Here is a 56,401-nt window from a genome sequence, read left to right on the forward strand (position 1 = left end):
CAAGGTGAGCCAGTATCTGCTCAAGTGTGGGAAGGTGCTGAGGGACTAGAGTGGGAAATACCTTCTCCAGCACCCTATCACACCTTTGAAACGCCGCCGGTTGTTAAATAAGAATAAGAAGTAATGCCAGTAAGGTAAGTAGAACAAGCAGTACAGGTAATGAAAGCAAAGCAGGCAAAATAGTCGCTAAATTGTGATCATGTATCAGCACAAAAAGTAGGCACGGGAGGTAACCATGACACAAACCAATGCAAACAACAAAATGGTGATAAAACTCGTCGTTATTGTGTTTGGTATGTTTGGTTTTGGGTTCGCCTTAGTGCCACTTTACGACGTATTTTGCGATGTTACCGGTATTAATGGCAAAACCGAAAATACCGCAGCGGTATATGAGTCTATCGAAATAGATGAAAGTCGTGAGGTAACGGTGGAATTTATAACCCGCACCAATACCGGTATGCCGTGGGAATTTCGAGCGCAAACTAGCCGTATGAAAGTACATCCAGGGGAACTTAATACGGTGTCGTTTTACGTCAGAAACCCGGCATCTAACAATATGATGGCGCAAGCTATTCCGTCGGTTTCACCAGGTATGGCGGCGCTGTATTTAAATAAAACGGAATGCTTTTGTTTTAATCAACAGCCTTTAAGTGCCGGGGCTGAGGCGTACATGCCCATGCAGTTTTATGTCGATCCACAGCTTCCTGAAGATATTAGTTATTTTACTGTGCAATACACCCTGTTTGATGTGACCGCGCGAGCAAGTGACATGAAAACAAAACCGAATCCCTACATGGTCCCTCAACCTGAAAGTGGTAAATAACAGGTATTGGGATAAGGAGAGAGTAATGCAGCAAGAATATCAGAAATACCCAGATTATCAGAAATACTATGTACCAGCACAAAGCCCATGGCCGATTGTCGGTGCGGTGGCGCTATTTTTAATTGCCGTTGGCGCGGGCAACTTTGTCATTGAAGCCACTAAAGGTGAATCAGGCTATGGAGGTTATACACTTCTCGCTGGGTTTGTCGTATTGATGGTGATGTTGGTTGGCTGGTTTAAAAACCAAATTGATGAGTCTATGTCTGGGCTTTATAGCGACCAATTAGGTCGTTCTTATCGGCAGGGTATGAGTTGGTTTATCTTCTCTGAAGTTATGTTCTTTGCCGCTTTCTTTGGCGCGCTCTATTACGCCCGATTCATTTCAGTGCCTTGGTTGGGCGGTGCATCAAATAACGCGATGACTAACGAAGTGTTATGGCCCACCTTTGAAGCAATGTGGCCGCTTGTATCAACCCCCGGGGGCATTACTACTCAGGAAATGAGTGCGGTTGGCCTACCCACCATCAATACCGTTATTTTGCTTATATCATCGGTCACATTGCACTTTGCTCATGTTGGTTTAGAGCAGAACAAACGCAAGCAACTCACCGTCATGTTAGGCGTTACTATCTTGTTGGGAATTGGTTTTTTATTCTTACAAGTTGAAGAGTATGTTCACGCCTACCGCGACCTAGGGCTAACGCTACAGTCAGGCATTTACGGTAATACCTTTTTCATGCTGACGGGCTTTCACGGTATGCACGTGACGCTTGGCACCATCATTCTGATTGTTATGTTTTTTAGAGTGCTAAAAGGGCATTTTACGCCGCATAACCACTTTGCCTTTCAAGCCGGAAGTTGGTATTGGCACTTTGTTGATGTGGTGTGGGTGATGCTTTATATCTTTGTTTACGTTTTATAAACGCCGATAAAAAAACGCAGCCAAACCCTAGTACGGTCGAGGGTTTGGCGTAATTAAACCGGTGCCAATTGCCACTAAAATTAAAATCACAATAATGGCAGAAGTGAGCACCCTGCGACCGATGTATTTACTCATTGGACCGTCTTTGGGATCGTTTTTCATCATGACTCGCATGGCCATAAAAAGGTTAACGATCATGAAAAGTACCAACGCAACCAAGATTATTTTTATCAACATATAAACCTCAATAGTAGTGTGCAGGTTGGCCAAATGAATCAGGTGAGAGCATCCAAATTAATCGCTATCGTCATTACCAGTTTATGTGTAATGGCGATGTGTAGCTTGGGGTTCTGGCAACTAGATCGAATGGCACAAAAGCAACAACGCATAGCTAGCATAACCGAAAAACAGGGGAAAGAAAGCTTGTCGCTCATCGATGCCCTTTCTATGAAAGAGCCCGAAGATCGAACCGTTTCTTTTGAAGGTACGCCAAACGGTGACAAGGTGTTATTGCTCGATAACCAAATACATGAACAACGGGTAGGTTACGACGTGCTGGCGCCAGTGCAAACCAACGCAGGGTGGGTTTTGGTTAACTATGGTTGGTTGCCTGCACCAGATTTATCACGCTCGCTACCGGCTGTGAAAATTAGTCACCACTCACAACAATTTGAAGGAGTGGTGAGTCTGCCCAGTCATAACCCGTTAGTAAAAGAAACGCTTACATCAGCATCACGCTTTCCAGCACGTATTCAGCAAATTTCAATTAGTACCGCCAGTGAATTGCTATCACTTAACTTATTACCTTATGTAGTAGTACTTACCGCAAAGAATGACCTTTTTGTTAGGCGTTATAACAGTGTTGTCATGCCGCCTGAAAAGCATTTGGGTTATGCCATTCAATGGTTTGGTCTTGCTATCGCAGCCGCCTTGATTGGCGGTTTCGCAATTATGAAAAAAGGACGTCAATATGAGTAATCCGGCCTCGAAGAAAACCTTAATTATCATGGTCGCCGTGTTCGTGCTACCAGTAATTTTAGCTAAGCTTGCGTTAGAGAATGACTGGTTCAACCAAGGTGCTACAAATAAAGGTGCGTTGCTGCAGCCTACCATTGATGTTTCATCGCTTTTAGAAGGCACAGAGCCAAAATGGCGCTTGTTGTATGTCTTGCCCGAAAATTGTGATGCCATTTGTGAAAATGCATTGTTTAGCATTAACCAAGTGTGGCTGGCGTTAGGCAAAGAGTCTGACAGGGCAGAAGCTTTAGTTTTGTTCACTGGAAAAAGTGATGTAACAGCACTAGAGCAACTTTCTGAGTACGCCAACGTGCATACCTTGAGCCTCAGCGATGCCCCTATCACCAACCTTAAACAGCAAAGTGTGTATATCGTCGATACCTTAAATAATGCCATGTTGTATTACCAAATAGACAGTGACAGAAGCACTGCTGTAATGGAAAGTCGAAGTATGCTGGCCGACATTAAAAAGCTTCTGAAACTGTCTCGGATTGGGTAGGAGATGCTATGAAAAAACTGGTGCTGTTTAGCCTTTTTCTTGCTGCAATAGTCATCATTTTAGGGGCCTATACTCGCCTTACTGATGCTGGCTTAGGCTGCCCTGATTGGCCGGGATGCTACGGTAACCTTACCGTGCCGTTAAGCGATGCGAAAGTTGCCGCAGCCAATACGGCGTTTCCAGAGCGCCCTGTGGAAGCGCACAAAGCATGGAACGAAATGATTCACCGCTATTTTGCAGGGGCATTAGGGCTATGTATTTTGGCCATTGCTGTTATTGCAGTAAAGCAGCGTCATAAGGGTACACCCGTTAAGCTGCCTTTATTGCTGCTCGGTCTTGTGACTTTTCAGGCGGCGCTTGGCATGTGGACAGTCACCCTTAATTTATTGCCTGTGGTGGTTATGGGGCATTTGTTAGGAGGCTTTAGCGTATTAAGTTGTTTATTTTTACTTTATTTACGCCTTAGAAAGCACAGCTCAGTTAGCGTGCAACAACCCAAAAGCACTACGGCGCTACCATTAAACGAGGGTGCCTATTACCCGGGTAAAAACAACAAGCTGACTGCAATGGCATTTTTAGGTATGGCTATCTTAGTAGGGCAAATCGCCTTAGGCGGCTGGACATCAGCTAACTACGCAGCCCTCGCCTGTACCGATATGCCAATTTGTGAGCCTGGCTGGCAGCAGCGGTTAAATTTTCAAGGTGCATACAGTGTGCCCGAAGCACAAAACTATGAGTTTGGCGCACACAATTATGGTGAGCGAGCCACCATGCATATCGTGCATCGGTTCGGCGCTGTCATTACCTTTGTTTATCTTACGGTATTGGCTTTCATGTGGCTACGAAGCAGTAAGTTATCGCCGGCGGTGAAAAAAGGGTGTGTACTCATGCTAGGAGTGCTATGTGTGCAGGTCGCGCTTGGTCTAAGTAACGTTTTGTTTAGTTTACCTTTGTTTATCGCGGTATCGCACAATGCAGTTGCCGCCATGCTATTACTTACATTGATATGGCTGACATGGTCAGTTGCTCCTTCAACCTCTTCTTTCTCCTACTCTACTGGAGGTCATCATGGCTAAATCTATCCCTTTAAATAACGCTGTTGCAGGTAAGCACTCGCCAATCTCGCAAACAAAGAGCAACTCTCAAATAAAGAGCAACTCGCATGCAAAAATCAGCTGGCGCGACTATTACGAAATGACAAAGCCTAATGTGGTGATGCTACTTTTACTCACGGCGTTAGTGGGGATGTGCTTAGCCTCGCCGGGCTGGGTAGATGCCACCGCGTTGGTGTGTGGATTACTTGGTATTGGTATGTTGTCGGCATCGGCCGCAGTGATTAATCATGTGGTCGACCATAAAATCGATAGCCAAATGGCCCGTACCTTTAATCGGCCTGTGGCGAAAGGGAAAGTGAGTATCGCTAAAGCATCATGGTTTGCTGCGGGCCTTGGCGTAATGGGCTTTGTTGTATTGAGTTTATGGGTGAACATGCTTACCGCTTGGCTTACCCTTGCTAGCTTAGTGGGCTATGCCGTGGTGTATACCATGTTTCTAAAACGAGCCACGCCGCAAAACATTGTGATTGGTGGTATTGCAGGTGCCGCGCCGCCGCTTCTCGGCTGGACCGCTGTCACCGGTGAAATTCATGCCCATGCGTTGTTGTTAGTACTCATTGTGTTCACGTGGACCCCCCCACATTTTTGGGCATTGGCTATTCATCGTGAAAAGGATTACGCAAAAGCGAAAGTGCCCATGCTACCGGTTACCCATGGGGTAGAATTTACTAAAACCTCGGTGCTACTTTATACTGTGTTGCTTAGCTTGGTGTGTCTATTGCCTTACTTGGTGGGCATGAGCGATTTAATTTACCTTATTGGCTCTTCGCTTTTAAATATTGGCTTTATGTATTACGCAGTAAAATTGAAATTTGCCGCCACAAGTCAAACGGCGATGAAAACTTTTAAGTTCTCAATTGTTCATCTCATGGTATTGTTTGTAGTATTGTTATTCGATCATTACGTACCACTGAGTTTATGAACCGACGGATTTTTGTAGGCGTTGTTGCGTTATTAGCATTATTGACTGGGGTGTTTGGGGCAATTTACTTGTCGCCAACGGGGCAGTCTAATGGCAGTTCTCCCGAATATTTTCAGGCTTACCCTGAGCCTCGCGCCATTGCGCCTTTTTCGCTGACTGACAATAAAGGAAATGAATTTAATCTAGCTTCGCTAGAAAATCAGTGGAGCTTGTTGTTTCTTGGTTATACGTTTTGCCCCGATATTTGCCCGACTACGATGGCTGAACTGAACAGCATTTACCCACAAATGCAGGCGATTGAGTCTGAATTTCCTATTAAAGTAGTGTTTATTTCTATCGATCCAAATCGTGATTCGATTAAAAGGTTAAACGAATACATCGGCTACTTTAACCCCAACTTTATTGCCGCGACCGGTGAGCATAAAGCTTTGTTTCCCTTCGCTCGAAACTTAGGCATGATGTACGCAATTGCTGAAAGTACAGACAACCCTAATTATCTTGTCGATCATAGTGCATCTGTAGTGCTCATTAATCCTAAAGCACAGGTGATAGGACGTTTTAAGCCAAAACGTGAACCTGGCGAATTGTCGATTAGTGACGCACAGCAAATTCTCAATGATATGCCAGCGATTACAACATCATTTAATTCAAACTCGGCACTATAGGTGGGCATGGGAGGCATGGATATAAAAATCCGACAAGGTCTTGTGTCTGATGCTGGCCAAGCGGTGCCCTTATTATTGAGTGCCGCTGAAGATCTATTGGTTTCCGTTTTTGGTAATGGCGATACAAGACATACTCTCGATTTTTTAACCCATGCATGGAAAGGTAAGTATGGGCAATATGGCTGTAATAATCACTGGGTAGCGGTAGTCGATGATGCTGTTGTAGGTGTCATTACGGCGTGGCATACCAAGTTGGGGCCAGTATTTGACCGTGCTTCGTTAGACAGCATTACCACCTTCTACAATCTCGATGATGCGATGGCAGTACTAATGCGCAATCAAGCGGTTGCTGTAGGCTTAACCCCTCCAAGTGCGACAGAGCTTATGTTAGGTCACGTAGCGGTAGATAGCATTGCTCGGCGCGGCGGAATCGGCAGGGCTATGATTGCCCACATGCGTGATTACGCCATAGAACTTAAAAAGCGGGCATTGGTGCTAGACGTGCAAATTAGTAATATTGCTGCCATTCGGTTTTATCAAAATGTCAATTTTAAAGAGCAATCAGTGAACGGCACCTTCGTGCGTTTTGTTCATGCACTTTCAGCTTAACTAATCTGGGTAATTCCCGTTCTTATCTGCAACAAAAAATGGCTGAGAATACCAATAATACCTTCCTGATTGAGAATTTGAGGGCGCGGTACAATTTACTCTCGAACGTCCAACAGGAAGTGCTTGAGTAATACTGAAGGTAACAGCATTGCCTTCAACATTTGTTTCAACCGGAGAGCCTGAAAAGAAGCAATTTACTTGGCTTAAGCGGACATCATCGCCCTTAATAGTTAGCGTTATAGGGGGGAGTATCGAGTCTTCACTAGAACCTTGTACCCTATCTCGATTTACCTCAGGGATATGCTCACCTTCGAAGCTGGTCGATAATAGCGGCATAGCGATACTGTTTAGTTTGGTTTTTAGTGTTTTTAAGTTGGCATAAGGGCCTGCTGCGGGAAAGCGAGGTAAAGCTTGAAAGTTACTGTGAGGGCCTATAGCGCCTGAGTGTTGTCCGAAGGCAATGTAGCCTTCTTGGGCAATCTTATCTGCTAGCTTTTGGTTGAACTCACCAAAAGGATAGGCCAAATATTTAAGTGACTCCCCAATTTTGCTATCAATAATGGCTTCGGCGTCTGCAACATTCTGCCATACCCTTTCAAGCCAAGCTTCATCGCTAGTTTCGCTATCAGCACCATTGTTAGACGTTCTGCCATCAAGCATATGCAAGTGATCAAGTGTATGGTTAGCGAAGGTGACACCATCGTTATGCATCGCCTTAACTTGTTCCCAAGTAAGCTGGCTTCTATTGCTGCCAATTTCCCCTGGATTAATAAATATAGTGTAAGGGAACCCCATATCAACCATGATGGGGTGGGCATTTTTGAGGATGTTTTCATAGCCATCGTCGAAAGTAACGACCACGGTATTGGAAGGCAGTGGTGTGTTATCTAAAATAGCGTTAACCACTTTTGCTAAAGGTAAAACAGTGTGGTGTTGTTTTAAATACGCCATGTGTTGCTTGAACATATCAGGCGATATACTGGTGCTTTTCGGCGTGTTTTCAGACACATGATGGTAAAGCAAAATAACACCGTTTTGAGTAAGAATTTCACGGGTAGGCTGCGTAGTGTTATCAGTAGCAGCCAGACTGTAGCCAGAAAAACAAATAAGAGAGAAGAGTGCTAACCAGCGTTGTCGGTTGCCTTTCATTTGCGCCAAAGCAGCGTCACATTTAATCCACGAAATGATATTGAAAGGCATGATAAACTTCATGTTTTCTCCGAGTTGAAGTTGATGTAATAGCAGTGATTTTTACTGCGTGTCAGCACGGCGTCCTACTAACGCAGAGACTATAATTAATGCAAAAGCGAGTGCAAGAAGATAAGCAATCTCTACGCCAACCTGAGTCGTTCTGGCACGATCATACACGCTTACTCACATTAGCGCTGCCCATGATTTTGGCCAATATTACCACCCCTTTGTTAGGGTTGGTGGATACGGCTGTTTTGGGGCATATGTCTGCGCCTGCAATGTTAGCTGGTGCGGCAGTTGGGGCGCTTATTCTTACCCAAATTTATTGGGTGTGTGGTTTTCTACGTATGTCTTCAACGGGGTTAAGCGCACAGGCAAGAGGGCATAAAGATGCCACACTATCCTCTGCCAAAGTGCTTTGGCAAACCCTTGCTGTCGCCTCAATTTTAGGGCTGTGTTTACTTGTATTACAAGAGCCTATACTCACAGCTGGGCTAGCATTGGCGAGCCCATCAGATGCAGTAGCGGTGCATTTAACTGAGTACTATCAGGTGAGGGTGTGGGGCGCGCCAGCGGCTATGCTGAACTTAGCCCTTATCGGCTATTTGGTGGGCCAGCAAAAAACGCGAACGGTGATGGTCATCCAGATAGTGGGTAATCTCGTCAATGCTGGGCTAGATATCACCTTTGTTTTTGGACTGTCGATGTCGGTGGCAGGGGTGGCCTTAGCCAGTATTATTGCTGAATACGCCATGGCATTTATGGCTTTGTATGTTGCGCTAAAACAGGTGCGGGGTATTTCCCCAGAAGCGAGCTGGTTTAATCGAGCAGCGCGAAAAATATTAATGAAGCTCAATACTGACATGCTGCTGCGTAACTTAGCATTACAAGCCTGCTTAGCGTTTTTGACGATACAAGGTGTACGGTTTGGCGAAATGCCGGCGGCGGTGAATGCAATTCTACTGCAGTTTTTCGTATTAATAGCGCTAGGATTAGACGGGGTCGCCTATGCAGTAGAAGCGCTGGTGGGCGAAGCGAAAGGCGCAAACAACGCCGCAGAAATAAAGCGCAGAACATACCAAGGTTTGTTTTGGTCATCACTGTTTGCAATAGGCTATAGTGCTATCTTCTTTTTTGGCGGGCACGGCATAATAAGTCTGCTCACTGAGCATCAAAATATTGTGAATGCAGCGGTAACCTACCTTCCACTAATGGTTATTTTGCCGCTACTGGCACATTGGTGTTTTTTGTACGACGGTGTATTTGTTGGCCTTACAAAGTCATCCTCTATGCGCGATACCATGATTATTAGTGCTATCGCGGTATATTTCCCTGTATGGTTTTTGACTCAGTCCCTCGGTAATGTCAGCTTATGGTACGCATTGCTCGCGTTCTTACTTGCCCGTGGTATTACCCTTGGCTGGAGCTTTGAACGGCTAAGTAAGCGCAATGCATTGTGTAACAGCTAATTTAACCTAAGTCATGCAACCCCCAACTAAGCTAAGTAGCTACATTACTTAGCAGCCTTAATAGGCAGAAATACATCGGTGATGGCTTCATGGGCAGCTACGTCGGGAAAAAAACGAATACGCTCTAAAAAAACGGGAAAGTCTCTGAGTTCAAATTGCGTATCCGGTAACCACTGGTGATATAAAGCGTGTACTACCGCGCCTAATTCTGCATCGGTGCCAATATGGCGGACTTTAGCGCAGTATCCTTCCGGTATGGTAGTGGTGGTAACACTTGGATGATCTGTATCTGTAGATTGGCATGTTTCTATAGCTTCGCTTGTTCTCACGGGCATACTACTTGGCATAAGAATTTGGCACGCCACACCAAACCGGTACGATTCATGTGGCGTGTTTCCAGGGTCATCAAACAATAAGTTGAAAGTGCGGCTGGTAGAAGGCGGTAGCTTGTTTTCTCTTCTCCATGTAATGAATTTACTCACCGTGCTCATAATGTGGCTAGGCGGGCCAATGTGCATCATCATCGCAATGTCTAAGGCTGGAAACTGAATAACTGACACATCAAGTTGATGATTTTCAGAGGTACCATTTTTAGGCGCGCTAATTGCGTTGTCATGTGAGGTGTTCATAAGTACCGAAGATCCTTTTTCGTTAGGTATTACTAGCGAGCTAATTTGTGCACCTTTATGTAGTGCTTCAACATTGGGTGTCTTTCTAAAGCCTGAAGGCGACTGGTTGTAATGCTTTTTAAAGGCTTTGGCATAGCTTTCATGTGACCCAAACCCTGCTTCTATCGCAATATCCAGTATGCGTTTTTGAGGCCGAAACGCTAATTTATAGGCACTTTCGTGCAGTCGAAGTTGCCTAGCGTAGGCACCAATGTTGATACCAAACTTTGCGTTAAATGCGCGATGAAGATGGTACTCAGAGGTACATGCAAGGGAGGCAAGTCGACGAAGATCACTGGCAAGCTCGGGCGCTTTTAAAATGGCGTCGGCAACCTTATCAAGACGAAGATATAAAGGGTTCATTCGTTACTAGCGTTATGAAGATTAAGCAAACAATACAAAGTTGAATCAAAAAATACCCGACTATTTTTGCGGTATTGTTTTTTGCACTACAAAATAGGTATGAAACTCGGGTAGCTGCTCGTATTCGATATGCCGAATAAAGCAATCAGCTTCTATAATATGGCGCACATAGCCATTAATACCGAGCGAAGCGTAATAGACCTCAGGCCCCATGGTGGTATTGGTGTGTTCGCCCGGTTCATCCACACCGCCACAGCTAAATATAAATACGCCACCTGGCTGCAGCGCATTACACAGTTTAGTGATTACATCTGCTTGGCTTTGCAGTGGTACATGCCACAGGCAGTCCCATGCGCTAATGAAGCGGTACTGATGGGGCAAATCGAAGGTACAAATGTCATCAAAATAAAACGTGTTGTTAGGGTACCTTTCTCTGGCTAACGCCAGCATTTTCTTAGATATATCAATGCCCTCTACAACAAACTTATTGTCATGCAGTAAATCAATAAATCTACCTGTGCATCCACACCCCACATCAAGGGCTAGGGGCGAGAGGCTCGACGTTGCTGGGGGCGCATCAGTTGTTGATGTAAAAACGTCTAGAAATGATAAGGCAGTTTTATGCTGAGCAATGCCATTGTTACGATTGAACTCTGGGCGAGTCCAGCGCTGGGTAATTTGATCGTAAGCAAGGCCTGTTTCTGTAGGTGTCATGGTTGCTTACCTATTTTGAGTAGTCGCCCGCCAGTGGGGTACTGACGAGCTTATCGTAGATGTTTATAACAGCTCAAGGCTGATAAACTCTCGGTTATTTCTTAACGAAGTGCGTGGCACATAGTTTGTTGCCGGAAGGGTCACGTAAATACGCTAGGTACAACTGTCGCTCTTCAGTACCGCGAATGCCGGGAGGATCTTCAACCGGAACGCCGCCATTGGCTGCGCCCACTTTATGCCATTCATCAACAAGCCCAGGGTTTGCGGCAGCAAGACCAATCGTAGTACCGTTACCGTGGGTAGCGGCTTCGCCATTAATTGGTTTAGTAAGGGCTAATACACCTTTCGGGGTGAAGTAGAAAACACGACCGTGTTCATCGTAAACGCCTTCATCGTATCCAAATACCGCGAGAGAAGCATCGTAAAATTTCTTCGACGCTTCAATGTCGTTCGCGCCAATCATTATATGACTAAACATAGCATTTCCTTTTTCATAGGCAAAATATTGTTATCTGATTATTCTAGCGCCATTTTTACAGCCTCAGCGGCATGAAGCGCTGTTGTATCGTAAAGAGGCATATCAGTGTCTGACTGCTTCACCAACAAGGCAATTTCGGTACAGCCTAAAATAACGGCTTGTGAACCTTGTGCTTTTAATTTGTTGATAATATCAATATACGCGTCACGGGATTTTTCACAAATAACCCCTTTGCATAATTCCTCATAAATAATCTTATGCACGACTAATCTATCTTCACTGCTTGGTACGACTACATCTAAATCAAACTGTTGCGCTAATCGTTCGCTATAAAAAGCCTGTTCCATGGTGAATTGAGTACCTAACAAGCCCACTTTTTTGACCTTGTTTTCACACAGAGCCACGCCGGTGGCATCGGCAATATGCAGTAAAGGAATGGCTACTGCGCTTGCTACCTGCGCAGCAACCTTATGCATGGTGTTAGTACATATGAGTAGAAAGTCGGCCCCAGCATCTTCTAATGACTGTGCGGCGCGCTTTAACGCATCGGCGGCTTTATCCCACTCGCCGGTGCGCTGAAATACTTCTATTTCGGCAAAATCAACCGAGTACAGACATATTTTTGCACTGTGTAGCCCACCGAGTTGGCTATTCACTAGCCGGTTAATCGCTTGATAATAGCTCACTGTCGACTCCCAACTCATACCACCAATTAGCCCAATGGTTTTCATCCCAAATTCCTTCTACTCAGCACGCTCAAATCACCTTTGAAAAACGGGTATGAACGTTAGGTTACATCCAACAAATGTCAGATTATAAATACTAGATTACGTGTAATTAGTAGCCTAGTACAAGGTCATTGAACGAGAGTGTTAACAAATGCGTGCAAAAAGCGAGAGGTAAACGACTAATCGTCTTTAAAGCTAGGGGGGATTTTCTTGTCTTTTAGAAAGGCGAAACGCTGCATGAAGATGCCTACATAACCAGACATGGCGATAACAAAGCCTACAAGCAAAGTGGTTAGAGAATAATAGTAAAGGAAGGTGCTAAAATGGCTTATGGCGAAAAGCTGCACAACGCCAGCAACGAACAAGGCAAGGCCTAATTTAAATCGTCGCCAGCTTTTGTGCACATTAAACATAAGTGGGATACAACATCTTAGTAGTAAGAATGCTCACCGGCTTCATGTTCAGTGGCATCACGAACACCGTTTAATTCCCCAGCAAATTGCTCAAGCATTTGCTTTTCAATGCCGTCTTTCAGAGTAACATCAACCATTGAGCAACCGTTACAGCCGCCGCCAAACTGAAGAATAGCAAAGCCATCTTCGGTAAGTTCAGCCAACATTACCTGGCCGCCATGGCTAGCAAGTTGAGGGTTGATTTCAGCTTCAATCATGTATTTTATGCGTTCAACCAATGGCGCGTCATCAGCGACTTTACGTGCTTTAGCATTTGGCGCTTTAAGCGTAAGCTGTGAGCCCATTTGATCAGTAACATAATCAATTTCTGCTTCATGTAAAAATGGAACACTTTCTTCATCTACCACTGCATTGAAGCCATTGAACTCTAAGCGAGTATCCGTTTCTTCAACAGCATCTGGCGGACAATAGGACACGCCACACTCGGCGCTCGATGTGCCCGGATTTACGACGAATACACGAATATTTGTGCCAGTCTCTTGTTTATCCAACAGTTTTACGAAGTGAGCCTGGGCTTCTTCTGATATAGTAATCATCAGTAAGTCCTATTAATTAAAAATTTGGTTTATGATAACAAATTTACCTGACTAAAACAGTCAAGTATTGACTAGTTTCGATGTAACCGCATAACGACAAGACGGAAATCACTATGCTCGCAACTTTGGTTCGCACCGCCACAATCTCGAATTTCCCAAAATGGCTTGCGCCATTTGTAGTGTTAACCGCCTTGTGCGTATCTGCTCCGGTAAATGCCAATAAGGTCACCCTCGATAAGGGCGGAAAACCGGTTCAGGCCTATTTACCAACCGATGTGACCTATAACCCAGATATTCCTACGCCAGAATCAGTACTGGGTGCGAACATTGGTCAATGGCACGTACGTCACGATCAACTTACACACTACATGCGTGTACTGGCTGACCATTCCGACCGTATTTCATTAGAAGTCACCGGCAGAACCCATGAGAATCGTGAGTTGTTGCTACTTACCATTACTGCGCCATCGAATCGCCCTAACATAGAAAGCATGCGTACCGCGCATATCGATGCCATGAATTCTGGCAATAAAGTCAAAGCGGGTGCGCCACTCATTTTTTATATGGGCTACAGCATTCACGGTAATGAACCTTCAGGCTCTAATGCTGCATTAGCCCTAGCGTATTACCTCGCTGCTGGGCAAGGCGCGCCCATCGATGCACTACTGAACAACAATATTGTGCTGTTAGACCCATCTTTCAACCCCGATGGGTTATCTCGTTTCGCGCAATGGGCCAATATGCACAAAGGAAAGCAACTTGTTGCGGATAGTAATACCCGTGAGCATGATGAAGGCTGGCCATCAGGGCGCACGAACCACTATTGGTTTGACTTAAATCGTGACTGGTTGTTGTTGGCTCACCCTGAGTCTCAAGCACGTATTAAGCAATTTCACCGCTGGCGCCCGCATATTCTTACCGACTTTCATGAAATGGGCACCGATAGCACCTACTTTTTTCAGCCAGGTGTCCGTTCGCGCAAAAACCCGATCACGCCAGATGAAAACGTAACCTTAACGGAAGCGTTAGCGGCTTATCATGCCAAAGCTTTTGATAAACAAGGGAAGCTGTATTTCTCGGAAGAGGCATTCGACGACTTTTATGCCGGTAAGGGCAGTACCTACCCTGATTTACATGGCAGCATAGGTATTTTATTCGAACAAGCGAGCTCTCGCGGACATTTGCAAGAATCTATCAATGGCCCATTGGCATTTTCTACTACCATATCGAATCAAATTACAACGTCGTTGAGTACCTTTGAAGGTGCCCTTGCCAATAAACCAGCTATTTTAGATTATCAGTCTGCTTTTGTTAAAGACACGCAAACACTAGCAAAAGACGGCGATATAAGCGGTTACATTGTGGGTGAATCGAATGATAGCGGTAGGTTTAACGCTATGTTGTCGCTGCTTAAACAGCACAATATTAAGTTCGACGTTGTCAGCAAAGATTCCGAAATAGGCAAGCAAACTTTTAGTGCCAATCGTGCTATCTACATTCCTGTTGCTCAAGCGCAGTATCGACTTATTACATCTATATTCTCAACCCAAACCTCGTTCGAAAATAACACCTTCTACGATGTGTCATCGTGGAACATGGCGATGGCATTTAATTTGCCGTTTGAAGCGGTTGAAAAGCGTGATGCGCGAAGCGTAAAAACGGCTGCCAATGCAAAATTGGTAATGCCAGAACTTAGCGATTCGTTACCTGCTAATGCCTATGCATACGCCTTTTCATGGAACGATTACTACGCGCCTGCGTTGCTTCAATCGTTATTGGAAGCAGGGGTAAGTGTAAGAAGTAGCGAAAATGCGTTTGAAGCTAAGCTTGTTAATAATCAGCGTCATACATTTACCTCAGGAAGCATCGTTATTCCTACAGGATTAGCACAGCCTGATAATTTACTTAGCCTGTTGACGGAACACGCTAGTGTATTAAATATTCCGGTTTACGCACTAGCCAGTGGGTTAACGCCAACAGGCAGTGACATTGGAAGCCGCTCAATACAGCCTATTTCAGCGCCTAAAGTGCTGTTAGTGGGAGGCGAGGGCGTAAGTGAATATGAAGTAGGTGAAATGTGGCACTATTTTGATACTCGAGTGGGGCTGCCGGTTAGTATTGTAGAGCAACAAAAGCTAGGTAATGCGCTACAGTCAGGCTATACCCATATTGTGTTTGCCAGTGGTCGCTATTCGCTAACGAATGATACGATAGACGCACTATCTACTTGGGTTAAAAATGGCGGTGTGTTGATTGGACAAAAATCTGCCCTTCGTTATTTTGCAGCCAATGAATGGTTAAACGTCGATATAGTAGACAGAGAAGAAATAGACAGTAAGTTTGATGAAGATAAACTGACCTTCGGCGATAAATCGGCGTTATATGCAAGAAAGTTGGTGGCGGGCGCTGTTTATGAAGCTGAAATAGATATCACCCATCCTCTATTTTACGGTTATACCGACGCCACACTGCCTATGTTTAAAACCAGCAATATGGTGGTGAACAATTACTACACGCCATTCACCACGCCAGCGCGTTATACCTCAGCGCCATTGCTGGCAGGATTCAGTGATGAAAAGCTGGTAAAACTTATTGCCGAAACGCCTGCTGTGATTACCACAAAGCAAGGCAAAGGTGTAGTGATTGGGTTTACCGACAATACGCAATTCCGAGGCTATTGGTATGGCACGAACAAAATGCTAAGTAATGCTATCTATCAGTCAGCTTTTCTTAAGTAAGTCGCTAGTTTATAGGTAGCAAGAATCGTAGCGGTAGCGGTTTCGATTACTTTGCAGCCAGCAGTGAGCTTTTGGGGGGCGGTGTAAAGGTCATTGCCCACACTAAGATACTAAGTTGTGGATAGCGAGCTCTCAATAAGCTTGCTAGGGCGTTTACCGTAACACCGGTAGTGATGACATCATCCACGATAGCGATGCGCTTAAGATCAGGGTTAGAAGCGACTAGTTTATCAATACATTGTGGCGTTAATGAAAACACCTGCTTAGCATGTTGTAGCCTCTGTGCTTTTCCTAAATGATGCTGGGCAGATATACCTTGTCGAATCGCCCAATTGGTGCAAATGGGAATATTCAGTGCACTGCCAATGGATTTAGCGAGCACCGCAGCCTGATTATAATGCCGCGTTGCCAGTCGCCAAGGGCTTAATGGCACTGGTAAGAGAAGTTGCGCAGTGGTGTGAGATACATGCGGTGTATGCTGAGCTAAGTGTTGCTGTTTACCGACAAACCACGTGGCTAATACCTTCCCTGAAGTCAGTGAGTGTTGAAACTTAAAGCCATGAATTAAGGTGGTTATTGGATAAGTATGTAAAGCCAGTACAGATAGCCCGTTATAGCTACTATGCTTAACGTGCCGACCCACTGGCCCAAAGGACAGTAAATTATAACCGTGTTCTTTGGCTGAGAAAAAAAACATATCACGTTCACACCAATGACATACTGGCGTAGGACTTGCCTGATAACATAGTAAGCATGAAAGATTCATAGTACGTGAATTTTTGAATTCTTATGTTAAGTAGCTTTTTCTCGCATGTAGCTACAGTACGATAACGTGTCTTTAAGCATTTTTTGAGATAATGGGTAATCATGCATACATGGCAGCCTATTAGGTTTGCTTCTTCATGCAACAGCCAAAGGATGTATACAGTGAAAGATTTGCATACAAACACACCACTTGTCACCCGAACTCAAGGTACAGGAAACGATCTGGTTTTCCTTCACGGTTGGGGTATGAATAGCGGCGCATTTACCTCGTTTATTCCCTATTTAACCAATAGCTTTCGAGTTACCACTATTGATCTCCCCGGTTTCGGCGAAAACGCTCAGCATGTGCCTTCTCCTTATAGCGCTGAGTCTTTAGCACAAATGATAGCGCCTTACATTCCACCAAAAAGTATTGTCGTAGGGTGGTCTTTAGGCGGTTTGGTGGCGCAACGACTAGCCTTACTTGGTGGCAGTAAAGGGTTAGCTCTTAAAGGTTTAGTGACAATAGCCTCTACACCGCGATTCATCGCTGGCCCCTGCTGGCCTGGCATTGCAGGTGATTTACTGGCCATGTTCGAAAGTCAGTTAGAGAGTAACTACAATAGAACGCTAGAACGCTTTTTAGCCATTCAAGCAATGGGAAGTGATACGGCCCGCCAAGATATCAAAGCCATTCGTGGGCATATCAGTGAATACCCTGAACCTGACCAGCACGCGCTGAAACAAGGTTTAAGAATTCTTTCCACAGAAGATTTACGCCAAGACATTGGCCGCATAACGGTGCCAACCCTACGACTTTACGGTCGTTTAGATAGCCTAGTGCCTACCAGTGGTATAGATCGTATCTGCGAATTGCACCCTCAAGCCGATACCGTGGTATTGCCCCATGCAGCGCATGCACCTTTTATTTCTCACCCTCAGCAAAGCGCCGATATTTTGTTTAGTTTTGCATCAAGCGTGTACCAACAAAAAGCATCGTGACCCGATGCTTTTAGGCCGCGTTTAGGTAATGTGTAGCGAACGTTAGTGGATACGCCCTAGTTTCTCGCTAGCCAAAACATAGGCGCGAGGAAAAAATATTGCTCGTTTTCACAGCTAGTTAAGGCGTATGAGCGGTACAGACCTTTTCATTTTGTGTAATTTGGTTAATAATTGCACATGAGAGTGTAGAGGTAGTGTATGTCTGGTATATCAGGTGTAAATAGTAACAATATAAATTCGGCAATTTTGTCCGGACAATTCGGTTTGCAGAATGCCAGTAATGGTATAACGCAGGCTGCGTCTAATATTGCCCAGCAAACCACAAGCGCAGAGCGTGATCCGCAGGCTGTTTTAGCCAATTCTGCCACCCAGAGTTTACAGAATATACGCAACATACTCCCCACTCCACAGGATGATGTCACCACAAATCTGTTGTCACTGAAAATCAACAGTATTAATGCCCAAGCTTCCGCCAAGGTACTTGATGTGGCTAATGACACCATAGGCACCATTATTGATACGTTAGCGTAGTCGTGTAGGAGTGTAATGTGAACATTGTTACCCCTATCCTTACGGCCATAGCGCACCCTACTGCAAACGTTAATACTGAGTCTGCAAGACGAGACAACGTATTACGTGAAACTATTCCTCAGTCGGGGGATGCAGAGAAAGGGGCGTCGCAAAAAGGCCTAGGTTCGGACACTGACAAAGCTCGTAATCCGGGACAAACGCCTGCGCCTGTTACCTACGATCGCCCCCAAATCCAAACTGAACTGCAAAGCGCGTTTGAAAGCGTGTTTGGCGAACAAAAAGACAATGGCTCTGATGAAAGCGCCGGCAAACAGAATGCTCGCGATCAACAGGAATCAAATCAGCAAGCTTCTGGTGAGCAAGCCTTACAGCCTGAACAGCAAACAGAAGAAGAACAGCAAGAAATAAGCAACTTAGAGGCGCGTGATCAAGAAGTCCGTACTCACGAGCAGGCGCACGCCGCTGCGGGTGGGCAATACGCTGGATCGCCGCAATATGAATATACCACTGGGCCAGATAACAAACGTTATGTTACCGATGGTGAAGTGTCTATTGATATTTCTGAGCTAAATAGCCCTGAAGAAACCCTTCAAAAAATGCAGCAAGTACGTGCTGCGGCACTCGCCCCTGCTGAGCCTTCGGCGCAAGACTTAAAAGTGGCAGCAGAAGCGACGCAAAAATCTTTTGAAGCTCGTAGCGAAATTGCTGAAGACAACGCTGCTACGTCATCGGTAGCGCCAAACGCGTCAGAGATCACGCCACCTGACATTGATGAAATTACCGATAATGCCGGTGTCGAACGCCCTACTCGGGCGTTAGACGAAGCCGTTTTACAAGCGCAAACGGATGAGCAAAGCGCCGGAAGTCAAGGCTTACAAAGCGCCGCGAGCCAAGGAATACAAAGCGCAGCCAGTGAAACTTCAAATGAGATTGGTGGTGGTTTTGATACGCGCTCATTAGCCTTTGGTAATGAAGCTCAAGAAAGCCAAGCTAACTCAGCTCGTATTGGTCGCATTCAAAATTTCTACACTCAAGCCTATACGCCAGTCCGTGAAGGTTTTTCCGCTAGCGCTTAGGGCCTGGTACTTAACGCTCACTGCCAATAACCCGTATTCTTAACACTGCTACTTTCAAAAATACAAACTTCCACTGTGCAAATACAGAAAAGCCAGCATGCATGCTGGCTTTAAAATGCTGACTTTAAAATAATGATTGCGGGTGTAAACAATAATGTTAGGCGTTATTTCTTTGCTTTAGCGAACGCATCGGCAAAGGCGTTACCCATAGCACTGTTTTGCTGCTGGTTTTGTCCGCCACCACGCTTGTTTGACTTATCTGCGCGAGGGTTTCCACGCTGAGACCCATTGTTAGCACGAGGATTCCCATTAGACTTTGCGTTAGCAGCGCCATTACTGTTATTGCTTTTGCCCGACTGGTTTGACGAGGTCGGTGTATCTTCTAGCCGCATAGTAAAGGATATACGCTTACGTGCTACGTCTACCTCAAGTACTTTAACCTTAACAATGTCCCCTGCTTTCACTACATCCCGTGGGTCTGAAATGAACTTGTTGGTGAGCGCTGAAATATGCACTAAACCATCTTGGTGAACACCTACATCAACAAAAGCACCAAAGTTCGCAACGTTACTTACAACGCCCTCTAAAATCATACCTGGAGTAAGATCTTTAATGGTCTCCACACCTTCTTTAAAGGTGGCAGTTTTAAATTCTGGTCGAGGATCTCGCCCTGGCTTATCAAGTTCGCTCAAAATATCTTTTACCGTGGGTAAACCGAAAGCGTCACTGGTAAAGGTATCAGGCGATAAGGTTTTCAGTAGCTCTGTGTTACCGATAAGATCGTTTACCGCAACCGCGGCCGTATCTACAATTTTATCCACCACAGGGTAAGCTTCGGGGTGAACCGCAGACGCATCTAGCGGGTTACTGCCATTTACGATACGTAAGAATCCAGCGGCTTGTTCGAAGGCTTTCGGCCCTAAACGCTCCACTTTCATTAGCGCTTTTCTATCGCCGAAGGCACCATTGGTATCTCTAAATTGTACAATGTTATTTGCTAAGGTCTTGTTCAATCCAGACACATAACTAAGCAGCGCGGGTGATGCCGTATTTAAATCTACACCCACAGCATTTACACAGTCTTCAATAACGCGGTCAAGAGATTTACCTAACTGGCTTTGGCTTACATCATGCTGATATTGGCCTACACCAATAGCTTTAGGCTCAATTTTTACAAGCTCGGCTAGCGGGTCTTGTAAACGGCGAGCAATGGACACTGCGCCACGAATAGACACGTCTAAATCAGGTAGTTCGTTTGAGGCTAATTCAGAGGCTGAGTAAACCGAGGCGCCAGCTTCGCTAACCATGATTTTTTGTGCGCCTAGCTCAGGGTTATTTTTAAGCATTTCCCCTACAAGCTTATCGGTTTCACGAGAGCCTGTACCATTACCGATACTGATAAGCTCAACTTTATACTGCTTGCACACGGTGGTGAGGGTACGCAGTGACTTATCCCACTGATTCTGGGGCGCATGGGGAAAAATGGTATTTTTAGCGACAACTTTGCCAGTTTTATCTACGATAGCCACTTTCACACCCGTACGAAGGCCAGGATCAAGCCCCATGGTGGTCTTAGCGCCAGCAGGCGCAGCCATTAGCAAGTCATTAAGGTTCTTAGCAAACACCTCAATCGCTTCTTCTTCAGCGCGCTCACGAAGACCACTGAATAGCTCAGTTTCCATGTGTAAGGCGATTTTAATCTTCCACGTCCACTGTACTACTTGCGCTAGGAAATCATCAGCAGGGCGGTTGCGGTGCATAATATTGTAGTGGCTAGCAATAAGGTGTTCACAGTGAGAAGGCGCACTGGCGTCATCTTGCTGTGGGTCGGCATCCAGTTGAATGTTCAACATGCCTTCGTTACGACCTCGAAACATAGCAAGGGCACGGTGTGAAGGCGCGTTTTTGTACTTTTCACTGTGTTCAAAATAGTCTTTGTACTTAACGGCTTCTTGGGCTTTACCGTTTGCTACTGTGCTTTTAATATGCGCGTTTTCAACAAGGTAGCTACGAATTTTACCTAACAGTGCTGCATCTTCAGCAAACCGTTCCATTAAAATAAAGCGAGCGCCTTCCAGAGCGGCTTTGGTATCTGCAACCCCTTTTTCGTCATTAACATACTCAGCGGCTAATTCGTCGATAGATTGGTCAGGGTTGGCAAATAAGGTATCTGCTAAGCCTTCAAGGCCTGCTTCAATGGCGATTTGACCTTTGGTGCGTCTACGAGGCTTGAAGGGTAAGTATAAGTCTTCTAAGGTGGTCTTACTGTCAGCGTCGGTAATATTGCGCTTTAACTCATCAGACAGTTTTCCCTGTTCATCAATAGATTTTAAGATAACTTGGCGTCTGTCTTCTAGTTCACGAAGGTAAGTAAGACGTTGCTGAAGCGTACGTAACTGTGTGTCGTCTAGCCCTTGAGTCACTTCTTTACGGTAACGTGCAATAAATGGCACCGTTGAACCTTCATCAAGAAGCTTAACCGCAGCACTGACTTGGGAAGTTTGTACGGCAAGTTCTTCGGCAATTTTGTTAATAATCATAATACGCTCTAGGCAATAGCAAATAAGGATGTAGGGGCAAGTCTTAGCCTTTTTACACCGCTTTCATTTTAGTTGGAATAACTGGCAGCAATTATACCACCGCGACGGGTCAGGAGAAGCCTGATTGTAAGGTCAGTATTCATGGAAAACGTTTTAACTTTATTACAGTTTATCGGTTGGATCGTACCAAATGCGGTTTATCCACCATTCTTTTACGTCGGTTTCTGTTTTTACCGTAACATCATCATCTTCTTCTTTCCCTACTAAGGCACGTGCCATAGGAGAGTCGATAGAAATGTAATCTCGACGGCCAAATATTTCATCGTAACCTACTAGGCGAAGTTCTAGCACTTGTCCCTGCTCATTTTCTATTTCTACCCAAGCTCCAAAATAAACTTTATTTTCTTGCTGGGGACTGTAATCCACGACTTTCAGGTTTTCCAAACACTTACGTAAGTAACGTACTCGCCTGTCGATTTCACGTAATTTTTTCTTATTATATTGGTAATCTGCGTTTTCACTACGATCGCCCAAGCTAGCAGCCCACGTAACCTTTCGTGTAATTTCGGGTCTTTCTTCCCGCCACAAATGGTCAAGCTCCTGTTTTAGCTTCAAATATCCTTTTCGTGTTATCAGTGGTGTTTTCACAATTATTTAGTTAAATTGAAATCTTATGGCTAGTGTATGTGGGTGAATTATTAGAACGCAATAAACAAATGCGTCGAAATCTACCATTTAAACCACTTTGTGCAAATATTGAACATAAACCTTTAGGTTGTTGTCGCAGTATAAATAGCAACCGGCTAATGAGCGGGAAACTCGAATGGATGATGCACGAAAGGTAGAAAAGAAGCCTGTAGACAGGCGGCGAGATGCAACTAACAGCTCAATGGGTGGCACTATTGCTGGTTTCATGCTGTTTTTAACGGGCGCGTTAATGGTGCTGTACGGCTTGCTTGATATTGTAGTACGTATGGACAGCCTAATAACGGCAGGATATCTCGTGATTGGCTTATTAATGTATAAGTTCGGGCAATACCTGTTAAATCACTTTGCGGTATTTAAAGTGCAGCGCGAACGACGTCGTGCGCCACCGCGTCATACTTAAATTGGTGGTCGTTACATTGCACGATATATTGCACGATTTTTTGCATATATAGCGAGTTATCGAACGGCTAACCATGTGATACACCTTCCATGCAAGGTGTGCATTTGCTGTATTTGTAGCAATGGCTATGGTGCCGCCCTCACGTTCATCCGCTCATTAAAGTACTACCATCAGTTAACGCATTAAAAAAGCCGACACTTTAAAAAAGTATCGGCTTTTATTGGTACTGGCAATCGCAAAAGCGTAGCCGCTACGCGGCATTAAAGCGCTGCGTGGATATTACTCAGCAGCAGCTTCTTCTTTAATGATTTCTAGCAATTCAACGTCAAAAATTAGTGTTGAATTAGGCGTAATTGAACCGGTAGCACGTTCGCCATAAGCTAGATCAGAAGGGATATGGAAGCGGAACTTCGCGCCTTCTTTCATAAGCTGAACGCCTTCAGTCCAACCAGGAATAACTTGGTTAAGCGGGAATTGAGCTGGCTCATCACGCTTGTAAGAAGAATCGAATTCAGTACCGTCTAGCAATGTACCACGGTAGTGAACTTTAACGATGTCTTCAGCCGCTGGGCTTGCGCCTTCACCTTCTTCTAACACTTCATACTGAAGGCCAGATTCGGTAGTCGTTACGCCATCTTTCTTCGCGTTCTCTTCTAGATAGGCCGCGCCGGCTTCAATGTTATCTTGTGCGGCTTTTTGTGCCATTTCTTGTTGCTTAGCACGAAGTACTTCTTCGCCTTGCTGAGCAATTTGCTGAATTTCTTGTGGGGTAAATTTCAATGTGTCGTTAAGGCCATCTTCAAAGCCTTCTTTCAACGCCGCTTCATCTAGCGGAAAGCCTAGTTGCTCTTGTTGTTGTGCGCGGTTGCTCACGAACAAGCCCATGCTAGCACCCATAGCGTACGCTTGTTTTTGTACGTCTGTCATTGATTCTGTCGAAACATCGGCGGTTTCAGCGATGTCAGTGCCGGTAGTAGCGGCCTCATCAGAGGTATTTGGCTGGCAGGCAAAAAGGCCTAGGGCAGCAATGGTAGATAAGGCAACAAGCGACTTCTGCATAAAACGTCTCCATAAATTTTTATCATCATGCGTCTATGTTTAAACTGCTGCATCCAAGGCAGTCTGCACGATAGTGAAAGATGCGTGATCCATGCTATGTTAAACCTAGCATTCACAAAGCGAAACCTATTTGATTATGTTTAGGGCTCAAATGTTCCCCAGATTATTGTTACTCACCTTATTAATAAGTGGATCTATGGGATGTAGCTTCCCTGAGACCACGCCAATTAAGCAATGGCGGCATGTTGAAGAAGGGGCTTATGCAGCCGATATATCCGCAGATGGCACTATTTCTGTCGTATCAGGCATTAATAATGGCATCAACGTATGGCGTATCGGCGAGGAAACGCCCCTGTATCAATGGAGTCATCAAGGTGAAGGTAATAATTTAGTTATTTCGTTACACATATCAGCCGATAATACCCATGTAGTCACCGCTGACCGAGAAGCGTTTGCGCTGTGGAGCATTGAAACTGGCGATCCGATTGGCTTTTGGCGGATTGATGAAGCGTCTATTCGAGATGTGGCCATCTCTAATAATGGCAATGGCATCTTGGTGGCTCGTTCGAATGGTAAGGTCATGTTTTTTGAACCTAAAACCCAGCGTAGATTAGAGTTTTTGGGCCATCAAGAAAAAGTGAACTCTATTGATATCTCTCCGAATGGTAAGTTTGCCCTAACCGGTGGGAACGATTATATCGCTTATTTATGGAGCACAGATACAGGGCAAATAATCCACACCTTCACCCATCCTTCACGGGTAACTAAAGTAGCATTAGACGACAAAGGCCGTTTTGCCTTTACTGCCGATAGCCAAGATAAGTCACAAGTGTGGAACGTGCAAACTGGCGAGGCAATTAGCGGGCTGAGCTTTATTGCGAGGCAAAAAATCTTCACCGATGCTGTGTTTTCTGATGATGGTAAGTATTTACTAACAGGATCGCCATCACGCCAAGTGTATTTATGGGATTTAAAGAGTGGAAAGGAAGTGGATGCTTGGCAGGTTGCATCACGAGATACAGTTTCACCGCCAACTGCAGTTGTTTATGGCGTTGGCTTTATGTCCGATGGTAATATTGTGACAGAAAGCAGCAGTGGTCTTGCCGAAGTATGGCAGCGCAGTAAATAGAGTAAATTATGACAGATAAAAATAGCAGTACTGATGGTGTCGCATTTCGAGCAGAACTCGACAGTACGAACAACAGTATTGAAGAGCTCCAAACGAAAATAGCGTTTCAAGAGCACACCATTGAAGCTTTAAACGAAGCGTTGTCTTCGCAGCAGCAGCAACTCGATGAGCTTACCTACAAGTTACGTCACGTTATTGACAAGGTTAAGTCTATTGAGCCCTCAAATATGGCCAAAGACTCGGAAGAAACACCGCCTCCTCATTATTAATACACCCGAGAACATAACAAGCTAGCGTGTTTCGGGGGTAGCGCTTTGGCTATCTGAATCTGCGGTTTTTGTTGAATCAGGCAGTGCGGGTTCAGACAACGTCTGTAGTTCTACTGACTCTTCAATGTCGCCGCTAATAGCTTGAATAAAGGCGTTTTTGATAATGGCGCCCAGCGCACTAAAAACATCAGTGTCTGGGCTACTCAAATCCCCTTCTATAGGAATACGAGTAGCAACCTGATCTTCACTCTGATTTTCAAATATCTCAGTAACAAAAGCAGATAGCAGCTCAACGGTACCTTCAAGTAATCCATCACCATCTTGCTCAATATCGCCTTTCCATGAAAATACTTCCACATGGTGCAGTATTGGTTTTATGTAACCCTTTACTTTGCCATCGTCGGCAGCTACTTCCGCAGCTAGCGTGAGTGAACCCGCCTCTAGATCGAATGGCGCATAGGTATCCAGCACGTTTTTAAAGTTAACGAGTGCTACATTATCGGCTTGTAGATTAACATCGAATGTGGGTTTTTGTGTGGCAGGGTTAAGCTTGGCTTCAAGCTTCAATGTACCTTGCTGGGCGGTTTGCGCAGTCACTAAGGCGTTAGCCACCCGATTGTCAGATAGCGCATCGCTGTTTACCAAATTGGTTACTTCACCTTGAATGTCGTGCAGCGAGATATCAATCACAGGTGAGGTTTCTGGGTTATAAAAACCAATTTTCCCATCGGTAACACTAAGCTTATCAATACTTAACGGGAATAGTTGGTTAGCAATGTTAAGCCAATCTTCATTTTTACCCGCTTGACTGTTATCGCTGGTGGCACCATCGACAAAGTTAATTTCAGGTCGAGTAAGATTCACTGTACCGCTTGCCGCACCTTTAATCAGCTGGCTCCAGTTTAATGTGAACTCAACCTTATCGGCCCGAAACAATGGCTTGTCTACCTGACCATTAGATTTGTACAACAACACATGCTCTAAACTATATGCCCCGCGCCATAGCATTAAATCTACGTCACCTACTCGGCCGCTGTATTCCCCCGGCTGACTGAGTGTTTTATTGATATACCACTGCGCAGCATAAGGCATGCTCATACGAATAATAATGAGTAGCCCAAGTATGACGGCGAGTGAAATAAGTAGGTAACGATTTGCGGTTTTCATAAATACTCCTTTAACGAAGTATTTCAAGATTTATGCCGTTGAATGTAAATAGAAGATGCGAGTTGTTTGATATGGTAAGTGTTTTTAAATCAAGTGCTTGGTGGGGTTTTCAGCGTAACACTTACTGTTTCAAGTAATGTAAAGATACGGCTAACATGGGCGGTATCTTCACATTATGCGTAATAGTTACTGCTAGCGAATACTGTGAGTGAGAGGCTAGTAGCTATTAAGTAGAACGTGAAACAAAAGCAGTGATGTGCGCCATTACGGTAACGTTAGTGAGGTTTGAAAATACCAATAACGTTTTCGTTTTCACGGGTAGCCGCATTCACTTGTTCTTCGGTTTGCGCTTCATTGTAACCACAGGCCACGCACTCTAGCTTTTCTACGTTATTTTCGTAATATAGCGAGATAGTGTCCAACTCTTGGCATTTCGGGCAGGTAGCGCCTGCAACAAAGCGGCGTTTAATCGATTTTTGCATTGCAGCTCTCTTAACGTAATTTACTCAGTATTATACCGTGAAAAGCCATTTCCTGATCAGATTTTGATAGGAATTTGCTATTATACGCGACCTAAATTGTTCCCGCGAAGGTTATGAATGATAAAGCTTACCAACGTATCGCTAATGCGTGGCAGAAAAGTACTGCTAGAAAGTGCATCAGCGCAGGTGTTTCCAGGCCATAAAGTCGCCCTTATAGGGAGCAATGGTTGTGGTAAATCCACCTTGTTCGCATTACTGCGTAACGAGATGTCGGTAGATGCAGGCGACTGTGTAGTACCCGCTGATTGGCGTATTGTGAGTGTCGCACAAGAAACCCCAGCAACCGACAGGCGTGCAATAGAGTATGTTATTGATGGCGATAAAAACCTTCGCCGTTTACAAGCGCAGCTTCATCAAGCAGAGCAAGATGAAGATGGCGTTCTGATTGGTAAAATTCATGGCCAACTAGAGCAAGCCGGTGCTTACGATGTAGAAGCTCGAGCCGCGACCATTCTATCAGGGCTTGGTTTTACCAATGTTCAGCTTACCGCACCGGTTACCGATTTCTCTGGTGGTTGGCGTATGCGCCTTAACTTGGCGCAAGCACTGCTTTGTCCTTCTGACTTATTGCTGCTTGATGAGCCTACGAACCACTTAGATTTAGATGCCGTTATTTGGCTAGAAAAGTGGTTACAGCGCTACGAAGGTACCTTATTACTTATTTCTCACGATAAGGCGTTTATAGATAATACAGTCGCGCAAATTATCAGTGTTGAGCAGCAACAGCTGATTACCTATACCGGTAACTATTCTGCCTTTGAAAGACAACGTGCCGAGCGACTTCGTTTGCAAAATATTGAGTTTGAAAAGCAGCAGCAAAAAGTGGCGCATTTAACCTCTTTTATTACTCGCTTTAAAGCCAAAGCGAGTAAAGCAAAGCAAGCACAAAGCCGTATCAAACAACTCGAAAAAATGGAAACTTTGTTACCTGCTCATGCGGCTAGCCCATTTAGTTTTGAGTTTGTACCGCCTGCTGCACTGCCTAACCCCCTTGTACAAATGGAACATGTACAGTTAGGTTATGATGCTCATATTGTTTTGCAGCAAGTGAAGCTGAACTTGGTGCCTGGAAGTCGTATTGGTTTACTGGGGCGAAACGGGCAAGGTAAATCAACCCTTATCAAGCTATTAGCTGGTGTTCATGCCCCAAAACAAGGTGTGTTTGATACCGCGAAAGGCCTTAAAATTGGTTACTTTGCTCAGCATCAACTAGAAACCCTCGATCCTAACGCCACGCCTATTTTGCACTTACAGCGCATAGACGAAAAAGCTACCGAACAACAATTGCGAGATTATTTAGGTGGTTTTGGCTTCAACGGTGATGAAGCACTTTCAGCCGTAGCGCCTATGTCTGGTGGCGAAAAAGCGCGGTTAGTGTTAGCGCTTATTGTGTATCAAAAGCCAAACTTGTTACTACTTGATGAGCCTACCAACCACCTTGATTTAGAAATGCGTCATGCGTTGAACATTGCGCTGCAAGGCTTTGAAGGTGCCATGGTGTTGGTATCGCACGACAGGTTCTTACTATCTTCGGTATGTGAAGACTTTTACTTGGTTGATAGCGGTGAAGTGGCAGCTTTCACTGGTGACTTAGACGATTACCGCGACTGGATTTTAAAGCAACAAGCCGCCGAAAAAGCCAAAGCAAATAGCGATGCGAAAGCGTTAAATGAAGATGCTAGCGCGGGTAGCGAGCGTAAAATCGATCGAAAAGAAGAAAAGCGCCGAGAAGCCGAGTTTAGAAAGCAAGTTGCACCGCTGAAAAAAGCCTTAGAGAAGCATGAAAAGGCCATGGATAAATGTGCAAACGAACTGAAAACGCTGGAAGCATCGTTATCAGACACAAGTTTATATAACGATGATAAGAAAGCCGAGCTTATGCAATTGTTAGATAAACAGGCAAAACTCACTCAGCAACTCGAAGAAGAAGAGATGCAGTGGCTCGATGCACAAGAGCAAATGGAGGCGCAGCGCGCAAGCTATGAAGCACAATAACACTATTGTAAATGCAGAGGAATTTTGGCAGTACGCCGGCAGTCGCTACGGCAAAGGCGATGTAGCGCCACTGGCCATTTTGTTGCAAGACCGCCATGGTGTGAACGTAAATATACTTTTGTTGATATGCTGGTGTATTGAGCACGGCTTCATTATCAATCTGTCTCAGTTAAATGCGGTGATAAGTGCCGTTGAAGCATCAGAACACACCCTTAAGCAGCATCGGCTAGAGCGAAAGCAAGCGAAGCCAGAAGACAAGCAAGATGCAAATTACCCGCAGGCCTTAGCGAAATACAATCAGCTAAAAGATGACGAGCTGGCATTAGAAAAAGCGCAACAAGCTATTATCGTAGAAACGGTAAATAGCCTTGGTTTAGCGTCTTTACCTTCAGGCGCCTCTAGTATGTCAGGTGTATTTAATGCCTCTATCGCTGCACTTATTAATGCGTATGGGCTAAGAGAAAAGCAGGAAGCCCGCGAGTTAATCAGTCAGCTATTGAAGCAGTTGTCGTAAAATAACAATAAGAAAACATCATGAGCAAAATCGCGTTATCGCATGGAAAGATTATAAAAAGCAGTTTTCGAGTGCCAAGTTGGGCAAAGAACCGACATGTTCAAACTATATGGCCGCGCTTCATTCAAAAACGCTTACCGCTAAAATACAGCATGGAACGCCTAACACTGCCTGATGACGATTTTGTCGACGTTGCTTGGGGACCAAAGCCCGCCGAGCCCTCTGGCATTATTGTGATGTTCCATGGCCTTGAAGGCAGCATTCGCTCACATTACGCCAACGATATGATGGCCAATTTATCGGTGAATGGCTGGCAAGTGGTGATGATGCATTATCGTGGCTGTAGCGGCGTACCGAATTTAAAGCCACGAGGCTACCATTCTGGCGAGACTGGCGATCCAAGTTTTTTTCTTGATTGGCTAAACCAAAAATTCCCTCAGATCCCTAAAGTTGCTGTGGGATTTTCTCTGGGTGGCAACATGCTGTTAAAGCTGCTTGGCGAGAACCCAGCACAAAAATGGTTGAATGCGGCTATTGCTATATCATCACCGTTGAAATTGTCGGAATGTGCAAAATCCATCAATCACGGTTTCTCGCGGGTTTATCAGAAATACCTTTTAAACAGTATAAAAACCACGCTGCGCAAGAAAATGTCGTTTATCGACTATCGTAAACTTATTCAATTAACGGGTGATGATGTTGATGGCATTACCAGCTTTGCGCAATTTGACGAGAAAGTCACTGCACCCTTGCATGGTTTCGAAGATGCAAATGACTATTATGAGAAATGCAGTGCGTACCACTTCTTAAGTGCTATTCACTGCCCTACGCTTGTATTGCACAGTATTGACGACCCCTTTATGAACCATTTAGTGGTGCCTAAAGAAGAAGAATTAGCGCGCAATGTTACCCTTGAACTTAGTGAGCGTGGTGGCCATGTTGGCTTTATGCAGGGTTCAGTGTTTAGCCCCAAAGTGTGGCTGCATGACAGGGTCAAAAGGTACGTTAGCGATATATTACCTATTAATCCCAACACGCCCTACGTGTGAATTTCCCAACTTATTAGCACGTTAGCTGGCTTTAATTCACGCATAACAGTTAGCGTGAACTCATTTTTTTCTGGAGGCAGAGATGATAATTCCAATCGATGCGGTTGATACCGAGACCCTACACAGTTTAGTGGAAGCATTTGTGCTGCGAGAAGGCACAGAGTACGGCGCTGAAGACGTCAGCATGGAAACCAAAGTAACACAGGTGTTAGATGCGCTTAAAAGCAACGAGGCGGTGCTTGTGTATTCAGAGCTTCATGAGAGCGTGGATATAAGGCCAAAAGGCGACGTGACATCCGAAAGTGAGTCTGCTCCAGAAGAGTAAAAATACCTTAGGTTTCTCAATAAAAAACTGTTCATTAACCCATTCTTAAATAAAAGATTGTTCAATAAAAATTGCACAAAATCGTATAAGCTCAAATTGAAGACCAAAAAAAGCCGGGCGAGTGACCCGGCTACCTTTCTTTAGGAGAGCATCCCAAAAACGAGAAAGGTTTAGAAACTGTAGCGTGCAGTTACCTGCATGATGTCTAAGTCATCCATCAGCTTGTAGTTGGCACCTACGGCCCACTGAGGAGTGACGTAATAGTTTGCACCTACTTTAAACGTCGCATCGCCATCTTCAACGTCGTAGTAACCTACTTCGCCTAGAAGCTCTACCTGCTCAGTCACCATAGAACGAACGCCCGCATTTACGCTGTAGCCCGTCTCATCATCGAAATCGCCATCGATACGCTCAAAGTTGGCGCCGAAGTATGCATCGGTAGTGGCGTTAAGTGGCATTCTGTAACCAGCACCTAGCGTTAGCATATCGAAATCGAAATTGCCCTCTTCAAAGTTGCTGTATTCACCGTTTAAATAAATGTTGCTGTTTAATAGATATTTGCTGCTTAGTACGAAACCATCTGGTTCAAATGATTCGTTATCGTCAAAATCCATTTTGCTATAGCCACCTTCTACATAACGCCAGTCTGGAGACTCAGCTAACGTTGCAAAAGAAGCAACAGAGGCTGCGGTAGCGGTAAGTGCTGTAAGTAAAGTGATTGCTTTACGCATTGAAAAAACTCCTATTTATCGCAGAAAGAAAAAATACCTGCGCTTCAAATTTTGCGAACCTGTGCATCGTGATGTGCAAACAAGTATCGCGAATTCCATGGTTAAATCTGAAGTTAGTTTTGCAAAGGGTTTGCCAATTACGTTATTGCCTGATGTTTAAATATACGATTTTTCTTTAACTAACAGAAAGATAGTGATTTTTACCTACGACCGTTTTTTATCACCGAACTAGATTTATGAAATGGCGCTGATTATCTAAACAATAAAATGCGCGAAATGTGTATCTAAAAAACAACACTATATCCTTTCGTCTAATGCTTAGTCCTTTTTTACACAGTATAAAAGCGCCCTTCATTTCAATAAGACCGTTTGTAAATGTTTGAAAAGATGACGATTGATGGTTATTTAACCCCTTTTAGATAAGTTGGATCATTCTTTGCAATTGCTCTAGTGAGTTCAAGCGCGGTTAATTCGCTACCCAGTTTTTCTTCCTTTATGGGTCAGCGAGGTTCCTATCAAAAAAGTACCTTTGGGCATTCATCTACGGAGTTAGCTGGTGGCTTTTTTGAACGCGTTTTGGCATAGCCCTAATTCATGGAGATAACGACATGCACCAAGAGTTTAAACAAGACCGCTTTGATGGCGTGATGAGCGTCAGTAAAGACACTAAGCGAGGCCCTATGTCACTTTTCTCTCGCGTTGCGGTTGTGATTACCAGTGTGTTGTCATTATTAGTCGCGCCAGTGATTAATGCTGAAGGAGTGAGTGATAGCAATGAACCTCGTGATGCATCCCCTATTCTTCAATCTGTTATCGATGCCGCAAAAGCGTCTGCCGAGCAAGGCTATGAGCAAAATGATCATGGTCTCGATGACGGGTTAAAATCAATTGATTATCAAACTTATCGAGCTATCCGCTTTAATCCTGAAAAAAGCTTATGGAACGGTGAGAACGACTACGAAGTACAGTTTTTTCACCCCGGATTTCTCTATGAGTTGCCTGTAACAGTTCACACTATCGATGAATCTAATAGCGCTGAGCGTATTCCCTTTTCTAGCGACATGTTTCGTTATGACGACAAAGCAGCACCGTTAGCCGGGCTGACTAACGATAAAACAGGGTTTGCAGGCTTTCGCGTTCATTACCCGTTAAAAAACGAAACATACAAAGATGAGTTTGCCGTATTTTTAGGAGCCTCTTACTTTCGTTTAGTGGGAAAGAATCAAGTATATGGTATTTCTGCTCGCGGGCTTGCCATTGATACAGCCTTAACGAAAGGGGAAGAGTTTCCTCACTTTACCGAATTTTGGCTAATTGAGCCTAAAGAAGGCCAGCCTATTACGATTTACGCACGACTGGAAAGTCCGTCAGTGGCCGGTGCTTACAAGTTTGTTATTGAGCCAGGCATCGATACACAAGTTGATGTGCAAAGCTGGTTGTTTGCCCGTGAAGACGTAGAAAAGCTAGGAGTCGCCCCTTTTACTAGTATGTTTCTTTATGGCGAAAACAGTGAAAAGCGCCCAGACGACTACCGTCCTGAAGTACATGACAGCGACGGTGTGTTAATGGTGACGCATGCCGACGAAGAGATTTGGCGCCCACTGACTAACCCAGCAAGGCTACAAATTACTTCGTTAAGTGATAGCGCGCCGAAAGGCTTTGGTATGTTGCAGCGCGATGGCGAATGGGGCAATTATCTGGATGCTGAAGCAAACTATCATATTCGCCCAGGTCTTTGGGTAACACCTACTGAAGGGTTCGAGAAGGGCCGGTTAGAGGTGGTTGAAATACCCACCAACTCAGAAACTCACGACAACATTGTAGCGTATTGGGTGCCTGAAGCGCCGTTACTTAGCGGTGAATCTCGTTATTTTGCATACACCTTAAAAACGGTAGAGCGAAACGCATTTGTTAGCGAGTTGGCCACCGTTATTCGCACACGCCAAGGTCAGCCGTCGTTACCTGGCGAGAAAGTAAAAGATGAAGCGAAGCAGACTCAGCGCCGCTTTATTGTTGATTTCTCTTCACCTGATTTCTCTTCACCTGAACTGACAGCACCTGAACTGACAACACCAGATATGTCAGCCAATGAGAACACGGTTACAAGCTTCAACCCAGACACTACCAAGCTTATAGTGCAAGGTAGCAATGGTGCAATTTCTCAGCAGCGCCTTTACCCCGTTAATGAAGGTAAAGAATGGCGCGCCACTTTTCTTCTTAAGCCTAAAGACAAGAGCACGGTAGATATGCGTGCTTATATCGAGCTAGATGGCAAACGTATCAGTGAGGTTTGGAATTATGTCTACCAACCCAAGTAATGCTTCTATTTCCCCTGAATCCTCAACAAAGCGTGATCGATTCATCACGACAGGAGAGCACATGCGCTTATTTATAATGGCAATTTTGGTGCTTCCGAGTACGGCGTTGGCCGGTTGGAGCCTTTATGAAATTTTTCTTCCCAATGGGTTAACTAAACTTGAAATGGCTCAACTAGGTTTAGGCCTTATGCTGTTCTCGTGGCTTTGTATGGCCTTTTGGACCGGTATTATTGGGTTTGTACTTCAACTGTTTAATATTGACCCTTTAAGCTTGCGTAAGAAGCAAAATAAGCCTGATGAAACCACGCAATTAAGCCAGCGCCATGCGGTGGTAATGCCAGTATACAATGAAGATACGCGCCGAATTATGGTGGGCTTTGAAGCTTGTGTACGTGAGTTAATGAACACGCCACAGGCTGAACATTTCGACTTTTACATGTTAAGTGACACCCGCGACCAAAACAAAGCGGATGCCGAGCTTCGCGCATGGCAGCGCATGACTAAGCGTTTAGGTAGCTATGCATCACAGGTATTTTATCGTCGCCGGGAAAAGAACCTTCATCGCAAAGTGGGTAATTTAAAAGAATTTTGCGAACGCTGGGGCGCAAATTACGAATCTATGATTGTGCTGGATGCCGATAGCATAATGACGGGTGAGCGAATGTTAGATTTAGCCCGCCGTATTGAACAAAACCCAGATACTGCCTTAGTTCAAACTATCCCTATGCCAGTACGTCAAAATACCTTCTTTGGCCGTTTTGTGCAGTTTGCTGCTCACCTTTACAGCCCAATGTTGGCAACAGGTTTGTCATTTTGGCAAACAGACAGTGCCAACTATTGGGGTCATAACGCGATTATTCGCATTGCGCCCTTTATGCAGCATTGTGGCTTACCGAAATTAGAAGGCAGTGCCCCGTTTGGTGGTGAAATTCTAAGTCATGACTTTGTAGAAGCCGCACTGCTTCGCCGTGCAGGGTGGCAGGCCTATTTACTGACCGATACCACGGGCAGCTATGAAGAAGTACCTAGCAACATTGTAGATTACGCCATTCGTGATCGTCGTTGGGTACAAGGTAATATTCAACATTTAGGTTTGTTGAACGTAAAAGGCCTAAAAGCGGCTAACCGTCTTCACTTCCTATTTGGCGCGTTTGCTTATATTTCATCGCTGGTATTATTTTGTATGCTGGCGCTAGGTACGGCCGATGCCCTTATTCGCGCTACGTCAGTACCGGACTTCTTTGTCTCTGAGTATCAATTATTCCCAAGTTGGCAGGTAGCCCGTCAAGATATGATGATGGTGACTATGTGGGGTACCGCTGCATTACTCTTCTTGCCTAAGATATTGGGTATCGTGCTTGCATTAATTAAGCGCAGAGAGGAATTTGGTGGCGCTATGTCGTTGTTAAAGAGCGCAGTGGCAGAAATTACCATGGCCATTCTGATTGCGCCGCTCATGATGTTTTATCATAGCTTCTTCGTAATAAGCGTGTTTGTTGGGCACTCGGTTAAATGGGAAGCACAAGAGCGTGAAGGTAAAAAAGTACCCTGGAGTGTTGCCTTTAAGCATACGCAGCTTATGAGTTGCCTAGCAGTGATATGGGGCGTAACAACCTTCTACTTCACACCGTCGCTATTTATGTGGTTGCTACCGGTGTTAATTGGAATGGTTCTGGCCGCGCCGGTTATTCGTATTACGAGCAGTGACAATTTAGGTATACAAATGCGCAAATGGGGCGTGTTTGTTATCGACCAAGAAGTGGATGAATGCACCGCCCTTAAACGTTTGCGCGTAGCTATGAACTACTTTGCATTGTCTCAGTACAAGGCGCAAGAGCCTGCGCTACCTGAAAGTTTGTGGGTAACCATGCCTGAACAGGTATTAAGTCAAAAGCCGCTGCCTATGCGTCCAGCATTGGTTAATAACGCCTAGTAGATTGTGCGCTTAAACGTGTATCTTATGCTAATCACCTAGGGCGAGGTGAATTAACCTCGCCACAAAGCAATGCACCGTTGTTTTGCATAAACATACAGATACAAAAAAGCCGGGTCGCTTTACTTCAAAGGTAAAGCCCCGGCTTTTTTATATTAGGTGTACTTACTGCGTGAAAGTGACGGAGAAAGAAACCGGAACCGTGGTAGTAATACTTTTAAGCCCTGCAATTTTTTGCAATGCTTCAATTCCTGCTGTTAATCCGAAAGACTCCGCTTTAATTAGCGTAGGCGCGGTAGTTGAAACCGTTAAGGTGTCGGCGTCTACCTTGCTTGCCATCACTGAAAAGCTAGTAGGAACCGCCATACCGTGCAGCGTTAAAATACCATCTACTCTGCCGTTGACTACTTCGCCATCGGCTAAATTTAGCATCGATTCAGGTAGAGTGGCGTCGAATGTTGCTTCAGCAAATTCAGTAACGTTGAATAGCATGTCTTGCATACGTGTATTACGAATATCGATTGACGTATTTACCGACGCCAAATTAACCGACACACGCAATTTTCCAGCATTAGATACACTGCCTTCAAAACTATCGAATTTATGTACTTCGGTAATTTGTGAATTCTTGGTAGAAAGGAAATGCAAAACACTGGTGTCGCCATCTAGGTTCCAGTCAGCGAGTGCAGGAAACGCAAGACCGCATGCAAGCAAGGCAGTTGTTACCTTACGAATACGTGTCGTCACCATAATATTACTCCTTTAAATAATAATAATGTCCACTCGAGACTACTCGAAGATGGCATAGACCAAATAACCTAACGTACTAATTACGATGAGGGTTTACAAAATCATTATACTGGACAACATCTTTCCATGGCACTCTTTGATCGCCCATTACCACAAAATCTGGGTTTTCTAGCGAATGGCGTTGGTTATAGGTAAGCGGTTCGAAGTTAGCGGCCGCAATACTGCCGCCTGCTTCAGATACAATGCACTGTGATGCGCCTGTATCCCACTCACCGGTTACGCCAATTCGCATAAACACATCGGCCTTACCTTCTGCAATAAAGCAGGCTTTCAGTGAGCAGCTGCCTAATGGCAGGGTTTGATAAACCCGTTTTGCACACATGCGACCTAATACTTTTTCTCGGCTTTGCCTGCGACTAATGGCAATCATCACCACACTGTTTTTAGGATCGTCGAGCTTACGTACGGCAATCTTCTCTTCACCGTCAGGTGACGACTTAAATGCCCCTTTCCCCTTTTCAGCAAAATACAGCGATTGGCCAGGAGGCCAGAAAATAACACCAATTTTAGGCTGGTTATTTTCAATAAGCGCTATGTTCACCGCAAAGTCGCCGCTTCGGGCAATAAATTCTTGCGTACCGTCGATAGGATCGATAAGCCAATAACGTGGCCAGTCCTTTCGCTCTTCTAGGCTGGCATGCTTATTTTCTTCAGACAAGATAGGAATGTCGGGGGTAGCGTCGCTTAAGCGTTTAACAATAATATCGTTGGCTAGGTAGTCGGCGCTAGTAACCGGAGAATCGTCTTCTTTTTGGTAAGCGTCAAAATCGCCTTTATCATACACTTTAAGCACAGCTTCGCCGGCTTCAACGGCAACGGTTTTTGCGAGCTCTAATAGTTCGCTGTGGGGGTGTTCATCGGGCATAATCTATTGGTCCTTCAACCATTTTTGAGCAAGCAACAGCGCAGCGATACAGCGGGCTTCTATAAAATCTTCACGAGCCAGTAACGCGTCTGCCTCAGCAAGGGGCCAGTGAATAACTTCCAATGGCTCTGGTTCATCACCCTCAAGTTGTTCAGGGTATAAATCTCTTGCTATTACAATGGTCATGTTGGCATTAAAAAAGGTAGGTGCCATGCTAACTTTGTGTAATTCAATCAGGTCATTCGCACCAAAACCTGCTTCTTCTTTCAATTCTCTATCGGCAGCTTCAAGGGCGGACTCGCCAGGATCGATAAGGCCTTTTGGAAAGCCAAGTTGATAGGAGTGAGTACCTGCGGCATATTCACGAATCAATACCATGGTATCTTTATCAATCATGGGAACAATCATGACGGCGCCACGATTGCCTCCTGCCATCCGTTCAAACTCTCGCGTTGCACCATTAGAAAACTCTAAGTCTAGGCGCTCTACGCGAAAAAGCTTACTTTGGGCAACAATTTCCCGATTGTGAATTTGCGGTAACGGCTTGTTCGGGTCAATTTTTCGCATGTCTCTTGCTACAACTTTGTTATCATACCTACTGTAACTAGCTTACTTCATTATAAGGAAAATCGCTTGCCCTTTCTGCCCTGGAATGAAATTGATACGGTGTTGTTGGATATGGACGGCACCCTACTGGATTTGCACTACGACAACCGGTTTTGGCTAGACCATTTGCCAACCCGTTTGGCTGAAATCAAAGGTATTCCTGAACAAGAATGTCGTGACATGATGGCCTCGCATTATGAAAAGGTGCACGGTCAAATTCAGTGGTATTGCCTCGATTATTGGGCAGAAACGCTGGATATCGATATTATGCCGATAAAGCGTGAGTTGGCGCACCTTATTGAAATTCGTCCCGACACCGTCCCTTTCTTAGAGGCGCTGCATCAGTCTGGTCGCGAGGTCGTGTTAGTCACTAATGCGCACCAAGGTAGCTTATCGTTAAAAATAGAGCGTACTCAGTTAGACGCGCACATCGATAACTTAATCTCCACCCATGAGTTTGGTGTCACTAAGGAGTCGCAGTTACTGTGGCAGAAGCTGCATGCACGTTTAAACTTCAATCCAGCGCGAACCTTGTTTGTAGACGACACAATACGAATTTTAGATGCAGCCAAGGAATTCGGCATACAGCATCTTCTTGCAGTTGATAACCCAGACCACACATTGCCGCATCGCAACATCACCGAATTTCCTGCTGTTACCGACTATCGCCTCATGTTAGATGATATTTTGGCAAACCCTGTCTCTAGCGACGAAGGAGGTAAACATGCTAAGTAAATTGTTTGTAGGCTCTAAAAATCCTGTAAAAGTGAATGCTGCGCTTATCACCTTGTCGATTAGCCTAGAGCAGGATTTCGATGTGTATGAAGTTGGCGTGCCTAGTGGGGTATCTGAGCAGCCAATGAGTGAAGAGGAAACTCGTTTAGGCGCGGTGAACCGCGTAAAAGCACTTATTGATATGCATAAAGACGATACAAACGACTCATGGTACGTGGCTATTGAAGGGGGCGTGGATGTGTTCGAAGACGGCCCTGCTACCTTTGCTTATGTAGCGATTTATAATGGTGGACGCATGTCGATAGGCCGAAGTGCCAACTTGCCGTTACCCGTTAGTGTGTATCAAGCATTACAGCGGGGCGAAGAGCTTGGGCCTGTTATGGATAAACTATTCAATACCACCAATGTGAAGCAAAAAGGGGGCGCGATTGGCTTACTTACCCTTAACCACGCTTCTAGACAAAGTGTTTATGAAGTGGCGCTTACACTCGCCATGGCCAAATTTCATTTTCCCGACTTATATACCGATTAATAGACTTATTGATATACAAAGCAACACTGCTATTTGCCTTAACATGACAACGTAAATAGCAGGTTTTGACTTCAAAATACTCTGTAAGCCCTACCGAAATGATGACAAATTTTGGTAATAATTTCTTATCGGGCTTTTATTAAATTTCGCTTATAATGTTTATACTTTAGTCTATGTTGTTGATATGTGGTTGGAAATATAAGGCTGGCTGATCTGGCGTTGTAGTTGCACTACCTCTTATCACAAACGGATTAAGGAGTGTGACAATGAGCGAGACAATCAACACGTACAACCCAGCAACGGGTGAGAAGCTAGATCATTATCATTTGATGTCAGCGGATGATGCAGAGCAAGCAGTAACCCGCTCACAAGAAGCCTATTTAAACTGGCGCAGAACTTCTTTTGACGCCCGTGCCCAATTATTCAATAACCTTGCTGATTTAATGGAAGAGCGTATTGACGATTTAACCAGCCTAATGACCCGAGAAATGGGTAAGGTAACCGAGCAAGGTAAGCAAGAAGTACAGCTATGTGCAAATATCTGTCGATATACGGCAGAACATGGTGCCGAAATTCTTGAAGATGAACATCGTATTTTTGAAGGCGGTCGCGCCATTATCAGCTACCAGCCTATTGGCGTAATTTTAGGCATTCAGCCTTGGAACTTCCCACTTTATCAAGTTATTCGCTACAGTGTTTCTAACATTATGGCGGGTAATACGACGGTACTTAAACATGCGAAAAATGTATTTGGGATGGCCGTGGCTATCCAGCAAATGTATGAAGATGCAGGCTTCCCTAAAAACGTTTACCAGTCGCTATTGATTGATGGCGGTACGGCGAGCGACTTAATTAAGCATAAACATGTTCGCGGCGTAACCTTTACAGGCAGTGACGAAGTGGGCAAGCAGGTTGCTAAAGAAGCAGCAAGTTTGTCGAAAAAGACGGTAATGGAGCTAGGTAGTAACGATGCCTTCATCGTGCTTGCGGATGCCGATATCGACCAAGCGGTTGAAACCTGCATTATGGGCCGTGTAATTAACAACGGTGAAACCTGTGTAGCAGCCAAGCGATTTGTTATCGTCGATAGTATTTATGATGAGTTTAGAGATAAGTTTGTTGCCCAGTGCAAGAAACTTAAAGTGGGCGACCCTGCGGACGAAAACACCGATCTTGGACCTATGGCACGTGAAGATTTACGTGATGAATTACATGACCAAGTTAAAGCGTCACTTGAAGCGGGTGCAACGCTATCGTTGGGCGGAGAAGTACCAGATAGTAGTGGTTATTTTTACCCTATCACTGTTTTAGAAAATGTCTCACCAGGTATGCCGGCGTATGACGATGAATTATTCGGTCCAGTGGCTTCGCTAATTCGTGTTCGTGACGACAAGGAAGCGATGACAGTGGCAAATGATTCACGCTACGGTCTTGGTGGTGGTATCTTTAGTACTGATACCGACAACGCTATTGCGCTTGCTAAAAACGAGTTCGACACGGGTATGGTGAATATCAACGGTTATTCGTTAGCTCAACCTAACTTGCCATTTGGCGGTGTTAAAGACAGTGGTTACGGTCGTGAACATGGTGGCTACGGTATGCGTGAATTCGTTAATATCAAAACCATCATGATTGCAGAGCAACAAAACAGCTAAGCGTACCAATGCGGCTAGTCCACAGTGCTGGGCTAACCCGCAACAAAGCGCTGAATAGGAGTAAGTAGTATGTTAGTCACATCCATGAAATCTAGTTCAGCCCGCGTTGCGAAGCCGCACGGTTCACATCTAGGTTCAAGTTTAGGCGCAAGTGAAACGTTTAAACTTGGACTGAGTAGTAAATTAAGTATTGGGCTGGGGTTGTTTACCTCGGCCTTTTTAGTTTGTGCAGAGCCCGCCTCTACGCCTGAGGCAACGGCTGGTGATTCCGTTAATCAAACGTCTGTGCATAATGCATCAATGGATAATAGCGCCACTACGGTGTGCGAAGGAATTTCGTTGCAGGTGCTTGGCTCTGGTGGTCCAGAACTCGATGATGGTCGCGCCTCTACGTCTTACCTTCTTTGGAAAGATGACAAGGGCAGAGTACTTGTAGATGCTGGAAGCGGCAGTAGTGTTCAATTTGGCGCGTCGGGTGCTGATTTTACCGATATAGACACCATTTTATTATCTCACTTACATACCGATCATGCCGCCGATTTACCCAGTTTTATCAAGGGAAGCTACTTTACCCGTCGAGATACAGATTTATCCGTATATGGCCCAGCCGGTAACGACCTAATGCCAAGTATCCAAGCGTATCTTGATGCGCTAATAGGTAAAGAAGGGGCTTTTAAATATTTGTCATCTTACACCCAAGAAGGTGAAGATGATTACAAAGTGTCTGCACACACGATTGCAGATAACGCATTCTCAACATCTATCAATAACGATATCAGCATTGATGCTGTATCGGTGCACCACGGACCTATACCTGCGTTGGCGTGGAAAGTCACTATTGACGAATGTGTTGCCGTATTCTCAGGCGATACCAACAATGCAGATGGAACATTAGCAAACTTTGCTAAGCATGCTGATGTGCTCGTGTTGCATAACGCGATTGAGGATATTGAAAAGGGGGCGGGTAGCGCAGCCACCAACTTGCATATGACGCCTAAGCAGATTATTGAAATTGCTAAAGCGTCCGAAGCAAAGCGTATCGTGCTTTCTCATATAATGAAGCGTAGCGAAGCTGGTTTAGACGGACTTACAGAGGCGATTGCGGTTATTGCACCCGGACGGGTATTCGCAGCGCAGGATTTGATGAATATTCCATTGGTGAGCGACCTCTCAAGTGAAGAAGGCCGCTAACCTAAAAGTGTATACTGTCTTATGGTAACCTAATGGTTATGCGCCAGACTGGTTATGTAACTTGCTGGCGACTATTGTAATTTAATCGCGATATAGCCATTCGCATCAGGTTGTCCGAAGAATTTAGACGCCTGATGTACCTCTTGAGGAAGGCTATCATCTGGCTTAAATTTCCCGTCTACTTTCACTTTTTTCATGTCTGGGCTAACCACAGCATCAATAGACAGACCAAGTAGATTTGGCTCGCTAACCACAATACCAATGTCATCACCCATGCAGCGAAGTTTGGCAGAATAAGTCCCAAAGTCGATAGGGCCTTGAGTACCTGCAACTGCTGCATTCAACCAATCACCGGTGCCTTGTAGTGCCACACACTGAGGGCCAAAAGTAAGTTCGTCGAGCTTCACTTTAAATCGCCCACTGGCATTAACAGGCAGGGGTAAGTTCACTTGCGCAAGCACGCGGTCTACCGGTAAATAAACCGAGAAATTCGTGGTTTCTATTTTGTTTGTATTGAACAAGCTGGTTTTAAATGGCCCTTCAAACGCAATGTCGTTTACATCGCGAATGTTGCCCGCTTTTACATGCGCACTGACATTTCCAATTAGCAACGCAAGGGGGCTAAGCTCCCAATTAACGTTATTAATAGGTAGTCCGTTCACCACAATGGTTTGCGCTTTACCTGTCCATAATGTGCCACTCACACCGCTAATCGATACATTTTTTGGCAAGTCTACTCTGCCAATTACCTGAATAGCAGGCATGTAAGCAATTGCAAAAATTAGAAAGGCAACAATGCCACCCACTAGCCAACCAAACTTAGACTTCATGCTTTTCCTAACTGTAAACGGCGAACTTTGATGTAACCTGGATCATCTGCTTCGGCAATATCGGCCTGAATAATAACAATACCCATACCTTCTAAGGTTTTTAACCACTCAAGAACGTCATTAAATGGGGCTTGGTCTATCCAAACTTGTAACTCATCATCTTGCGGCTGCATGCGCGAAATAGCGATGCTGTGCCTTGATGTAGTACGGTTAACGGCTTGTGGAAGTGAACCTTTAAAAGGTGCAGAGCGGTTACTGCTTTTCCTTAGCTGTTGGGCGCGAACGGCACTGTCTTTCACCCACACGAGCAAGCTTTGTTGGTTATCTAACAATTGCTTTTGCTGATGCAAAGACGCGTTAAGGGGCGACCAAATCAAAAAGTAAAATAAGCCAATGACCACTACCACAGCAGAGATCATGACCAGTATTTGCTCGCGCTCGGTAAGCGCTTTAAATTTGCTGATTAGTGCGTTCACAACACACTCCTAATTGATACCGTGCCAATCACATTATCATCACGGTTATTAATAGCACCTTGCTCAACGGTAAATCCAGCGCCTTCCGCTTGTCGGCGAAATTGCTCTAACGCCTCAAAACTTTTACCTTGCGCTTGAATGCGTATTTCGGTGCGGGTGGCGTCAAATCTTAAGGTTTGTGGTTTCACTTGCGTGCTGGCAAAAGCTTCTGAAAGCTGATCTAACATCACTAACATAGAGGCATCGCCGCCACTTTTTGATAATTTATTAAGCTCATATTGCAGCTTAAGCTTCACATTACGATAAACGCCAATATTAGGAAACCCAGACTTTACCGCTTGATCAATTTCACTGGTGAGAGCCGCATTTTCAGACTTTAGCTGATACAGGGTAACGGTTTTATCAATCAGGCTGGTACATAACACCAGTACGGCCAACACTGCTGCAACACGCCATTGTGCCCATGCATTATTACGAGTGCGCTTTACTTTGTACTCGCCCTGAAGCAAGTTAAAGCTGCTCGACATCGCCTCTTTGGCTAGCACATGCATAGGCAGCTCAAGAGGGGCGTCACTAACCGTAATGTTCGGCATATCGTTTAAATCAATACCCGCGTAGTTGGTAATTACAACAGGGGAGTCTTGTTGGCTGGTGAAGTGACCTAGGGTGGGTAACAACCACGCTTGCTCACCTTGTATACCTTTAAAGGTATCTTGGCGAACCAACATTTGATCGCCTAAGGTGAGTACAGACCAACCGTTTTCAGTTACCGGTACGGCGAGTACATCAGGAATTAGATGGTTACAGAATAAGCCTGCATCAGCTAACCATTGCTGCCACATTTGAAGTTTTGCATGACTTACCACGGCAACCGCTTGGCTATCGCCCACTTTAGGGCCTATAGCAAAAAATTGTTCGCTAATATCAGTGGCTAATTCGTCTTCAAGCATAAAGGGCAAAGCAGAAAGTACCTTTCTACCCGCTCTTGGTGGTAAAGCTACCCATTTAAGCAATATTTCGCTGCTAGGTGCTAATGCGATGACTGCACGGTGCCCAGCGCGTTCCGCTAAGGTAGAAAGGGCGTCGGCATTGGCTAGCTCACCAGAAGCAATAATCTCTTCTTCCGCTGTAGACCATACCAGCCAGCTAATTGGGTCGGCCTCGGTGGCACCTAACCTAATCAGGAGTTGTTCCATTATTTTACGCCTCCAAACTCGCGCTTTATTATTTTTACGCCCGCGTCACTACTTGCGTTAAATACGGTAGAAAGTTGAAACGTTGCTTTATTGTAACGGGTCTTAGTGTGCAAAATAAAATACTCAGTCGTTACCGTAAACCATTCTTTTCGGCTGTCAGATAAACTTAATGCTTCAACACTCGGTTCAGCCAGAAATTCGCTTACGTCTCCCCAGCCATCTTGTGGGCGATTACCCAGCAAGCTAGTGGCTTGTTGTAAATCTAGCCCTGTTAAACCGGCTAATAGTGCAGCATGTTCTTCATCAATGGTATTCACATTAATGGCTAGGGTGTCGTTGTCGGGAATAACGCAAACCAAAGGGAGAATGTCATTCAACCAAACCTCAGAGACGCCATTTATAATACGCAATTCACTTGTCGATGCCAGTAGTCCGTTTGCTCCTAAGTAAGGAAACTCCCTTGATTCATACTCGCTATCTTCTGCGCCATAGGGGCGCATATTGTCGTCTTCATCTACCCAATCGGCCAAACTGTCTCGCACGGTATCAGCGGTAAAGCTGTTGATATCGTCAATTTCAAGGGCCAAAAGCATAGTATGAAAGGCATCCATCGCTTCGGTAGCACCATCACCACTATTCACGTTTGCGCTAGCGCTGCCTTGTAGAATAGCGTTTAAGTTAAAGCATGCTTGAAGGTCGGTAAGGTTCGCTTGCAAACCGCCATTTTCTAATGGGTACATAAATTCCTGTGCCCAAGGCTGGTCTAGCGAGATTTTGTCGCCGGTTTCTTCCATCAAGGTTTGAATTGATTTTCGAGCAAAGGCCTCGGCGCCCAAGGCATACCAGTATGCTTGGTTGCTGTCTTTAATATTCATGGTGCGCTGTACTTGCAACTGCAAGCGGGTACCCATTTCAGTGGCCAATACAGATACCAGCGCCACTATCATCAGCACTATCATTAACGCCACGCCTTGTTGGCGAGAAGGCAGTGAGCTAGGCGTTTTTATAGGAGCTTTGATAGAAGCTTTGGTAAGAATTTTCATTACGCTGAACCTGCAGTTAAGGCAAACTCGCGGCGTATTAAACCGAAGTCTTTACTCACAAACTCAATGGCCACAGCGGTGGGTAGCGCTTCACCTTGATAACTTTCACTCCAACTTAAATCGTCGTCATCGCTGTTACTTTCAGGGCTGATGAACTCAACGGTAAAGCTTTCTATATTTTCAAGTAGGGTACGTGTCTTAGGTTCATAGCCAATTACATTATCGACGTAGTTGCTATAAACGCGTTCTAGTCGGTCTTCATCAAGGCGATAGGCCACGTATTGTAAGGTGCTTCTGGGCAACATGAGTTGAGGGTTATGCCAACCGCCACGCACAAAGCCAATACCATCGCCGTCGCTATCATCTACCTCACCGCCAGCCATCACCACTTTTTGGGTTTCCCCTTCAGCGCGAACTGGACGAGGCACCGCTTGTTGGATATCACGTTCTATAATCACCATGGCACGCTGTAATTGCTGTAACTTCTCAAAGCGCTCACTAGATAAATCGTTACTATCAATGACCGTGGTTAGCAGGCCCGTAGATGCCAAACCAATGAGCGTAAAAATAGCCATGGCAATCAATATTTCAATAAGAGTAAATCCGCGCTGCTTCATTAAATGCCTGCGCTGGTGGGCTTAGCCACAAAGGTGGTTACTGAAGTGACGCTGCCAGAATAATCTGAATCTAGGCCTACGCTGATACTTACCGAGCGTAGATCATTGTCATTGGTTTTAGTGACGGTTTGCTGCCAGTACCAAGTACGGTCAGCCATTTCCATGCTGCCTTTCAAATTGTTCTTAGGTGGCCAAGTATCATCAAGTTGTAATTGATTTAGTCGGTTGCTGGCAACATAACTGGCAAAGGTTACCGCTTCAATTTGCCCTACGTTATTTAAGTGATCGCCCGCAGCTTTTAAAATAGCCGTGCCGGTTAAGGCAAAAATAAGCAGCGCCACCATGACTTCAAGCAGTGTCATGCCTTTTTGACTGTTAGGCGAATGCGAAGACGCGCGTTTCATTGCTCGGGGCTCTCAAAAGGACCAGCTAATTCTAGTGGTGGGAATTCTTCATTGTTAAGCGCAAAATAAACGGGCTCATCGTTAAAGTCGCCTTCATACGCAAAAGTAAGGCTGAAGGGGGTAATATCGCCACTAGACATAATCAATATTTGTGGCGGTGGCAGTTTCTTTTCTTCTTCGCTGCCTATCTCAACACCATCTTCAGACACGCTTAAGGTTTCGTCGAATATGCCTCTATCGAAAAGTTGATCTTCTTTGGTCCAAGGCAAGTCGTCTAAATTCAGCGTAAACGAGAAATCTTCAGGTAGTGTGTGGGCTTCGTAGTATTTCTCGCCCTCAATGCGTTGCCACTCATCATTCTCATCTAAAAAAACAAAGTAGTATTCGTTGTCTTTTTGCTCAACGCGAATGCCAAGTTGCTGCTGATTTAACACCGCATAGTCGCTTGCCATATCAACCAAAACTTGTAGCCGTTGCGCTTGGCTTTTTAACAAATCTGCTTTACTGGCGCCAAAGGCATTAAACATTACGTAACCGGCCGCCAAGCCCATAAGCAACAGTACCAGCATCACTTCTAAAAGCGTGAAGCCAGTTTGCTTGTTGTGAGGATGAAAGCGGCCAAGCATAAGATAACTTAGTTTAGGTATTCGTTGATATTCCAGTTACCAATGTCGTCATCGGTACCGGGTTCACCGTCTGGTCCATTTGAAAAAATGTCTACTACGCCTAATTCTCCTGGGCTAATTAGCGCATAGGGGTTACCCCAAGGATCTTCAGGTAAGCGCTTAATGAAGCCGCCTTCCGGGTAGTTTCTTGGAATAGGATCAAGAGTTGGCGCTGTAACCAAAGCTTCTAGCCCCTGTTCAGTCGTTGGGAACTTGTTGTTGCGAAGCTTATACATCTCAAGTGCACTTTCCATTTGCTGAATATCAACAGCGGCTTTTTTAAGTTGTGCCACTTCTTGGTTACCCAAAATTTGCGGCGCTACCATCGATGCCATAATGCCGATGATAAGCAGCACCACCATTACTTCAATCAAACTAAATCCAGAACTACGTTTTAAGGTTTTCATCAGATATTCACCATATTGTTTAAGGCCAAAATAGGCTGCAAAATTGCCATTACGATAAACAGCACTATGCCAGCCATCGACACGATAAGTAGAGGTTCAAATACTTTTAGTGAGACACCAATAAGGGCTTCAAATTCCCTATCTTGGTTATCGGCGGCACGGCCAAGCATTTGCTGTAATTCGCCAGATTTTTCACCAGATGCAATCATGTGCATCATCATTGGCGGGAAAATTTTTGTGTTATCGAGGGCAGCGCGCAAGCTGCTCCCTTCTTTTACATTAACGGCAGCATCGGCTACCTGATTCTTTATGTGCTGGTTTTCAAGTACATCACCGGAAATACGCATAGATTCAAGTAAGGGCACTGCACTGGCACTTAAAATACTCAAAGTACGTGCAAAACGAGCGGTATTAAGCCCGCGAGAAACTTTACCAATAAGCGGGAGTTTCAAAATCACTTTGTGAAATTTTAACTTCATCTTTTTCTGTTGAAGCACGCGCTGAACAATTACCGCCAATATAGCCACGACAATCAGTAAAATAAGGCCGTAATTTTGTAGCCAGGTACTCACCGAAATAAGCACTTGGGTAATACCTGGAAGGTCTTGCCCCATGTGATCAAATTGACCCACAATTTTAGGCACAACTACCGTGAGCAGTAGCATCACAATGCCGAAGGCGAAAAACAGCATAAGTGAAGGGTAAATAAGAGCTTGGGTAATTTGACTGCGAGTTTGCTGGCGTCGTTCTGTGTAATCGGCAAGGCGATTAAGCACCGTATCTAAGTGACCGGATTTTTCACCTGCCGCCACCATGGCGCGGTATAAGTCGTCGAACACACTGGGGAATTCAGATAGCGCATCGGCTAAACCATGACCTTCTACCACTTTGCTTCGAACGGCCATCATCATGTTCTTTTGACGGGGCTTTTCACACTGCTCGGCAACCGCCAGTAAGGCTTCTTCTACCGGTAAGGCAGATTCTACCAAGGTGGCCATTTGGCGAGTTAACAGGGCAAGATCTGAGGCTGAAATTCTCGGTTTAAAAAACGAGAAGCCACCACTTTTACCGTCACTTTTTCCGCGCTCGGTAACTTGTTCTACTTCTAAAGGAATGAGGCCTTTTTCACGCAGTTGCTGGCGCACTTGGCGAGCGTTATCACCTTCCAGTACACCATTTGCGTTACGGCCACGGTTGTTTACCGCTTTATAAGCGAAGGCGGCCATACTAATCCTCCTTGGTTACACGCAGGACTTCTTCTAAAGAGGTAACACCTGCAAGTACCTTACGACACCCATCATCCCGAATACTGGGGGTAGAGTGCCTGATATATTTTTCAATGGCCTGTTCACCCACGCCTTCATGCATCATTTCGCGCACTTTCTCATTCACCAGTAATAGCTCGTGAATACCCGTACGACCTCTGTAGCCGGTTTGGTTACATGCGGCGCAGCCGGAGGGTTGGTAAATGGTAAAGTTGTTATCGGCGTCAATATTAAGGGCTTCACACTCTTGAGAGTCGGGCGTGTGAGGTGTCTTACACTCTTTACAAAGTGTACGCACTAAGCGCTGTGATAATACTGCCAGTAAACTTGATGAAAGCAAAAAGGGCTCAATACCCATATCTTCTAAACGGGTGATCGCGCCAGCAGCGGTATTGGTGTGAAGGGTCGATAACACTAAGTGGCCGGTTAAACTGGCTTGAACCGCAATTTGTGCGGTTTCAACGTCTCGAATTTCCCCTACCATCACCACATCGGGATCTTGTCGCAAAATCGCTCGAAGGCCGCGGGCGAAAGTCATATCTACACGGGGGTTTACCTGTGTTTGACCAATACCGGGTAAGTCGAATTCAATAGGATCTTCTACGGTTAAAATATTGCGGTCGCGAGAGTTTATCTCGCTTAGGCCTGCATACAAGGTGGTACTTTTACCAGAACCTGTTGGGCCGGTAACCAAAATTATACCGTGAGGTTTTCTAATTAACGAAGAAAAATGGTCGCGGTTTTGCTGGGTCATGCCTAAGTCTTTTAGGTTTAACCGCGCGTTGTTTTTATCTAATAAACGCAGTACCACGCGTTCGCCGTGGCTCGATGGCATAGTAGACACACGAACATCTACCGCACGGCCTGCAATACGAAGGGTAATACGGCCATCCTGAGGTACTCGTTTTTCAGCAATATCAAGCTTTGCCATTACCTTAATACGAGAAACTAGCATGGAAGAGAGTTTACGATTTGGGCGTAAGATCTCTCGCAATACACCATCTACACGAAACCGAACCACTAATTGGTTTTCAAAGGTTTCAATGTGAATATCTGACGCGCCTTCTTTTATCGCTTCACCTAGCATGGCATTAATCAGCTTGATGATAGGGGCGTCATCTTCGTTATCTAATAAATCTTCGGTATCAGGTAACTCTTCAGCCAGCGCAAACAAATCGCTTTCGTTACCTAAATCTTCCATTAACTGTTTTGCTGCAGAACTATCGCGCTGGAATGCAGTGGTTAGAAAGCTTTCGAACTCATCAGCAGCAATGGTTTTAGGTACAAAAGGTTCGCCATAAAAGCGGCGGACTTCGGCAAACACTTCAAAAGGCGTGTTTTCCGTAAAATACAGCACAGCAGGCGTCACGTTAGTTTCAAGTAAAACCTGATTGCGCTTTGCAAAGCTAAACGAAAGCTGACGAGGGCCAGCTTCGGCTTCTGGTAAGCCTTCTTCGCCAGCCATAGCTTCGAGCGCTTCTTCCTGTGCCTCTACCGCAAGGGTGAGTTGCTCGTCTTGACCTGCCATATTACTCGTTACCTTCATCAAGGTTGTCTTTTTCAGTCAGGTACTCTTCAAATGAAGGCGGTAATGAAAGTTCATCATCCCAGTTCGGCATGCTTGGCGTTTCAGCATTAGGCATTAAAGAAATACCTTCTTGCTGGCGCTTAAGTTGTAAGGCACGAATGTAGTTGTACTTACGATGACTGATAGAATTCATAGTCGCGCCGTCACGCACAATAGTAGGCTTTAAAAACACCATGAGATTACGCTTACGTTTGCTGGTAGATGTTGACTTAAACAAGTTACCTAGAATAGGAATGTCGCCTAATAAAGGCACTTTAGATACGCTTTCTTGTACGTCTTCATCAATCAAGCCACCTAATACAATCGTGCCACCATCATCCACAATAACCGTGGTTTTAATTTCACGCTTGTTGATAGAGATATCTACTGAAGTAGCACCACTTACGCTTGATACTTCTTGTTCAATTAGCAGTTGTACCGCGTCTCCTTCGTTAATTTGCGGTGTGACTTTAAGTTTAATACCCACTTCTTGGCGGTCGACCGTTTGGAAAGGATTTGAGTTATTTGAGCCTGTAGATGTACCGGTAATAATGGGTACTTCTTGACCTACAATGAAATAGGCTTCTTCGTTATCCATGGTCGTTAAGTGCGGCGTGGCCAATACGTTTGAATTGGTGTCTGTACTTACAGCTTGTACGACTGCGCCCCAGCCATTATCAATAATACCCGCAATTAAGCCATTCGCGCTGCCCAATAAGCTGGCAAGAGAAGTGTAATCACCTTCATCGGTATCAGTTACAGTGTACGGTGAGCCATCGTCTGATACGTACGTTTCTGTTTCGGTAGTGTCTTCAGCTTCTCTAATCGCGACCGCCAAAGAACCTACAGGGATTACACCATTGCTGAACTGAGTACCACCGCCACTTTCAGACACCCACTGTACACCCAAGGTAGTGCCGTCACTTTCAAACACTTCAACAATAATCGCTTCTACTTGTACTTGTGCACGGCGAATATCAAGCTGACGTACCACTTCTTCTAGTGAGCGCATCATGTCAGGTTCCGCAGTGATCACTAACGCATTAGAATCTTCATGGGCATCAATGCTGACATCACGGTTAGACGATCCACGGCTGTTGGTGCTGCCACTTTTCTCTTCTGCTTGAATACTGGCTGACACTCCCTGTAGTACTTTCACTAGGTCGTCGGCTTTGGCGTAGTTAAGAAACATTACGCGGGTGTTACCGCTGGTTTCTAACTCCTGATCCATGCGCTGAATAAGGTTGATTAAACGTTGGCGGGCTTTAATATCACCGCTCACAATGACTGAGTTAGTGCGATCGTCGGCTACCACACGAGGGTCTGACTTAGCACCGGTATTGGTCTTGCCTTGTGATTTGTTAATGCTGTCGATAATACGCACCATTTCAGAGGCTGAAGCGAAACGTAGCTTCACAATCTCAACTTCTTCATCACCTGCACGGTCAACACGTTCAATAATTTCAACCAAGCGGTTTACTACGGCTGCGCGGCCAGTAATCATCATTACGTTTGAAGGGTCGTGGCTTACTACATTACCACCGCCGGCTTGGTCATTAAGCTGACGTAAAATAGGCGCTAATTCTCTTACCGGTACGTTATAAACAGGCACTACTCGGGTGATCATTTCATCACCGTCTTTCGCTGAACCTTCTACGACAGGAATGTTTGATGTTTTAGCATCTTTAGAGCGAACGACTTTTAAAATTCCGCTCGGCATTTCAACGACAGCGAAGTCGTAAACCTGAAGCACGTTTAAAAAGAATTGATAATACTGATCTTCAGTGAGCATATCGTAGCTGCGAACGCTAATTTTACCGCGAACATTGGGGTCGACAATAATGGTGCGTTCTAAGTTCTTGCCCACAATATTAATGAACTCACTAATATCAGTGTCTTTAAAATTAGGCATATATTCAGCGGCTGTTACCGAGAAACAAAGAAGGGCCGTACACAGCGCTGTGCTTAGGCGAGATAACAATTTGTGGCTAGTGCGCCTTTTCATTCTGTCTTCCTTTAATTCTTATTCTGCTGATGGCTCAGGCAAATCGAGATAGAGCGTAGTAAAACTGCCATCACGAATGATTGTAAGTTCAAGATTCTGAGCATTGCGAAGTTCAGATAGTGCTTCTTGGGATTGCTGCATGTCTGTCAGATCCAATCCATTAATTTGTGCAATAACATCGCCGGCTTGAAGCCCCGCTGATTTAAATAATGCGGGTTCTTTACCTGGACTAACTTGATAGCCGATAAGTTGCCCTTCTTCGGTTTTTGGCGAAATAGAGATAAAATCGGTAAAGCTTGCTGGACGTTCTCGCAGTGAAGTGGTGGCTTCTATGGCCTCTTCACTCAATTGCCTTGCATTGGGTTCGTCTCGTTCATTAGGCTCTGGCTGCGGACGACGTTTAGCTTGCTGTTGGCGTCGCTTGTTCGCTTCGTCGTAATCAATGCCATCTAACATTAAGGTTTCGTTTCTAATTCCATTTTTAATGATAACCCTGTCGCGGAATACTTGCTTCAGAGTGGCATTAGTACCTTCAATTTTTTCACCCAAGCCATACACTGCTTGGCTATTGCGATTCTCGATAACCGCAGTACTAGACTCTTCATCTGAGCTTGCCACCACACCGGTAAGCGTAAGGTTAAGACGCGTTTCAGGCGCATCAGTAACGGGGGCTTCTTCTACCTTTGCAGGCACCGCTGCTGCATTACCAAATAAATTTAATTGTTGTATTTTGCGTATGTTGACCCCACTTTGCCCTGAAGCCGTAGAAGGTATGGGCGCAAAACTCACTGCGGGAGTCGCAGATAATTGAGGTTCAGGTATAATTCGCCATATTAGCTTGGCGGCAAAGGCTATTAAATATAGGCTCAGCAGCACCACAATTAACGTGTGAAGTTGTTTTTGGTTCTGGTTTACAAAAACAACCAGAGACTGTGGATTGAGTTTATCGAATGTCATGTCGCCACTTGATGGTACTGCTTATTATAAAAGTGAAAATTTGGTTAACCGCGCTTTATCCGACCCATCATAGCCTAGTCGAGGTGGGGCTCACAACACTAAAGCCGCACCGTTACGAAATTATTACAAAGGTCTTATGGAAACGAACAATACATCACAAAATGTGAGGCTAGACAAGTGGCTATGGGCAGCAAGGTTTTTCAAAACCCGCGCCATTGCCAGAGACATGGTTCAGTCAGGAAAAGTTCACTACAACGGACAGCGCACTAAGCCCGGCAAGAATGTAGAGCTTGGTGCAGTGATAAAAGTTCCCTCAGGTTGGGATAACCGTGACGTTATTGTTCGAGGACTCAGTGATAAACGACTTAGTGCAGCACTTGCTCAAGACTTATATGAAGAAACTGAGACAAGTGTAACAAAACGTGAAGAAAACCAAGTTGCACGAAAATTGAACGCTTTTCATAGTCCTAAGCCGGAACATCGGCCAGATAAAAAACAGCGCAGACAAATTATTAAATTTAAGCAGCAGTAAAAGTACGCTGCCTAACAGGACAAGTTTATGAGTGATTTCGACAAATTACATCGATTTTTATTTACCCAAGCAAACGTTCGCGGCGAATTAGTTCGTTTAGATGAGAGCCTAAAGCAAATTGTGCACAGCTATGAATACCCTGTACAAATTCAGCGTTTGTTGGGGCAGTTGGCAGCGGCAACATCTTTACTGACGGCTACGCTTAAATTTAAAGGCGAAATTGCCTTACAAATTCAAAGTAAAGGGCCAGTGAGTTACGCAGTAATTAATGCCACCCATGAACAAACATTTCGTGGCGTTGCCCGCTGGGATGAAAACCTTGAAACGCTTCCAGAAGCGTTTGATGAGTTACTTACCGAAGCGGTATTGGTGATGACAATTACCCCTGATGAAGGCGAGCGTTATCAAGGTATTGTGGCACTAGACAAACCAACATTAGCTGAGTGTTTAGAAGAATACTTCGCCCAGTCAGAACAGTTAGCCACTCGCGTGCACTTAATGACTGACTTGCAAGATGAAAACAACGCCAGAGCGGCGGGTATGCTGCTTCAAGTATTGCCGACAGATGCTAGCGCGACTGACATAACCCAAGCTACAGGGTTTGATCATATTGCGACGTTAACAGAAACCTTAACGGAAAAAGAAATGTTCTCGTTGTCGGTAGAAGACATTCTTTATCGTTTGTATCACCAAGAAGAAGTGGAAGTGTACCCAGCGAAAGCGGTTAGCTTTGCGTGTACTTGCTCTAAGGAACGCAGTGCAGAAGCGCTTCGTAACATCGATAAAGCAGAGCTGTTATCCATAGTAAAAGAAGATGGCGACATTAAAATGAATTGTCAGTATTGCCATGCAGAATATCGTTTCGATAGTATCGATATTGAGGCGATTCACAGTGGTAATGCACCTTCACCTGATACTAATCAATAAGGGCGGGCGCCCCGACTCTTAAAAAAGAAAACCTCTTAATTCACTTCCCTTTACAGCACTTGTTGTAAGGGGAGGTTGATATAAATACCACGAATCCAATATTGTCTCCTTACTCCAAATAAAAATGTAATTTTATTACGTTTTTTTCGAAAGTTGATCCAGATTAATAATCAGTATTCTTTATAGAAATAACGCTATGCCTTTATTTACTTTAGACTCGGTTAAATGATACTTTTTGAAAGTGCTATTGAAAGATTACATTGAGGGTTACGGTTATGAGTGTAGCAACGTCTTTGAAAACGGATTTAAAAATCTCTCCACTGGTTGATTTGCCCAGCGCCGAATTAATCGAACGCGCGATTAAGCGTGGCGAGGGTGTGTTGGACACTAACGGGGCTTTGGTGGTTGAAACTGGCGAAAGAACCGGTCGTTCACCAAATGATAGGTTTATCGTTAAAGAGTCTTCCACTGAAAGTGAAATTGATTGGGGTAAGGTTAATAAGCCATTTGATGCCAATAAATTCGATGCCTTGTGGAATAAAGTAGAAGCTTACCTTACTACTCAAGAACACTTTTTATCTCACCTTCAAGTAGGCTCAGATCCTGCGCACGCACTTCCCTTAGAAGTAAGAACGCAAACCGCATGGCAGCACGTATTTGCTCGTAATCTTTTCATCGTACCTGAAAACTGGAATGCGAATAACGAAACGCCATGGCAGGTACTCAACGTGCCTGGCTTCGTTTGTGAGCCAGAGCGTGACGGCACCAACAGTGATGGTGTTGTAGTCATTAATTTTGCAAAAAAACGTGTGCTCATTGCTGGCATGAGATACGCCGGTGAAATGAAAAAAGCCATGTTCTCGGTTCAGAATTTCTTACTTCCCGCGAAAGACATATTACCCATGCACTGCTCTGCCAATGTAGGCGAGCAAGGCGATGTTACCTTGTTCTTTGGTTTGTCGGGTACAGGTAAAACCACGTTATCTGCCGATCCTAAGCGCTTTTTAATTGGGGATGATGAACACGGTTGGGGAGAAGGTAGTGTGTTTAATATTGAGGGCGGTTGCTACGCAAAATGTATCGACCTTTCGCAAAAGAACGAGCCGGTTATTTGGGACGCCATTAAGTTTGGCACTATTTTAGAAAACGTTGTG

60 protein-coding genes (2 of these 60 running past the window's edge) are annotated in these 56,401 nt (G+C 44.9%); 30 read left to right on the forward strand and 30 right to left on the reverse strand.

Translation table 11 applies throughout. From position 1 onward, the window contains the following. From ctaD to R1T43_RS00995, 3 genes are all read left to right on the forward strand, one after another. A protein-coding gene (gene ctaD, locus R1T43_RS00985) for a cytochrome c oxidase subunit I (protein ID WP_211070281.1) crosses the window boundary here: on the forward strand, positions 1-111 show its end. Its footprint begins 1,503 nt before the window's first position; the window shows 111 of its 1,614 coding nt (coding positions 1,504-1,614); its start codon lies off the left edge, out of view; it ends in the stop codon at positions 109-111. A gap of 124 nt (positions 112-235) precedes the next feature. Beyond that, positions 236-823 (forward strand): cytochrome c oxidase assembly protein, encoded by a 588-nt coding sequence (locus tag R1T43_RS00990; RefSeq protein ID WP_211070280.1) that lies wholly within the window; start codon positions 236-238, stop codon positions 821-823. Positions 824-848: 25 nt separating this feature from the next. Beyond that, positions 849-1,745 carry a cytochrome c oxidase subunit 3 gene (locus R1T43_RS00995; protein ID WP_063457955.1) on the forward strand — a complete coding sequence of 299 codons (897 nt, stop codon included), beginning with the start codon at positions 849-851 and terminating at the stop codon, positions 1,743-1,745. A 27-nt stretch (positions 1,746-1,772) separates the two neighbouring features. On the opposite strand, the gene R1T43_RS01000 is transcribed toward R1T43_RS00995, so the two are convergent. Beyond that, on the reverse strand, positions 1,773-1,982 hold the full coding sequence (locus R1T43_RS01000; protein WP_057795172.1) for a DUF2909 domain-containing protein: 210 nt from the start codon (positions 1,980-1,982) through the stop codon (positions 1,773-1,775). 33 nt (positions 1,983-2,015) lie between these two features. Here R1T43_RS01000 and R1T43_RS01005 point away from each other — a divergent pair, with 33 nt between their 5' ends. From R1T43_RS01005 to R1T43_RS01030, 6 genes are read left to right on the forward strand one after another with little or no spacing between them, the layout of a single operon-like run. Then, positions 2,016-2,723: an SURF1 family protein gene (locus R1T43_RS01005; protein ID WP_317351892.1), complete on the forward strand. Its 708-nt coding sequence runs from the start codon at positions 2,016-2,018 to the stop codon at positions 2,721-2,723. Next, complete coding sequence (locus R1T43_RS01010) at positions 2,716-3,261, forward strand: hypothetical protein (protein ID WP_211070278.1); 546 nt, start codon at positions 2,716-2,718, stop codon at positions 3,259-3,261. The genes R1T43_RS01005 and R1T43_RS01010 overlap by 8 nt, the downstream gene beginning before the upstream one ends. 8 nt (positions 3,262-3,269) lie before the next feature. Then, positions 3,270-4,337 (forward strand): COX15/CtaA family protein, encoded by a 1,068-nt coding sequence (locus R1T43_RS01015; RefSeq protein ID WP_317351895.1) that lies wholly within the window; start codon positions 3,270-3,272, stop codon positions 4,335-4,337. Further along, entirely contained in the window at positions 4,330-5,298 is a 969-nt protein-coding gene (gene cyoE, locus R1T43_RS01020; protein ID WP_317351898.1) for a heme o synthase, read from the forward strand. Before R1T43_RS01015 ends, cyoE begins: the two co-directional genes overlap by 8 nt. Beyond that, on the forward strand, positions 5,295-5,963 hold the full coding sequence (locus R1T43_RS01025) for an SCO family protein (protein ID WP_317351901.1): 669 nt from the start codon (positions 5,295-5,297) through the stop codon (positions 5,961-5,963). The genes cyoE and R1T43_RS01025 overlap by 4 nt, the downstream gene beginning before the upstream one ends. A 15-nt stretch (positions 5,964-5,978) precedes the next feature. Further along, entirely contained in the window at positions 5,979-6,572 is a 594-nt protein-coding gene (locus R1T43_RS01030) for a GNAT family N-acetyltransferase (protein ID WP_317351904.1), read from the forward strand. Here the strand turns inward: R1T43_RS01030 and R1T43_RS01035 are convergent, their stop codons facing one another. Beyond that, the gene (locus R1T43_RS01035; protein ID WP_211070274.1) at positions 6,573-7,784 is read right to left on the reverse strand and encodes a polysaccharide deacetylase family protein; all 1,212 of its coding nucleotides are present in this window, start codon (positions 7,782-7,784) and stop codon (positions 6,573-6,575) included. It lies immediately after the preceding gene. Between the two features lie 86 nt (positions 7,785-7,870). On the opposite strand from R1T43_RS01035, the gene R1T43_RS01040 reads away from it, so the two are divergent. After that, complete coding sequence (locus R1T43_RS01040; RefSeq protein WP_410548989.1) at positions 7,871-9,232, forward strand: MATE family efflux transporter; 1,362 nt, start codon at positions 7,871-7,873, stop codon at positions 9,230-9,232. 44 nt (positions 9,233-9,276) lie between these two features. On the opposite strand, the gene R1T43_RS01045 is transcribed toward R1T43_RS01040, so the two are convergent. From R1T43_RS01045 to nfuA, 6 genes are all read right to left on the reverse strand, one after another. Continuing rightward, entirely contained in the window at positions 9,277-10,263 is a 987-nt protein-coding gene (locus R1T43_RS01045) for a GyrI-like domain-containing protein (RefSeq protein WP_317351908.1), read from the reverse strand. A gap of 60 nt (positions 10,264-10,323) precedes the next feature. Then, positions 10,324-10,977 (reverse strand): class I SAM-dependent methyltransferase, encoded by a 654-nt coding sequence (locus R1T43_RS01050; protein WP_317351911.1) that lies wholly within the window; start codon positions 10,975-10,977, stop codon positions 10,324-10,326. A 94-nt stretch (positions 10,978-11,071) separates the two neighbouring features. Then, positions 11,072-11,455, reverse strand: coding sequence for a VOC family protein (locus tag R1T43_RS01055; RefSeq protein ID WP_317351914.1), 384 nt, complete (start codon positions 11,453-11,455; stop codon positions 11,072-11,074). A 38-nt stretch (positions 11,456-11,493) separates the two neighbouring features. Beyond that, positions 11,494-12,186: an aspartate/glutamate racemase family protein gene (locus R1T43_RS01060; RefSeq protein WP_317351918.1), complete on the reverse strand. Its 693-nt coding sequence runs from the start codon at positions 12,184-12,186 to the stop codon at positions 11,494-11,496. A 176-nt stretch (positions 12,187-12,362) separates the two neighbouring features. Beyond that, a complete protein-coding gene (locus R1T43_RS01065; RefSeq protein ID WP_317351920.1) occupies positions 12,363-12,596 on the reverse strand; it encodes a hypothetical protein in 234 nt (77 codons plus the stop codon). A 17-nt stretch (positions 12,597-12,613) separates the two neighbouring features. Beyond that, the gene (nfuA, locus tag R1T43_RS01070) at positions 12,614-13,192 is read right to left on the reverse strand and encodes a Fe-S biogenesis protein NfuA (RefSeq protein WP_057795196.1); all 579 of its coding nucleotides are present in this window, start codon (positions 13,190-13,192) and stop codon (positions 12,614-12,616) included. A 113-nt stretch (positions 13,193-13,305) separates the two neighbouring features. Here nfuA and R1T43_RS01075 point away from each other — a divergent pair, with 113 nt between their 5' ends. Then, positions 13,306-15,930, forward strand: a complete 2,625-nt coding sequence (locus tag R1T43_RS01075; RefSeq protein WP_317351923.1) for a M14 family metallopeptidase — start codon at positions 13,306-13,308, stop codon at positions 15,928-15,930. 46 nt (positions 15,931-15,976) lie between these two features. Here R1T43_RS01075 and R1T43_RS01080 read toward each other — a convergent pair whose 3' ends face one another. Next, positions 15,977-16,627, reverse strand: coding sequence for a ComF family protein (locus R1T43_RS01080; RefSeq protein ID WP_317351925.1), 651 nt, complete (start codon positions 16,625-16,627; stop codon positions 15,977-15,979). A gap of 230 nt (positions 16,628-16,857) precedes the next feature. Between R1T43_RS01080 and bioH the strand changes: the two genes are divergently transcribed. The 3 genes from bioH to R1T43_RS01095 all read left to right on the forward strand — a co-directional run bounded on the left by bioH (position 16,858) and on the right by R1T43_RS01095 (position 19,283). Continuing rightward, positions 16,858-17,676 (forward strand): pimeloyl-ACP methyl ester esterase BioH, encoded by an 819-nt coding sequence (bioH, locus tag R1T43_RS01085; protein WP_211070265.1) that lies wholly within the window; start codon positions 16,858-16,860, stop codon positions 17,674-17,676. Between the two features lie 198 nt (positions 17,677-17,874). Next, on the forward strand, positions 17,875-18,207 hold the full coding sequence (locus tag R1T43_RS01090; RefSeq protein WP_057795204.1) for a hypothetical protein: 333 nt from the start codon (positions 17,875-17,877) through the stop codon (positions 18,205-18,207). 17 nt (positions 18,208-18,224) lie between these two features. Beyond that, entirely contained in the window at positions 18,225-19,283 is a 1,059-nt protein-coding gene (locus R1T43_RS01095) for a putative metalloprotease CJM1_0395 family protein (protein WP_317351928.1), read from the forward strand. 164 nt (positions 19,284-19,447) lie between these two features. On the opposite strand, the gene R1T43_RS01100 is transcribed toward R1T43_RS01095, so the two are convergent. Both R1T43_RS01100 and greB read right to left on the reverse strand, forming a co-directional pair. After that, positions 19,448-21,823, reverse strand: coding sequence for a Tex family protein (locus tag R1T43_RS01100; RefSeq protein ID WP_317351930.1), 2,376 nt, complete (start codon positions 21,821-21,823; stop codon positions 19,448-19,450). Between the two features lie 162 nt (positions 21,824-21,985). After that, positions 21,986-22,471: a transcription elongation factor GreB gene (gene greB, locus R1T43_RS01105; RefSeq protein WP_211070261.1), complete on the reverse strand. Its 486-nt coding sequence runs from the start codon at positions 22,469-22,471 to the stop codon at positions 21,986-21,988. Positions 22,472-22,646: 175 nt separating this feature from the next. On the opposite strand from greB, the gene R1T43_RS01110 reads away from it, so the two are divergent. Beyond that, complete coding sequence (locus tag R1T43_RS01110; RefSeq protein ID WP_317351933.1) at positions 22,647-22,931, forward strand: hypothetical protein; 285 nt, start codon at positions 22,647-22,649, stop codon at positions 22,929-22,931. A gap of 279 nt (positions 22,932-23,210) precedes the next feature. Here R1T43_RS01110 and fkpA read toward each other — a convergent pair whose 3' ends face one another. Continuing rightward, on the reverse strand, positions 23,211-23,990 hold the full coding sequence (fkpA, locus tag R1T43_RS01115) for an FKBP-type peptidyl-prolyl cis-trans isomerase (protein ID WP_317351936.1): 780 nt from the start codon (positions 23,988-23,990) through the stop codon (positions 23,211-23,213). Positions 23,991-24,186: 196 nt separating this feature from the next. On the opposite strand from fkpA, the gene R1T43_RS01120 reads away from it, so the two are divergent. Both R1T43_RS01120 and R1T43_RS01125 read left to right on the forward strand, forming a co-directional pair. Next, positions 24,187-25,119, forward strand: a complete 933-nt coding sequence (locus R1T43_RS01120) for a WD40 repeat domain-containing protein (protein WP_138118178.1) — start codon at positions 24,187-24,189, stop codon at positions 25,117-25,119. Positions 25,120-25,127: 8 nt separating this feature from the next. Further along, the gene (locus R1T43_RS01125) at positions 25,128-25,388 is read left to right on the forward strand and encodes a SlyX family protein (RefSeq protein WP_211070258.1); all 261 of its coding nucleotides are present in this window, start codon (positions 25,128-25,130) and stop codon (positions 25,386-25,388) included. 21 nt (positions 25,389-25,409) lie between these two features. Here R1T43_RS01125 and R1T43_RS01130 read toward each other — a convergent pair whose 3' ends face one another. Together R1T43_RS01130 and R1T43_RS01135 are read right to left on the reverse strand one after the other, a co-directional pair. Further along, positions 25,410-26,555, reverse strand: coding sequence for a DUF748 domain-containing protein (locus tag R1T43_RS01130; RefSeq protein ID WP_317351939.1), 1,146 nt, complete (start codon positions 26,553-26,555; stop codon positions 25,410-25,412). A gap of 275 nt (positions 26,556-26,830) precedes the next feature. After that, on the reverse strand, positions 26,831-27,037 hold the full coding sequence (locus tag R1T43_RS01135) for a YheV family putative zinc ribbon protein (RefSeq protein WP_159534096.1): 207 nt from the start codon (positions 27,035-27,037) through the stop codon (positions 26,831-26,833). Positions 27,038-27,154: 117 nt separating this feature from the next. Here R1T43_RS01135 and R1T43_RS01140 point away from each other — a divergent pair, with 117 nt between their 5' ends. From R1T43_RS01140 to R1T43_RS01155, 4 genes are all read left to right on the forward strand, one after another. Further along, the gene (locus R1T43_RS01140) at positions 27,155-29,092 is read left to right on the forward strand and encodes an ATP-binding cassette domain-containing protein (protein ID WP_317351944.1); all 1,938 of its coding nucleotides are present in this window, start codon (positions 27,155-27,157) and stop codon (positions 29,090-29,092) included. Then, positions 29,079-29,606 carry a TIGR02444 family protein gene (locus R1T43_RS01145; RefSeq protein WP_317351947.1) on the forward strand — a complete coding sequence of 176 codons (528 nt, stop codon included), beginning with the start codon at positions 29,079-29,081 and terminating at the stop codon, positions 29,604-29,606. Before R1T43_RS01140 ends, R1T43_RS01145 begins: the two co-directional genes overlap by 14 nt. Positions 29,607-29,626: 20 nt before the next feature. After that, the gene (locus R1T43_RS01150; protein WP_211070254.1) at positions 29,627-30,655 is read left to right on the forward strand and encodes a hydrolase; all 1,029 of its coding nucleotides are present in this window, start codon (positions 29,627-29,629) and stop codon (positions 30,653-30,655) included. 82 nt (positions 30,656-30,737) lie between these two features. Continuing rightward, positions 30,738-30,980 carry a YheU family protein gene (locus tag R1T43_RS01155; protein WP_211070253.1) on the forward strand — a complete coding sequence of 81 codons (243 nt, stop codon included), beginning with the start codon at positions 30,738-30,740 and terminating at the stop codon, positions 30,978-30,980. A 170-nt stretch (positions 30,981-31,150) separates the two neighbouring features. On the opposite strand, the gene R1T43_RS01160 is transcribed toward R1T43_RS01155, so the two are convergent. Beyond that, a complete protein-coding gene (locus tag R1T43_RS01160; protein ID WP_211070252.1) occupies positions 31,151-31,711 on the reverse strand; it encodes an outer membrane beta-barrel protein in 561 nt (186 codons plus the stop codon). Positions 31,712-32,319: 608 nt separating this feature from the next. Here R1T43_RS01160 and R1T43_RS01165 point away from each other — a divergent pair. Both R1T43_RS01165 and mdoH read left to right on the forward strand, forming a co-directional pair. Then, positions 32,320-34,029: a glucan biosynthesis protein G gene (locus R1T43_RS01165; protein WP_317351951.1), complete on the forward strand. Its 1,710-nt coding sequence runs from the start codon at positions 32,320-32,322 to the stop codon at positions 34,027-34,029. Next, on the forward strand, positions 34,010-35,962 hold the full coding sequence (mdoH, locus tag R1T43_RS01170; protein WP_211070250.1) for a glucans biosynthesis glucosyltransferase MdoH: 1,953 nt from the start codon (positions 34,010-34,012) through the stop codon (positions 35,960-35,962). Before R1T43_RS01165 ends, mdoH begins: the two co-directional genes overlap by 20 nt. Positions 35,963-36,127: 165 nt before the next feature. Here mdoH and R1T43_RS01175 read toward each other — a convergent pair whose 3' ends face one another. The 3 genes from R1T43_RS01175 to nudE form a co-directional block, all read right to left on the reverse strand. Further along, positions 36,128-36,712 (reverse strand): YceI family protein, encoded by a 585-nt coding sequence (locus tag R1T43_RS01175; RefSeq protein ID WP_317351954.1) that lies wholly within the window; start codon positions 36,710-36,712, stop codon positions 36,128-36,130. A gap of 76 nt (positions 36,713-36,788) precedes the next feature. After that, on the reverse strand, positions 36,789-37,637 hold the full coding sequence (gene cysQ, locus R1T43_RS01180) for a 3'(2'),5'-bisphosphate nucleotidase CysQ (RefSeq protein WP_057795241.1): 849 nt from the start codon (positions 37,635-37,637) through the stop codon (positions 36,789-36,791). Positions 37,638-37,640: 3 nt separating this feature from the next. Then, entirely contained in the window at positions 37,641-38,204 is a 564-nt protein-coding gene (nudE, locus tag R1T43_RS01185) for an ADP compounds hydrolase NudE (RefSeq protein WP_057795243.1), read from the reverse strand. Positions 38,205-38,270: 66 nt separating this feature from the next. Here nudE and yrfG point away from each other — a divergent pair, with 66 nt between their 5' ends. The 4 genes from yrfG to R1T43_RS01205 all read left to right on the forward strand — a co-directional run bounded on the left by yrfG (position 38,271) and on the right by R1T43_RS01205 (position 42,356). Next, complete coding sequence (gene yrfG / locus R1T43_RS01190; RefSeq protein WP_317351962.1) at positions 38,271-38,978, forward strand: GMP/IMP nucleotidase; 708 nt, start codon at positions 38,271-38,273, stop codon at positions 38,976-38,978. Then, positions 38,968-39,510, forward strand: coding sequence for an inosine/xanthosine triphosphatase (gene yjjX, locus R1T43_RS01195; protein WP_211070248.1), 543 nt, complete (start codon positions 38,968-38,970; stop codon positions 39,508-39,510). Before yrfG ends, yjjX begins: the two co-directional genes overlap by 11 nt. Before the next feature lie 266 nt (positions 39,511-39,776). Beyond that, positions 39,777-41,165, forward strand: coding sequence for an NAD-dependent succinate-semialdehyde dehydrogenase (locus R1T43_RS01200; RefSeq protein ID WP_211070247.1), 1,389 nt, complete (start codon positions 39,777-39,779; stop codon positions 41,163-41,165). 69 nt (positions 41,166-41,234) lie between these two features. Next, entirely contained in the window at positions 41,235-42,356 is a 1,122-nt protein-coding gene (locus R1T43_RS01205; protein WP_317351967.1) for an MBL fold metallo-hydrolase, read from the forward strand. A 71-nt stretch (positions 42,357-42,427) separates the two neighbouring features. Here the strand turns inward: R1T43_RS01205 and R1T43_RS01210 are convergent, their stop codons facing one another. The 12 genes from R1T43_RS01210 to gspC are packed head-to-tail and all read right to left on the reverse strand — an operon-like array spanning position 42,428 to position 53,788. After that, complete coding sequence (locus R1T43_RS01210) at positions 42,428-43,186, reverse strand: type II secretion system protein N (RefSeq protein WP_317351969.1); 759 nt, start codon at positions 43,184-43,186, stop codon at positions 42,428-42,430. Beyond that, positions 43,183-43,662, reverse strand: a complete 480-nt coding sequence (gene gspM / locus R1T43_RS01215) for a type II secretion system protein GspM (protein WP_057795255.1) — start codon at positions 43,660-43,662, stop codon at positions 43,183-43,185. Before gspM ends, R1T43_RS01210 begins: the two co-directional genes overlap by 4 nt. Next, positions 43,659-44,858 (reverse strand): type II secretion system protein GspL, encoded by a 1,200-nt coding sequence (gspL, locus tag R1T43_RS01220; RefSeq protein WP_317351972.1) that lies wholly within the window; start codon positions 44,856-44,858, stop codon positions 43,659-43,661. The genes gspM and gspL overlap by 4 nt, the downstream gene beginning before the upstream one ends. Next, positions 44,858-45,901, reverse strand: a complete 1,044-nt coding sequence (gspK, locus tag R1T43_RS01225; RefSeq protein ID WP_317351975.1) for a type II secretion system minor pseudopilin GspK — start codon at positions 45,899-45,901, stop codon at positions 44,858-44,860. The genes gspL and gspK overlap by 1 nt, the downstream gene beginning before the upstream one ends. Next, complete coding sequence (gene gspJ, locus R1T43_RS01230; RefSeq protein WP_317351978.1) at positions 45,901-46,518, reverse strand: type II secretion system minor pseudopilin GspJ; 618 nt, start codon at positions 46,516-46,518, stop codon at positions 45,901-45,903. Before gspJ ends, gspK begins: the two co-directional genes overlap by 1 nt. Next, positions 46,518-46,922: a type II secretion system minor pseudopilin GspI gene (gspI, locus tag R1T43_RS01235; RefSeq protein ID WP_317351981.1), complete on the reverse strand. Its 405-nt coding sequence runs from the start codon at positions 46,920-46,922 to the stop codon at positions 46,518-46,520. Before gspI ends, gspJ begins: the two co-directional genes overlap by 1 nt. Beyond that, a complete protein-coding gene (gene gspH, locus R1T43_RS01240) occupies positions 46,919-47,548 on the reverse strand; it encodes a type II secretion system minor pseudopilin GspH (RefSeq protein WP_057795262.1) in 630 nt (209 codons plus the stop codon). The genes gspI and gspH overlap by 4 nt, the downstream gene beginning before the upstream one ends. An 8-nt stretch (positions 47,549-47,556) precedes the next feature. Further along, entirely contained in the window at positions 47,557-47,994 is a 438-nt protein-coding gene (gene gspG, locus R1T43_RS01245; RefSeq protein WP_013786669.1) for a type II secretion system major pseudopilin GspG, read from the reverse strand. Next, entirely contained in the window at positions 47,994-49,220 is a 1,227-nt protein-coding gene (gene gspF / locus R1T43_RS01250) for a type II secretion system inner membrane protein GspF (RefSeq protein WP_317351987.1), read from the reverse strand. Before gspF ends, gspG begins: the two co-directional genes overlap by 1 nt. 1 nt (position 49,221) lies before the next feature. Next, positions 49,222-50,787: a type II secretion system ATPase GspE gene (gspE, locus tag R1T43_RS01255; protein ID WP_317351990.1), complete on the reverse strand. Its 1,566-nt coding sequence runs from the start codon at positions 50,785-50,787 to the stop codon at positions 49,222-49,224. A gap of 1 nt (position 50,788) precedes the next feature. After that, the gene (gspD, locus tag R1T43_RS01260; protein WP_317351993.1) at positions 50,789-52,831 is read right to left on the reverse strand and encodes a type II secretion system secretin GspD; all 2,043 of its coding nucleotides are present in this window, start codon (positions 52,829-52,831) and stop codon (positions 50,789-50,791) included. 18 nt (positions 52,832-52,849) lie between these two features. Next, entirely contained in the window at positions 52,850-53,788 is a 939-nt protein-coding gene (gene gspC / locus R1T43_RS01265) for a type II secretion system protein GspC (protein ID WP_317351996.1), read from the reverse strand. 136 nt (positions 53,789-53,924) lie between these two features. Here gspC and hslR point away from each other — a divergent pair, with 136 nt between their 5' ends. The 3 genes from hslR to R1T43_RS01280 all read left to right on the forward strand — a co-directional run. After that, complete coding sequence (gene hslR / locus R1T43_RS01270) at positions 53,925-54,320, forward strand: ribosome-associated heat shock protein Hsp15 (RefSeq protein WP_013786664.1); 396 nt, start codon at positions 53,925-53,927, stop codon at positions 54,318-54,320. A gap of 27 nt (positions 54,321-54,347) precedes the next feature. Further along, positions 54,348-55,247, forward strand: coding sequence for an Hsp33 family molecular chaperone HslO (hslO, locus tag R1T43_RS01275; protein ID WP_317351999.1), 900 nt, complete (start codon positions 54,348-54,350; stop codon positions 55,245-55,247). A 275-nt stretch (positions 55,248-55,522) separates the two neighbouring features. Next, positions 55,523-56,401, forward strand: the 5' portion of a protein-coding gene (locus R1T43_RS01280; protein WP_317352002.1) for a phosphoenolpyruvate carboxykinase. It continues 684 nt past the right edge of the window; the window shows 879 of its 1,563 coding nt (coding positions 1-879); the start codon lies at positions 55,523-55,525; its stop codon lies off the right edge, out of view.

Source organism: Alteromonas sp. CI.11.F.A3 (assembly GCF_032925565.1).
In the GTDB taxonomy this organism is placed as follows: Bacteria; Pseudomonadota; Gammaproteobacteria; order Enterobacterales; family Alteromonadaceae; genus Alteromonas.

Bases quoted from the DNA above. Each gene is read 5' to 3' on its own strand.
- gspK (WP_317351975.1), bottom strand. From the start codon at position 45,901: ATGAAAATTCTTACCAAAGCTTCTATCAAAGCTCCTATAAAAACGCCT.
- gspD (WP_317351993.1), bottom strand. From the start codon at position 52,831: ATGAAAAGGCGCACTAGCCACAAATTGTTATCTCGCCTAAGCACAGCG.
- R1T43_RS01210 (WP_317351969.1), bottom strand. From the start codon at position 43,186: ATGAAGTCTAAGTTTGGTTGGCTAGTGGGTGGCATTGTTGCCTTTCTA.
- R1T43_RS01045 (WP_317351908.1), bottom strand. From the start codon at position 10,263: ATGAACCCTTTATATCTTCGTCTTGATAAGGTTGCCGACGCCATTTTA.
- R1T43_RS01120 (WP_138118178.1), top strand. From the start codon at position 24,187: ATGGGATGTAGCTTCCCTGAGACCACGCCAATTAAGCAATGGCGGCAT.
- cysQ (WP_057795241.1), bottom strand. From the start codon at position 37,637: ATGCCCGATGAACACCCCCACAGCGAACTATTAGAGCTCGCAAAAACC.
- R1T43_RS01060 (WP_317351918.1), bottom strand. From the start codon at position 12,186: ATGAAAACCATTGGGCTAATTGGTGGTATGAGTTGGGAGTCGACAGTG.
- R1T43_RS01205 (WP_317351967.1), top strand. From the start codon at position 41,235: ATGTTAGTCACATCCATGAAATCTAGTTCAGCCCGCGTTGCGAAGCCG.
- R1T43_RS01110 (WP_317351933.1), top strand. From the start codon at position 22,647: ATGGATGATGCACGAAAGGTAGAAAAGAAGCCTGTAGACAGGCGGCGA.
- R1T43_RS01080 (WP_317351925.1), bottom strand. From the start codon at position 16,627: ATGTTTTTTTTCTCAGCCAAAGAACACGGTTATAATTTACTGTCCTTT.
- R1T43_RS01175 (WP_317351954.1), bottom strand. From the start codon at position 36,712: ATGGTGACGACACGTATTCGTAAGGTAACAACTGCCTTGCTTGCATGC.
- R1T43_RS01125 (WP_211070258.1), top strand. From the start codon at position 25,128: ATGACAGATAAAAATAGCAGTACTGATGGTGTCGCATTTCGAGCAGAA.
- gspG (WP_013786669.1), bottom strand. From the start codon at position 47,994: ATGAAAACCTTAAAACGTAGTTCTGGATTTAGTTTGATTGAAGTAATG.
- fkpA (WP_317351936.1), bottom strand. From the start codon at position 23,990: ATGCAGAAGTCGCTTGTTGCCTTATCTACCATTGCTGCCCTAGGCCTT.
- R1T43_RS01130 (WP_317351939.1), bottom strand. From the start codon at position 26,555: ATGAAAACCGCAAATCGTTACCTACTTATTTCACTCGCCGTCATACTT.
- yjjX (WP_211070248.1), top strand. From the start codon at position 38,968: ATGCTAAGTAAATTGTTTGTAGGCTCTAAAAATCCTGTAAAAGTGAAT.
- R1T43_RS01030 (WP_317351904.1), top strand. From the start codon at position 5,979: ATGGATATAAAAATCCGACAAGGTCTTGTGTCTGATGCTGGCCAAGCG.
- R1T43_RS01100 (WP_317351930.1), bottom strand. From the start codon at position 21,823: ATGATTATTAACAAAATTGCCGAAGAACTTGCCGTACAAACTTCCCAA.
- gspH (WP_057795262.1), bottom strand. From the start codon at position 47,548: ATGCTTGGCCGCTTTCATCCTCACAACAAGCAAACTGGCTTCACGCTT.
- gspF (WP_317351987.1), bottom strand. From the start codon at position 49,220: ATGGCCGCCTTCGCTTATAAAGCGGTAAACAACCGTGGCCGTAACGCA.
- R1T43_RS01155 (WP_211070253.1), top strand. From the start codon at position 30,738: ATGATAATTCCAATCGATGCGGTTGATACCGAGACCCTACACAGTTTA.
- cyoE (WP_317351898.1), top strand. From the start codon at position 4,330: ATGGCTAAATCTATCCCTTTAAATAACGCTGTTGCAGGTAAGCACTCG.
- R1T43_RS01150 (WP_211070254.1), top strand. From the start codon at position 29,627: ATGAGCAAAATCGCGTTATCGCATGGAAAGATTATAAAAAGCAGTTTT.
- R1T43_RS01010 (WP_211070278.1), top strand. From the start codon at position 2,716: ATGAGTAATCCGGCCTCGAAGAAAACCTTAATTATCATGGTCGCCGTG.
- gspJ (WP_317351978.1), bottom strand. From the start codon at position 46,518: ATGAAGCAGCGCGGATTTACTCTTATTGAAATATTGATTGCCATGGCT.
- R1T43_RS01005 (WP_317351892.1), top strand. From the start codon at position 2,016: ATGAATCAGGTGAGAGCATCCAAATTAATCGCTATCGTCATTACCAGT.
- R1T43_RS01025 (WP_317351901.1), top strand. From the start codon at position 5,295: ATGAACCGACGGATTTTTGTAGGCGTTGTTGCGTTATTAGCATTATTG.
- R1T43_RS01040 (WP_410548989.1), top strand. From the start codon at position 7,871: ATGCAAAAGCGAGTGCAAGAAGATAAGCAATCTCTACGCCAACCTGAG.
- R1T43_RS01200 (WP_211070247.1), top strand. From the start codon at position 39,777: ATGAGCGAGACAATCAACACGTACAACCCAGCAACGGGTGAGAAGCTA.
- gspL (WP_317351972.1), bottom strand. From the start codon at position 44,858: ATGGAACAACTCCTGATTAGGTTAGGTGCCACCGAGGCCGACCCAATT.
- nudE (WP_057795243.1), bottom strand. From the start codon at position 38,204: ATGCGAAAAATTGACCCGAACAAGCCGTTACCGCAAATTCACAATCGG.
- R1T43_RS01000 (WP_057795172.1), bottom strand. From the start codon at position 1,982: ATGTTGATAAAAATAATCTTGGTTGCGTTGGTACTTTTCATGATCGTT.
- R1T43_RS01160 (WP_211070252.1), bottom strand. From the start codon at position 31,711: ATGCGTAAAGCAATCACTTTACTTACAGCACTTACCGCTACCGCAGCC.
- R1T43_RS01135 (WP_159534096.1), bottom strand. From the start codon at position 27,037: ATGCAAAAATCGATTAAACGCCGCTTTGTTGCAGGCGCTACCTGCCCG.
- R1T43_RS01165 (WP_317351951.1), top strand. From the start codon at position 32,320: ATGCACCAAGAGTTTAAACAAGACCGCTTTGATGGCGTGATGAGCGTC.
- R1T43_RS01050 (WP_317351911.1), bottom strand. From the start codon at position 10,977: ATGACACCTACAGAAACAGGCCTTGCTTACGATCAAATTACCCAGCGC.
- R1T43_RS01145 (WP_317351947.1), top strand. From the start codon at position 29,079: ATGAAGCACAATAACACTATTGTAAATGCAGAGGAATTTTGGCAGTAC.
- R1T43_RS00995 (WP_063457955.1), top strand. From the start codon at position 849: ATGCAGCAAGAATATCAGAAATACCCAGATTATCAGAAATACTATGTA.
- mdoH (WP_211070250.1), top strand. From the start codon at position 34,010: ATGTCTACCAACCCAAGTAATGCTTCTATTTCCCCTGAATCCTCAACA.
- R1T43_RS00990 (WP_211070280.1), top strand. From the start codon at position 236: ATGACACAAACCAATGCAAACAACAAAATGGTGATAAAACTCGTCGTT.
- R1T43_RS01065 (WP_317351920.1), bottom strand. From the start codon at position 12,596: ATGTTTAATGTGCACAAAAGCTGGCGACGATTTAAATTAGGCCTTGCC.
- R1T43_RS01140 (WP_317351944.1), top strand. From the start codon at position 27,155: ATGATAAAGCTTACCAACGTATCGCTAATGCGTGGCAGAAAAGTACTG.
- R1T43_RS01090 (WP_057795204.1), top strand. From the start codon at position 17,875: ATGTCTGGTATATCAGGTGTAAATAGTAACAATATAAATTCGGCAATT.
- gspC (WP_317351996.1), bottom strand. From the start codon at position 53,788: ATGACATTCGATAAACTCAATCCACAGTCTCTGGTTGTTTTTGTAAAC.
- R1T43_RS01075 (WP_317351923.1), top strand. From the start codon at position 13,306: ATGCTCGCAACTTTGGTTCGCACCGCCACAATCTCGAATTTCCCAAAA.
- gspE (WP_317351990.1), bottom strand. From the start codon at position 50,787: ATGGCAGGTCAAGACGAGCAACTCACCCTTGCGGTAGAGGCACAGGAA.
- gspI (WP_317351981.1), bottom strand. From the start codon at position 46,922: ATGAAACGCGCGTCTTCGCATTCGCCTAACAGTCAAAAAGGCATGACA.
- hslO (WP_317351999.1), top strand. From the start codon at position 54,348: ATGAGTGATTTCGACAAATTACATCGATTTTTATTTACCCAAGCAAAC.
- nfuA (WP_057795196.1), bottom strand. From the start codon at position 13,192: ATGATTACTATATCAGAAGAAGCCCAGGCTCACTTCGTAAAACTGTTG.
- R1T43_RS01015 (WP_317351895.1), top strand. From the start codon at position 3,270: ATGAAAAAACTGGTGCTGTTTAGCCTTTTTCTTGCTGCAATAGTCATC.
- R1T43_RS01035 (WP_211070274.1), bottom strand. From the start codon at position 7,784: ATGAAGTTTATCATGCCTTTCAATATCATTTCGTGGATTAAATGTGAC.
- hslR (WP_013786664.1), top strand. From the start codon at position 53,925: ATGGAAACGAACAATACATCACAAAATGTGAGGCTAGACAAGTGGCTA.
- R1T43_RS01055 (WP_317351914.1), bottom strand. From the start codon at position 11,455: ATGTTTAGTCATATAATGATTGGCGCGAACGACATTGAAGCGTCGAAG.